This is a genomic window from Blattabacterium cuenoti, assembly GCF_014251595.1.
GTDB lineage: Bacteria > Bacteroidota > Bacteroidia > Flavobacteriales > Blattabacteriaceae > Blattabacterium > Blattabacterium cuenoti_Q.
Window position 1 is genome coordinate 152,966 of sequence record NZ_CP059192.1, and the last position, 57,671, is coordinate 210,636.

Sequence of the window (57,671 nt, forward strand, 5' to 3'; positions counted from 1 at the left end):
ATAAATCTAAAAAAATTATATAAATATTTTTATTTTTTTTTTATCATTTTAAAAAAAATAGGTAAAGTTGTGATTAATACAATTAATAGAATAATCCATTCAAGATGATTTTTTAATTTCGGAAAGCTTTTATCTAAATAATGTCCCGATAACATAATGGAATAAGTCCAAGCAAGCGCTCCAATGATATTATATATCATAAATTTTTTAAAGTCTATACGAATTGCTCCTGCTACAATAGGAGCAAAAGAGCGAAACATAGGAAGAAAACGACTTATAATAAGAGCTGTTGTTTTATATTTATTGTAAAACAATTTTGCTAAAATCAAATGTTTTTTCTTAAAAAAAAAGGAATCCTTTTTTTTGTATAATAATTTTCCAGATTTATATCCTAACCAGTATCCTTGCATATTTCCAAGAATAGCCACACCTGCTACAATTAAAATAATCACAAAAAAAGGGACATTATAAAAATTTTTGCATAAATCCTTTCCAAAAATTCCGGCAGTAAATAATAAAGAATCCCCAGGCAAGAAAAAACCGATAAAAAATCCTGTTTCTGCAAAAACAATAGCTAATAGAATAAATAAAGCTGTATTTCCAAAATATAAAAATATCCATCTAGGATTAAATAAATGCTGAAAAAAATCCCAAATATCTGACATTTTACAAATGTGATAATGAAAGTCAAAGTTAAATATTTCCATTTTTTATCTTACTAAAAAAATAAAAATATTTATTTTCATATTTTAATTAAAAAAACGAATATATGGAGTGTTTATTTAAATTTATTAATATTTTAGGATGGATTCCTAATATATTTTTCTTCATCATCGGTTTGATTTTTATCGTTTTTTGGTTACAAAAAATATTTTATTTCATTGATTAGTAAAAAATTGGTTAATTTTGTTAGATTTATACTGAGACGAAGATATATATACATGCGAATGAAAAAAATAGGAGAATTTTTCCACTTTAATGAAGAAGCTTATGATTTTCTGAAAGATTATTTATTTCATCAAGTAGACTCCATCAAGAATATATTTATTTTAGTTGATGACATAACTTATACACATTGTCTTCCTATTCTTTTTCATAACATCGATTTTTTAAAAAAATCTAATATTATTAAAATAAAATCAGGAGAAAAAGAAAAAAATATTTACACGTGTATTCAAATATGTAAAAATTTAGAAAAATTTAAAGCAACTAGAAAAAGTTTAATTATCAATTTAGGAGGAGGAGTAATTACAGATATTGGAGGATTTGTTGCATCTATATTCAAACGAGGTCTACGTTTTATTAATATTCCTACAACTTTATTAGGAATGGTTGATGCGGCTATAGGATATAAAACGGGTATTAATTTAGATTCTATAAAAAATGAAATAGGATCTTTTTATATTCCAGAATTTTTAATTATTGACACTCATTTTTTAAAAACACTTCCAGATTCAGAAATTTTTTCTGGAATGGCAGAAATGTTTAAACATGGATTAATATCCGATAAAAATTTTTGGAGACAAATGACTCAAATACAAATAAATAAAGAAAATTTCATTATAAATAAAAATGAATGGACTGATTTTATTCATCAATCTATATTAATTAAACAAAAAATAGTAGATCAAGATCCTAAAGAGAAAGGATTAAGAAAAATCCTTAATTTTGGACATACTATTGGACATGCTTTAGAAAGTTATTTTATGGACAAAAATAAAATAAAACATGGAATTGCTGTAATTATGGGAATCATTTATGAATCATGGATTTCATACAAAATTAATGGATTGTCTCTGTCTGATTATAAAGAAATCAAATCAACGCTTTATCCATTATGTCCAATCATAAAAAATAAAATATCCGATTTAATAATTAATCAATTATTATTGATTATGGAACATGATAAAAAAAATGAAAAAAACAAGATTCAATTTTCTTTGTTAAAAGAAATTGGAAAATGTTCATATAATTGTCAAATCCCCTATTCCTTGATTAAGGAAAGTTTTTTAATGTTTTAATTAAAATATTTATTCAAAAAAAAAAAAAAAAANAAAAAAAAAAAAAAAAAAAAAAATGAATGAAAGTGAAGGAGAAAAATTGATTTCTATTAATATTGAAGATGAGATGAAATCATCTTATATAGACTATTCTATGTCTGTTATTGTATCCAGAGCTCTTCCCGATGTTAGAGACGGATTGAAACCTGTACATAGAAGAGTCCTTTATGGAATGTATCAATTAGGAATTTTATATAATAGTTCTTACAAAAAATCTGCTCGTATTGTCGGAGAAGTATTAGGAAAATATCATCCACATGGAGATATTTCCGTTTATGATACAATGGTTCGTATGACTCAAAAATGGACATTACGTTATCCATTAATAGATGGACAAGGAAATTTTGGATCGTTGGATGCAGATCCACCAGCAGCAATGCGTTATACAGAAGTGAGAATGAAAAGAATATCTGAAGAAATGTTGTTGGATATCAAAAAAAAAACAGTCGATATGCAATTAAATTTTGATGATTCTTTGGAAGAACCAATCGTTCTTCCTACACGAATCCCCAATCTTTTAATTAATGGTTCTTCTGGTATTGCAGTTGGAATGGCTACTAACATCCCTCCTCATAATTTAAAAGAAACTATAAATGCTATTTGTGCTTATATAGATAACAATGACTTATCTATCGAAAAAATTATGAAGTATATAAAAGCCCCTGATTTTCCTACAGGTGGAATTATTTATGGATATGATGGAGTAAAAAACGCTTTTCATACCGGTAAAGGACGTATTATTTTACGTGCTAAAGTTCATTTAGAAGAAATTCATGGTAGACAATGTATTATTGTAGATGAAATTCCTTATCAGGTCAATAAAGCGGAAATGATTACGAGGACTATAGAATTAATGAAGGAAGGAAAAATGGAAGGTATTTATCAAATTCGTGACGAATCGGATAGAAATGGACTACGTATTGTTTACATTTTAAAACAAAATACAAACTCTAATATATTATTGAATAAATTGTTTCAGTACACTTCTTTACAAACTTATTTTAATGTCAATAATATAGCATTAGTTAACGGAAAACCAGTTCAATTAAATATAAAAAGTTTTATTCGATATTTTGTTGATCATAGACACGATGTTATTATTCGTCGTACTAAATATGAACTCAATAAGTGTCAAGATCGTGTTCATATTCTGTTGGGATTTTTGAAAATATTAGATCATTTAGATATTATGATTCAATTAATTCAAAAATCTCAAAATCATTTTGATGCTTGTGAAAAATTGATTCAAAAATTTCAAATATCGAAAAATCAATCTAAGTCCATATTAGATATGAAATTGCAAAGCCTTACTTCTTTAGAAATCAATAAAATTAAAAAAGAATATGATGAACTTGTTAAAAAAATAGATTTTTTAAAAAATGTTTTGGAAACACATTCAACAAGAACTCAAATTATTAAAGAAGAACTTTTAGATATCAAAAAAAAGTATCAAGATGAACGTCGTACACAAATTGATTATTCAGGAAATAAAGTCAACATAGAAGATCTTATTGAAAATGAGCAAGTCGTTCTTACAATTTCCCATGCTGGTTATATTAAAAGAACTTCTTTATCAGAATATAAACGTCAAGGAAGAGGAGGGGTAGGAAATCGAGGAGCAACTGCAAGAGAATCAGATTTTTTTAATCATTTACTTGTAGCAACAAATCATCAATATTTGCTTTTTTTTACAGAAAAAGGAAAATGTTTTTGGTTAAGAGTCTATGAAATACCAGAAGGATCTAAAATATCTAAAGGAAGAGCAATACAAAACATTATTCATCTTCAACAAGATGATAAAGTCAATGCTTATATATTAACAGGAGATCTAACTAATAAAAAATATGTAAAAGATTATTATGTGATGATGATTACGAAAAAAGGGATTATAAAAAAAACATCTTTAGAAAATTATTCTCGTCCTAGAAAATATGGGATCAATGCTATTGTTATTCGAAAAGGAGATTCTTTATTAGAAGCTATTTTAACTAAGGGAAATAGTCATGTTTTTATTGCTGTAAAAAGTGGTCGAATTATTCGATTTTCAGAAAATAAAATCCGTTCGACTGGAAGAACTTCTTCTGGGGTTATAGGTATTAATACAAATAATCATCAAGATATGGTTATTGGAATGATATGTGTAGATATAGAAGGAAAAGAAAAAGGATATTTATTAGTAGTTTCTGAAAAAGGATTTGGGAAAAGATCTCATATAAAAGATTATCGTATTACCAATCGTGGGGGGAAAGGAATTAAAACAATAAATATAACTCAAAAAACAGGTAGCTTAATTTCCATTAAATATGTAACAGATCAAGATGATTTGATGATTATTAAAAAATCAGGTATTATTATACGTATTTCCATATCGGATATAAGAGTTATGGGAAGAACGACTCAAGGAGTTAGATTAATCAATTTGAAAAAAAATGATGTTATAGCTGACGTCGCAAAGGTTTACAAACCTATTATGGATTTTCATTAAAATCTCGTAATATATTGATACATTCTGCTATATAAAAATCTTTATTCATATTCTTTTTCCATTCTTCTTGTTCCTCTAATTCTTTTGTATTAAAAATAATTTTGTAATGATTCGTGAAAACTTTTTTTCCACATATTTTCAATATATTTCTTAATTTTATAATATTTTGATTTATTCTTTTTGTTTTTAAATTTTCATAATAAAATTCTTCCCAATTTAAAGAAAATCGTTTTTCATTCGAAAATTTATTTTCTAATCTTTCTAATGATTGTATTATTTTATAAATGTTTATGAAATTTTTATTTTCTTTCAAACGTTTGATGCTCTTATGTTTAATATTTTCTAAATATAAATTTTTATAATAATCATAAATATCAGGAACAGGGGCCGTATAATCCCATTTCATAGGATAAATTTGATTTTTTTCCATATATTTTAAAAATATATTTTTCATATGACTCGGAATGACTATATCGGATTTTACTCCTTTTAATTGAGTGGAACTTCCATTTACACGATAAAATTTATTGATGGTAAATTTTAAAGCACCTAATTCTTCATTAGAAAATAAAAATCGGTTTAATGGATAAATGGTTTGTACAGTTCCTTTTCCATATGTTTGATGACTTCCAACTATAATTCCTCTTTTATAATCTGCTATAGAAGCCGCGAGAATTTCAGAAGCAGAAGCAGATAATTCGTTCACAAGAATGACAAGAGGACCTGTCCATAAAATTTTATTTTCATAACTTTTGAGTATCTTTTTTTTTTTGTTCGATTTACCTATTTGTACAATAGGAACTTTTCCTAAAAAAAAACCAGCTATTTCTATGACCGTATCTAAAGATCCTCCTCCATTATTTCTTATATCGATCAGAATTCCTTTCACATTTTCTTTTTTCAGTTCTTGAATAATTTTTTTTATATCTTTAGCTGCATTTTTACCATTTTTATTTTTAGGATTAAAATAAAATTCTGGTAAACATATATAACCATATTTATTTTTGTTTTCATCCAAAATTATGGCGCTTTTTGCAAAAATTTCTTTTTTTTCAATTATATCTCTAGTGAGAATTACTTCTTCTATCGATCCATTTTTCTTTTGAAGAGTTAGTCTAACTTGACTTCCTTTTTTTCCTCTTATTAAATGAATCGAATTTTCTAATAACATACCTACAACATTTTTAGATTCTGAGTTAGCATTTTTTGCTATTCGTATAATTTTATCTCCTATTTCTATTTTTTTGTTTTTCCATGCAGGACCGCCTACAATGAGTTTTACTACGGTAGGATATCCTTTATCATCTTGTAATTCAACACCAATTCCTTCTGTTTGTCCAGATATGTTTAAATCAAAAATTTCTTTTTCTTTAGGAGAAAAAAAATTAGTGTGAGGATCATATTGAGAAGTTATAGTATTGACATATATAGAAAACCAATCTTGTTCTTTTTTTATTTTTAATTTTCTAAAATATTCCTGAATATATTCTTTTACTTTTTCTCTGGATTTTTTTTCGTTGTTAATAAATATATTTTTCCAAATTTTTTTGGGGTTTTTGGAGGTTATTTTTTTGGGGTTTTTATAGGTTATTATTTCTATTAATGTTAAATATTTTAAGTATTTTCTCCATTTTTCAGTCCATTCTTTTTTATTTTTAGGATAAAAAGAATTCTTTTTTTCAATAAAAAATATTTCTTTTTTATTAAAATCAAAAGATTTTTTTAAGATATGGAAGCATATAGATTCTGCTTCTTCTATCCTTTGAAAAAAACGTTTTATAATAATATTAAAAAAAATAGGATTTCCATGAATCCAAAAATCGTCTATTTGTTCTTTATATAAAGAAAAATCTTCTACATCTTTTTGTAAAAAAAAGCGTTTTTGATTATCTAATTTTTCAAAATACTTGTTATATACTTTTTGTGAAAAATTATTATCTATAGAAATAGGATTTATGTGTAAAAAGTAAAGTGTTTTATATGTTGTTTTGAGTATTAAACGATGTTTTTCTTGTTCTCCTAATGGAGAACAAAAACTTAATGAAAAAATAAATAAGAAACCAATTATTATGGACTTAATATTATTCAATTTTTTTATTTTAAAATTCACTATTATGTTGATATTTAAAAAATATCAGTAAAATTATATAATATCTTTTTATATAAATATAATGAATCCAAAACCAATTATTTTAGTCACAAATGATGATGGAATCGTAGCTCCAGGTATTAGGGCTCTTATTCATTTTATGAATTTTTTAGGAGATGTATATGTAGTAGCTCCAGATAAACCTCAATCTGGAGTGGGACATGCAATCACAATGAATACGATATTGTATTGTGATTCGGTAAAAATAGATAATGGAAATCAAAAAGAATGGGAATGTTCTGGAACTCCGGTTGATTGTGTGAAACTAGCAATTAGTGACATTCTTCCAAGAAAACCTGACATTTGTGTATCAGGTATTAATCATGGGTCAAATTCTTCTGTAAATATAATGTATTCTGGGACTGTTTCCGCCGTTATTGAAGCAAGTATCGAGGGAATTCCATCTGTTGGTTTTTCTCTTTTAGATTTTGATTGGAATGCAGATTTTGAACCATCTCAAAAATATGTATGTCAAATTGTTAAAAAAATTCTTTATAACCCTATTCCGGAAAAAGTAATGACTTTGAATGTTAACATTCCTAAATTAAAAAAAGAAGAAATTAAAGGAATTAAAATATGTAGGCAAGCAGAATCGAAATGGAAAGAAAGTTTTGATAAACGTTATACACCTAAAGGTAGAACTTATTATTGGTTAGTAGGGGATTTCGTGAATATCAATGAAAAAATAGATACAGATGAATGGGCATTAAAAAATGGATATGTATCTATTGTTCCGATTCAATTGGATTTAACAAATTATACTATTTTAAATCTTTTAAAATCTTGGAATTTTATCGTGTTATTTATTTTTTTGATAGTATCATAGTTTTCATTATTATGAATTTGAATATTAAACTCTATATATAAGTGTCATCTTTTATAGAAAGATCTTTAAATCCAAAATCTATTCAAGATTTTATTGGACAACATGAAATCTTGGATAATCTAAAAGTTTTTATTCAGGCAGCTAAAAAAAGAAAAGAAGCCTTAGATCATATTTTATTTCATGGGCCTCCAGGATTAGGAAAAACAACCTTAGCTCATATTGTTGCAAATGAGTTATGTGTAAACATCACAGTTACTTCAGGTTCTGTTTTAGATAAACCAGGAGATTTAGCTGGTTTACTGATTCATTTAAAAATAAATGATGTGATTTTTATTGATGAAATTCATCGTCTTTCTCCAATTGTTGAGGAATACTTATATTCAGCTATGGAAAATTATAAAATAGATATTATTATAGATTCTGGATCTAATGCTAAATCAGTACAAATTGATTTATTTCCTTTTACTTTAATAGGAGCGACTACAAGATCAGGTTTATTAACAGCTCCTATGCGTTCTAGATTTGGTATTAACTTTCGTCTGAATTATTATGAAAAAGAATTATTAAACAATATTGTTAATCGTAGTGCAAAATTATTAAATATTCCAATTACAAAAGAAGCTTCAATTGAAATCGCGAACAGAAGTCGTGGAACTCCACGTGTAGCTAATTCTTTATTACGTAGAATACGTGATTTTGCACAAATTAAAGGAAATGGAACCATTGATATTAATATATGTAATTTAGGGTTAAAATCTCTTAATGTGGATAAACATGGATTAGATGAAATGGATAATAGAATTTTATCATGTATGATAGATCATTTTAAAGGAGGACCTGTTGGAATTCATACTATAGCAACAGCTGTTAGTGAAAATTCGGAAACCATAGAAGAAGTTTATGAACCTTTTCTTATTCAGGAAGGATATTTAATTAGAACACCCAGAGGAAGAAAAGTGACGAGATTAGCTTATAAACATATCAAAAAAAAATATAAACAAAAATAGACTAAAATATTTTTTCATAAGAATTAACTAACTTTATTAAAAGAATCAATATATAAACAATCATGCCTTCAAATGTTATTGTTGGTCTCCAATGGGGTGACGAGGGAAAAGGAAAAATTACAGATTTGCTTGCTAAAAATTCGGATTATGTAATCCGTTATCAAGGAGGAAATAATTCAGGTCATTCTATTCATACTAAAAATCGTCATTTTATTCTTCATTTAGTTCCTTCTGGAGTGATTTATTCTAGCGTAAAATGTATTGTGGGACCTGGAGTTGTAATTGACCCTAAATCTTTAATACAAGAAATACAAAATTTAGAATCAATAGGTATAGATACATCTAAAGTTTTTTTATCAAAAAGAGCACACATTACTATGCCTTACCATCGTTTTTTAGACCGGTATCAAGAGGAATTTTTAGGAGATAAATTAATCGGAACTACACATAAAGGAATTGGTCCTACTTATGAGGATAAGATATCTCGTATAGGAATTCGTGCTTTAGACTTATTGAATTTAGAAGTTTTTTATAAAAAATTAAAATATAATATTGATCTAAAAAATCAAATTTTTACAAAAATTTTTAAAAAAAAACCCCTTTTCGTTCAAGAAATTTATGAAGAATATATAGAATATGCAAAGATTCTTTCACATCGTATAATAGACGCTGTTTATGAAATTCATAATGCTTTTCACAATCAAAAAAAGATTTTATTTGAAGGAGCTCAAGCTTTATTATTAGATATAGACTATGGGACATATCCATATGTTACCACTTCTTCCACTTCTACAGGAGGTGTATGTATAGGGTGCGGAATTCCTCCTAATTTTTTAAAAAATTTTATAGGAATAACAAAAGCATATTGTACTCGTGTCGGATTTGGTCCGTTTCCGACTGAAATTGAAAATGAAATAGGTGATATGATACGTAAAAAAGGAAATGAATATGGAGCAACCACAAAACGTTCCAGACGATGTGGATGGTTGGATTTATTAGCTCTTAAATACTCTTGTATGATTAATGGAATTAATTATTTAATCATCACAAAATTAGATGTTTTAAATGAGTTGGAAACCATTAAAATGTGTATAAAATATAAATGTGATGATAAGATTATTCAATATTTTCCAGCAAATCTAAAAAAAAATACAAAAGGAATTTATATCGATTTTCCTGGATGGAAGGAAGATATTTCTCATATTCATGAATACGAAGATTTACCAAATAATTGCAAAAAATATATTAAATTTATTGAAAACTATTTAAATTTAGAAGTCTTATTGGTTTCTGTTGGTTCTGAAAGAAATCAAAACATCATTAAAAATAAATCTTTATTTTTTAAAATTTTTACTTAGAAAATATTTTTGTGTGGAAAAATATAAAAATCCTTTAGTAGAACGATATAGTAGCAAAGAAATGTTATATAATTTTTCTCCAAAAAAAAAGTTTATTACTTGGAGAAAATTATGGTTTTATTTGGCCAAAATTCAAAAAGAATTAGGATTAAATATCACTGAAGAACAAATATATGATCTAAAAAATCATTTATATGATATTGATTGGAACAGAGTTTCTTTTTATGAAAAAAAATTTCGACATGATGTCATGGCTCATTTATATGCTTTTGGGGATAAAGCAACTATAGCTAGACCTATTATTCATTTAGGAGCCACAAGTGCTTTTTTAGGAGATAATACAGATATCATTTTAATTCGTGATGGATTAGAGATTTTATTAAAAAAATTGGTTAACGTAATTTTTCGTCTTCGAAATTTTACTTTAGAATATCATAACATTCCTACTTTGGCTTTTACTCATTATCAACCGGCTCAATTAACTACTGTAGGAAAACGATCAGCTTTATGGTTACAAAGTGTAATTCTAGATTTAGAAGAATTAGAATTTAGGTTGAAAAATATTTCTTTTAGAGGGCTAAAAGGAACTGTAGGTTCAGCAGATAGCTTTAAAGAATTATTTGATGGAGATTTACAAAAAGTAAAAAATTTAGAAAAAAAATTATCCAATAAATTCAGATTTAAAAACATTTTTCCCATAACAGGACAAACTTACGATAGAAAAGTAGACGCTCAAATATTAAATTTATTATCCAATATTTCTCAATCTTCCCATAAATTTAGTAACGATTTACGTTTATTACAAAATTTAAAAGAAATGGAAGAGCCTTTTGAAAAAGAACAAATTGGATCTAGTGCTATGGCTTATAAACGAAATCCAATACGTAGTGAACGTATGGCTTCTTTAGCTAAATATGTTATTTCTTTATCTAATAGTTCCGCTCTAGTTGCAGCGACTCAATGGTTAGAACGGACCCTAGATGATTCAGCAAACAGAAGATTGGTTATAGGACAATCATTTTTAGCTGTAGATGCTATTTTGATCATTTGGAATAACATATTAGAAAATATCATTGTATATCCTAAAATAATTGATAAACACATCAAAGAAGAGCTTCCTTTTTTAATTACTGAACATATTATTATAGAATGTGTAAAAAAAGGATCAGATAGACAAGAGATTCATGAAAGAATACGAATTCATTCTATGGAAACCCATGATAAAATTAAATTAGAGGGAATGGAAAATGATTTTATTAAACGTATTTTACACGATAAAAAAATACCTATTCATGAAAAAGAAATGAATCAAATTTTGAATTCTAAAAATTTAACAGGATTTTCTTCAGATCAAACCTTAGAATTTATTGAAACCATAGTTAGTCCTATATTAAATCGTTTTCATCATTTCATTGATTCTGATATATCTAATATGGATATAAAAATTTAGTATAAATCATGAACTTCAGAATTTATATACAAAAAAAAAGTCCTTTTGATATTGATTCTAGAAAATTATACAATGATTTTAAAAATATGAATATTTCATTGTCTAATATAGTTATTTATAATATATATGATATATTTGATATCAATAAAAAACTTTTTTTAGAAAGTTTGTCAAAGGTTTTTGTAGATCCTGTTACAGATATTTTGCATCGAAAAATTAATTTGAATACTTCATGTATAGAATTTTTTTCAGAACAATATAATGGGAGATCGGATGCTGCTATGCAATGTATAAAAGTTATCGACCCTCAATCAACTACAGTTTCCGTAAAAACTGGACAATTAATTCAATTAATTGGTATGAAGAAAAAACAGGATTTTTATAAAATTAAAAAATATTATTCATGTTGGAATCCAATCAATAATGAAAATAAAAGAGAACCCGAAGTTATAGATAATTTTATTAAATTTTCTTTTTCAAAAATACAAAATATACATAGTAAATATAATTTATCTATGGACGTTAAAGATTTACTATTTATACAAAAATATTTTTATGAAGAAAATCGAAACCCGACTTTATCAGAATTACGTATATTTGATGTTTACTGGTCTGACCATTGTCGGCACTCTACATTTTTTACCACATTAATCAATATATCTTTTTATGGATCATTAAAAAAAACATATCAAAATATATTTAAAAAATATTTAAAGGATAGATCTTATATAGGAATATCAAAAAAACCTATAACTCTTATGGATTTATCTAGTATTCCTGCTAAAATTCTTTATAAAAAAGGAAAATTAAAAAATTATGTTCATTCTGATGAACATAATGCGTGTACCATAATCGTAAATGTAGATTTTTCATGCAAAAAAAAAGAAAAATGGTATTTGTTATTTAAAAATGAAACTCATAACCATCCTACTGAAATTGAACCTTTTGGAGGAGCTTCTACTTGTATAGGAGGAGCTATTCGTGATCCTTTATCGGGTAGAGCTTTTGTTTATCAAGGAATCAGATTGAGTGGAGCGGCTGATCCCACCAATTCAAAAACTATTGATGGAAAACTACCGCAACATCAAATTTGTTTTGAATCAGCTCGTGGTTATAGTTCTTATGGAAATCAAATAGGATTATCAACCAGTCATGTTCATGAAATTTATCATGAAGGATATAGAGCTAAAAGGATGGAGATCGGAATGGTTGTTGGTGGTGTTCCTGTTGATTATCTTAGACAAGATCAACCCAAAAAACCCAAAAAAGGAGATGTTATTTTGTTAATTGGAGGCTTAACGGGAAGAGAAGGAATTGGAGGAGCGACAGATTCTTCTAAAGAATATAAAGAAAAAGAATATGATTATAATTTAAAAAGAAATATACAACAAAAAGGAGATCCAATAATAGAAAGAAAAATTCAAAGATTTTTTAGAAATAAAAAAGTTATTTCTTTGATAAAAAAATGTAATGATTTTGGGGCAGGAGGAGCTTCTGTCGCTATAGGAGAATTGAGTGATAGTTTAGTGCTTTATTTAGATAAAATCCCAATCAAAAAAAATACAAAAAACATGAAAGCTATCGAAATTGCACTTTCAGAATCTCAAGAACGTATGGCTGTCATATTAGATCCAAAAGATGTCAAAAAATTTATACATTTATCTCATGAAGAGAATCTTATGTCTGTTCCTATTGGAACAATTACGGATAATAAACGTATTATTTTTTATTATAGAAAAAAAGAAATTTTTAATGTAGAAAGTTCTTTTTTGAATACAAAAGGATCTCATAAAGAAAAAACGGTCCATGTGAATTCTCCTGTTTCCATTTCTCCGTTTAATAAATCAAAAAAAATTGTTTTTAGCAAAAAAAAATTTTTAAAAACTCTTTCTGAATTAAATATAGCTTCTCAAAAAAGTTTAGTCGAGATGTTTGACAGTACTGTAGGTGCTACTACAGTTTTAATGCCTTTTGGTGGGAAATATCAAATGACTCCATCTGAAGGAAGTGTACAAAAAATTCCTGTTTTTAGAGGAGATACAAATACAGTTAGTATAGTCTCTTGGGGTTTTCATCCTGAAATTTCTGTTTGGAGTCCTTTTCATGGAGGAGCTTATGCTATTGTAGAATGTATTTCTAAAATTGTTTCTATGGGAGGGAATTATAGAAACACTTATTTTAGTTTTCAAGAATATTATCAAAAATTAGGAAATAATCCAGAAAATTGGGGAAAACCTTTTTCTTCTTTATTAGGAGCTTATCATGCCCAGATGTCCTTAGAATTAGCTTCTATAGGAGGAAAAGATTCTATGTCTGGAACATATAAAAATTTGCATGTTCCGCCAACATTTGTCGCTTTTGGGTTAACTACAGGTTTATGTTTTAATATTATCTCTTCTGAATTTAAAAAAGTAGGAAATAAAATTTATTTATATTATCACAATTCATTAGAAAATGAAATGCCAAATTTTGATTCTATAAAAAAAGCTTATGATCAAGTTTATAAGGGAATTTGTTCGGGAAAAATTGTTTCGGTTAAAACAATTAAAGATGGAGGTATTTCTATTGCCATTGCTAAAATGTCTTTTGGAAATTGTTTAGGTGCCGTTATAGATTGCAAAAATCATTTGCTTGAAACAAATATAGGTTCCTTAATTATAGAATCCTCATCTTCTATTTCAGATAATAATTTTATTCAAATAGGAGAAATTATATCTCATAAGTATTTAAATTTTAATGGAATATCCATTGGTATAGATGAGTCAATAAAAAATTGGTTAAAAACTTTATCTCCTATTTTTTCTTATAATGAAAAAAAAAATAATATAAAAAAAATAAGAAAAGAAAAAATTGAAAAAAAAGAAAAACGTAATTCTATTGTATGGAAATCTTACTTAAAAAATAAAGGAAAACCTCGTGTATTTATTCCTATATTCCCGGGAACAAATAGTGAATTCGAATCAATACGTGCATTTGAAAAAGAGAGATCTATAGTAAATACTTTCGTCTTCAAAAATATAAATAATAAAGATATTATAGAGTCTATCTTTCACTTAAAGAAACATATAGAATCTGTACAAATATTAATGTTATGTGGAGGATTTAGTGCTGGAGATGAACCAGATGGATCCGCTAAATTTATTGTATCTATATTACATAACCCGTATATTAAAGAGGCTATTAAATGTTTTCTTTATCAAGATGGGTTAATTTTAGGAATTTGTAATGGATTTCAGGGATTAATTAAATCCGGATTATTACCTTATGGAAAAATTTGTTTGAGAGATCATAATTCTCCAACATTGACTCATAATAAAATAGAAAAACATATATCACAATGTGTTCATATTAAAGTTATTTCTGATCATTCTCCATGGTTAAACGGTATGAAAAATAAAATTTATACTCTTCCTATATCTCATAGTGAAGGAAGATTTTATGCAAGTAAAAAAATTACAAAAATTTTATGGGATAAAAATCAAATTGCTGCGCAGTATGTAGACTTAGAAGGAAATCCTAGTTTAGATAGATTATATAACCCTAATGGATCTGTTGAATCCGTTGAGGGGTTATTAAGTGAAGATGGTAAAATTTATGGAAGAATGACTCATCCAGAACGTTATCATTATGGATTATTAAAAAATATTCCTAACATTCATGAGCATTCCATTTTTAAAAATGGAGTAGAATATTTCTTATGAATATTATGAAAATTAACTAACTTATGAAAGTGGCTATATTTTTTGGAAGTATTTCTGATAAATCAATTATGAAAATAACAGCGGAAGTACTCAAACAATTTAATATAAATTATAAATCATATGCGATTTCCGCACACCGATTACCAAATGTTTTATCGACGACTATCAAACAAATAGAATCTGAAGGTACAGATGTCATTATTGCAGGAGCTGGATTATCCGCACATTTACCTGGATTTATTTCTTCTCAAACAATCCTACCTGTTATCGGAGTTCCAATTCATGGACATAATTCATTGGGAGGAATGGATGCTCTTTTGTCTATAGTACAAATGCCAAAAGATGTTCCTGTTGCTACAGTAGGAATAAATAACTCCTATAATGCTGCTTTGTTAGCCATTCATATTTTAGCTATAAAATATCAAGATATAAGAAAATTATTGCTCAAATTCAGAATGAAAAAAAAAGAGAGATTAATAACTGAAATTAAGCAACATTTATTACCATGAGCTGCATAATTAAAAAAAATATTTTATCAGAAGGAAAAACAAAAAGAATATATACTACTCAAAATCCACTTGAGGTATTAATTCATTATAAAGATAATATAACAGCTTTAGATGGATTGAAAAAAAATTTTTTACAAGATAAAGGAGTTTTAAATAATGAAATAACTACATTAATATTTAAGTTTATAAATTCTTGTGGGATTAAGACTCATTTTATACGAAAAAAAAACAATAGAGAACAATTATGTCATAAAGTAGATATGATCCCTTTAGAATTTGTTGTGCGTAATATTGTTGCGGGAAGTATGTCTAAACGTTTAGGAGTGAAAGAAGGAATTCATCTATCCAATCCTATTTTTGAAATATTTTATAAAAATGATAAGTTAAAAGATCCATTAATTAATGATCATCATGCCGTTTTTTTAGAAATTATTTCTTATGAAGAATTAAATAGGATTTATAGCATAGCATCAGAAATCAACCATATTATCAAAAAATATTTTTTGGATAAAAATATTATATTGGTAGATTTTAAGATAGAATTTGGTAAAAATCATAAAAACGAGATTTTACTTTCTGACGAAATTAGTCCAGATACTTGTCGTTTTTGGGATAAAAAAACAATGAAAAAATTGGATAAAGATTTATTTAGAATGGGATTAAAAGAAAAAGAAGAAGTATTTGATATTTATATGGAAATATTAAAAAGGCTAAATGTAAGTTAGCCCATTAAAATAATGGAACAAAGATATTCTTCTTACAAAAAGATGATATCTCAATTATTCCCTTCTATTCTGAAAAATAATTATTGGGATAAGTTTCATGATGAATGTGGTATTTTTGGAGTTTATTCTCCTTATAAAATAGATACTTTATCTTTGATTCAATTTGGATTATTTGCATTGCAACATAGAGGACAAGAAGCTTGTGGTTTTTCTGTTTTACGAGATGGATTTATCATATCACATAAAAGTGAAGGACTTGTTTTAGATTTTTTTAGACAAATTTCTAATTCTGAATCTTATTATGGAAATGCTGTGATTGGACATACTCGTTATTCTACAGAAGGAGGACAAAGTAAAAAAAATATTCAACCTTTTTTTGGAAGAAATTCCTATGGAAAGAGTACTATATCTATAGTTCACAATGGAAATTTAGTCAATGCTCAAAATATTCGTCATAAATTAGAATCCCAAGGAATAAATTTTATATCCGAATATTCAGATTCCGAAGTAATTTTACGTTTGATACAAAAATATTTATCAGAATACGATAATAGTTTAGAAAAAGCAATACAAAAAACTACTATTGATATTCGGGGAGCTTATTCTGTAATTGTTCTTATGGATAATAAAATGGCTGCATTTAGAGATCCAAACGGTATACGTCCTTTATGTTATGGAATGTTGAATGAAAATACTTATATATTTAGTTCTGAAACTTGCGGAATTGATTCTGTTGGAGGATTTTACGTGAGAGATTTATTTCCAGGAGAAATTATAATTGTGGATAAAAAATCAATTCAATTTTCTCTACTTACAAAAAGAAAAAATACAAGAAAAAGAATATGTTCTTTTGAATATATTTATTTTTCTCGCCCTGATTCCTTAATTGAAAATATTAATGTTTATGACATTCGTGAAAAAAGTGGAGAAAAACTTTATGAACAACATCCAGTAAAAGCGGATGTTGTTATTGGAGTTCCAGATTCTGGAGTTCCAGCTTCTATTGGATATTCAAAAGCTTCTGGAATTCCTTTTAAACCAATTTTAGTAAAAAATAAATATATTGGAAGATCTTTCATTCTTCCACAACAAAAAATACGGGAGAAAATGGTTAACTTGAAATTAAATCCTATTTTAGATGAAATAAAAGGAAAACGGATCGTTATCATTGATGATTCCATAGTTCGTGGAACTACCAGTCGTAGATTAGTTTACATATTAAGAAAAGCAGGAGCTAAAGAAATTCATTTTCGAAGTGCTTCTCCTCCTATTATAGGTCCCTGTTATTTAGGAGTAGATACTCCAAGTAAAAAAGATCTTATATCATATAATCATATTGATAAAAAAAGTATAGCGAAAATTCTAAATGTGGATAGTTTAGAATTTTTAAGTATGGATAATTTGATAGATATACTTGGAAGTGTTCATTATTGTTTTGGTTGTTTTACCGGAAATTATCCAGTTCAAAAAAACTGATTAATATAATATATATATAATATGAAAGTGGAAAAAAAAAACATAACCATATGTAAAATTAGTAATATTTTAGAAAATACTTATAATAATAGGGTTATGAGTACGTTAGAGCATTTTTCTGGTTTTTATAAAATATATGAATATGGATATAAAGAACCAATTTTAGTATCTGGAGTTGATGGAGTAGGAACCAAATTACGTTTAGCTATAGACTGCAAAAAATACGGAGTAATTGGAGAAGATTGTTTTGCAATGTGTGTTAATGATGTTTTATGTCATGGAGCTATTCCTTTATTCTTTTTAGATTATTTAGCTTGCGGAAAACTAGATTCTACCATTGTAGAAAAAATTATACAAGGAATAGCTATCTCTTGCAAAAAAACGAATACTTGTCTAATTGGGGGAGAAACTGCAGAAATGCCAGGAATTTATAAGGAAAATGATTATGATATTGCTGGATTTTGTGTAGGTATTGTAGAAAAAAATCATCTTGTGGATGGGAAAAAATTAATTCAAGAAGGAGATATTTTGATAGGACTTCCTTCATCAGGGGTACATAGTAATGGTTTTTCTGTAATTAGAAATATTTTTTCTTCAGAAGACTTTATGAAATATTTTCAAGATAAACCATTTTATGAAACGCTTTTAATTCCAACTAAAATTTATCATTTTACGATTCATGCTTTATTAAAAGAATTTGTAATACATGGATTAGCTCATATCACTGGAGGTGGTATATCAGAGAATCTATATCGAATTCTTCCAGAAAATTTATCAGCTGTAGTTGAAAAAGAAAAAATTCCTGTTCAATCTGTTTTCAATTATATTAGAAAGAAAGGAAATTTATCAGATTACAAAATGTGGAACACTTTTAATATGGGAGTAGGAATGATTATAGTCGCATCTTTAAAAGAAAAATATTCTATTTTAAATAAACTTTTTCTTTTGGGAGAGAATCCTTTTCTTTTGGGAAAGATTGTGAAAGGAAATAAAAGAGTATTTTTGAAATAAAAATATTTCCGTGAAAAAAATAGCTATTTTAGTATCTGGAAAGGGAAGCAATATGCATCAAATTTTACAAGCAGTGAAAAGTGGCATGCTTTGTAATTCTATTGTAAGTTTAGTTATTTCTGATAGATGGTGTCAAGCAATTCAATACGCTTTGAAAGAAAATATTACAGTATTTTCTTTAATAAAAACTCATAAAAAATTTCTTTCGAAAGAAATAGATAATATACTTGTAAGATATATTCCAGACATTATAGTTCTTTCAGGATTTCTTTCTATACTTGATGCCGAATTTTGTGAGAAATGGTTTAATAAAGTTATAAATGTTCATCCATCTTTATTACCTAAGTATGGTGGAAAAGGAATGTATGGAATAAAAGTACATCAAAAAGTTATAAAAAATAAGGAAAAAATATCAGGAGCTACAGTTCATTATGTCACAAAAAACGTGGATTTAGGAGATATAATTTTAAAAAAAATATGTAAAATTGACCCAGAGGATACTCCAATATCTTTATCCCAAAAAGTTTCTATTATAGAAAAAGAAATATTAATTCAATCTATTAATAAACTCTTAACTATAAAATTATAAGAAAGGAATTAATAATCTTATCTAGATACTCAAAACAACAATTTAATTAGTAGTATGTATTATGAAAAGAGCTTTGATTAGTGTTTATGAAAAAAATGAAAAATTATTTAATTTTGTCAATTTTTTAGATCAAAAAGAATATCAAATAATTTCTACTGAAAAAACCTATCAATATTTAATTAAAAAAGGGATATCTAATATTATTGAAGTTTCGGGTTTTATCTCTTTTCCTGAAATTTTGGATGGAAGAGTTAAAACTATGCATCCTAATATATATGCAGGAATTTTAGCCGATCGTTCTGTCGATAAACATATGAAATCTGTTAATGATCATAATATTCTTCTTATAGATATTGTGTTGGTCAATTTTTATCCATTTTTTGAAAAAATGCATCAAAATAATAAGAATATAAATTCTTTAATAGAATTTGTTGATATAGGGGGTCCATCTATGCTTCGAGCTGCTGCTAAAAATTTTTCACATGTAACCGCTATCACAGATCATAATGATTATGAATTGGTTCAATATGAAATTGAACATTATGGATTTCCTTCATTAAAATTGAGAAAAAGATTAGCAGGTAAAGCATTTAATTTCACTGCAGCTTACGATTCTGCTATTTCTCAATTTCTTCTAGACGAAAAATTTCCTATGTATTTACACTCTTCTTATGAAAAAAAAATGAACCTACGTTATGGAGAAAACCCTCATCAAAAAGCCGCTTATTATGTGAATACAATTCAAAAAGGATCAATGCGAAATTTTCATCAATTACATGGAAAAAAACTATCATTTAATAATTTAAGAGACATGGATATTGCATGGAAGGTTGTTTCTCAGTTTTCTGAACCAACTTGTTGTACAGTGAAACACTCTACTCCTTGTGGAGTAGCATTAGGAAAAAATATTATTGAAGCATTTCAAAAAACTTATTATGCTGATACTATTTCCTCTTTTGGAGGAATAATGGCCATTAATGTTCCAATAACAAAAGAACTTGCAAAAGAAATTAATCACATTTTTTTAGAAGTTCTGATTTCTACGTGTTATGAAAGAGATGTTTTGAGTATTTTAAAAATCAAAAAAAATCTTAGAATTATTAGTATCAATGAACCTATTTCAGATAAACTAGAATCTATTCAAATAGATGGAGGTGTTTTGGTACAAGAATCAGATTATTTTTGTCCTTATGAAAAAAATTATAAAATAGTGACTAAAAAAGAATTTAGTGATCAAGAACTAAAATCTTTATTTTTTGCTCAAAAAGTCGTCAAGTATGTGAAATCTAATGCTATTGTTGTGGCTAAAGGGACACAAACTTTAGGGATTTCTGGAGGTCAGACTAACAGAATTTGGGCCGCTCGTCAAGCTATAGAAAGAGCTTTAGAAAAAAGTAAAAAAGGATTAGTTCTTGTTTCTGATGCTTTTTTTCCTTTTCGCGATGTTGTAGATGAAGCGGCTCGTTATGGTGGAATATGTGCGATTCTTCAACCAGGAGGATCTATACGTGATGAAGAATCTATTAAAGCTTGTAATGATCATGGAATTGCGATGGCTTTTACTGGAAAAAGATATTTCAAACATTGATAATAATGAAAATTTTAATTCTTGGAAGCGGGGGACGTGAACATGCTATAGGAAAAAAATTATTGGAAGATGATCATTCAATCCATCTTTATTTTTATCCCGGAAATGGAGGGACTAGTATCATAGGAAAAAATATTGAAAATCATCATACTGTATTAGATTTAGGTTTTTTTGCTAAAAAAAATGCAATAGATATAACTATTGTAGGGTCCGAAATTTTTTTATTAGAAGGGGTTGTCGATATTTTTCAAAATTTGGAACTTAAAATAGTTGGACCACATTATTTAGCTGCTAGACTTGAAGGAGATAGAATTTTTGCTAAATCTTTTATGAAAAAATACGGAATTCGTACTCCTAAATATAATATTTTTTATTGTTATGAAAAGGCTATGCATTTTTTGAAAAAAAATACGAATTCTGTCGCTATTAAAACTAATGGAATCGCTGCAGGAAAAGGAGTTATTTTAGCTCATAATTCATATGAATATGAAAAAGCTTTAAAAAATATGATGATAGAAAAAAAGTTTGGAAAATCTGGAGATCAGATTATTATAGAGAAATTTTTAAAAGGAAAAGAAGCGTCTATTATATCTTTTTTTAATGGAAAAAATATTATTCCTTTTTTATCGGCTAAAGATTATAAAAAAATTGGGGAAAACGAAAAAGGATTAAACACAGGAGGAATGGGATCGATTGTTCCCAATCCATATATGACAAATTCTATTTGGATAGATTTTAAAAAAAATATTTTAGAACCTACTTTAAAAGGTTTAATCATAGAAAAATTAACATTTTTTGGATTCCTTTATTTTGGATTAATGATAACGGAAGACAAAGTTTATTTATTAGAATACAACACTCGCATTGGAGATCCTGAAGCTCAGACTTTATTTCCATTAATGAAAAGCAATTTTTTGAAAATCATTCAATCTTCTTTTCAAGATAAAGAAATATATATTGATTGGAAAAAATTATGTTCTTGCTGTGTAGTTTTATCATCCAGAGGATATCCTGAAAAATATGAAAGCGGAAAAATTATATCAGGTTTAAATTCTTTAAAAGAACCTTTTTATGTTGCTGGAGCAAAAAAAAAACAAGAAAAATGGATTACATCAAGTGGACGAGTTCTTAATATAGTAGGAATAGGAAATACTCTTAAAGAAGCTAGAAAAAAAGCTTATGATCAGGTTAAAAAAATTAAATTTGAAAATTTGTATTTTAGAAAAGATATTGGTTTATAATTATATAATTAATTTTCATGGAAAAAGATTTTATACTCATATTAGATTTTGGGTCTCAATATAGTCATTTGATTGCTAGAAGAATTCGAGATTTAGGAGTATATACTTTATTATATCATTATAATGATATTTCCATATCTTATTTGATTTCAAAAAAACCTAAAGGAATAATTTTATCAGGAGGACCTTTTTCTGTTTATAAAAAGAATTCTCCATTAATATCCAAAGATATTTTTCATATAAATATTCCTATATTTGGAGTTTGTTATGGAATGCAACTTATTTCTTTTCTTTTCGGTGGAGAAATAAAAAAGTCCAAATATAAGGAATACGGAAAATCTTACTTAATTATAGATCATCCTAACAACAGTTTATTTAATGGAATTCCGAATAAATCTATTGTTTGGATGAGTCATTTTGATGAAGTCAAAAATGTTCCAAAAGAATTTGAAATCATTGGACATACATCATCTTGTCATATCGCGGCTTTTAGTCATACCAATAAAAATATTTATGCAGTTCAATTTCATCCAGAAGTTAAAAATACAGAATATGGAATCTCTATGTTAAAAAATTTTGTCTTTCACATTTGCAAATGCGATTCGAATTGGAAATTAAATAATTTTGTGCAAAAAAAGATAAATGATATTAAAAAACGTGTGAATAAAAAAAAAGTTGTATTAGGTTTTTCTGGAGGGGTAGATTCTTTTGTGACTGCTTATATTATTCATAAAGCTATTGGTGATTCTTTATATTGTATTTTTGTAGACACAGGATTATTACTAAAAAACGAAAAAGAGAAAGTCTCTTTTTTATGTAAAAAAATGCATTTCAACATAAAAATAATAGATGCTAAAAATCGTTTTTTGTCTAAACTTGTTGGGATTGTAGATCCTGAAATGAAAAGAAAAGTCATAGGGGAAGAATTTATATATGTATTTCAAGAAGAATCTAAAAAAATTAAAAATGTTGAATTCTTAGCACAAGGTACCATTTATTCAGATGTTATTGAGTCTTCTGTTTTTTCAAAAAATTTAATAAATAGTTCTATAAAATCTCATCATAATGTAGGAGGACTTCCGAAATCATTAATGAAATTAAAACTTATTGAACCATTAAAAGAATTATTTAAAGATGAAGTTAGAAAAATAGGAGAAAAATTAGGACTTCCAAAAGAAATTTTATATCGTCATCCATTTCCTGGACCTGGGTTAAGTATTCGTATAATTGGAGAAATTAATGAAAAAAAAATTTTCCTTTTGAAAGAAGCAGAAGACATTCTATTGCAAGAACTAAAAAAACACAATATTTATAAATGTGTCAATCAAGCTTTTATAATTTTGTTACCAGTAAGATCTGTGGGAATCAAAGGGGATAAACGAACATATGAGTATGCAGCCATATTACGTGTAATAAACACTGAAGATTTTATGACAGCAACCTTTTCACATTTATCTTACGATTTTTTAGAAAAAGTTTCAATCCGAATTACTAATGAAGTTGATGGAATTAATCGAATTGCATATGATATCACTTCTAAACCCCCATCTACTATTGAATGGGAATGATTTTTTTTATCATCAATGATTTTTTTCTATCATCATAGAAATTAAATTATATATATTATTTTTTAATTTTGTTCTAGGAGAAATTAGATCAATAAATCCATGGTCCATTAAAAATTCTGCAGTTTGAAATCCTTCTGGAAGATCTTTTCCTATTATTTCTTTAATAACTCTGGGTCCCGCAAACCCAATAAGAGCTCCTGGTTCAGCTATATTTACGTCTCCAAGTAAAGAATAAGAAGCCGTCACTCCTCCCGTAGTTGGATCAGTTAAAACAGATATATAAGGAACTTTAGCGTCACGTAATTGTGTTAGTCTAGCTATAGTTTTAGCCATTTGCATTAATGAAAAAGAGGATTCCATTATTCTCGCCCCTCCAGATTTAGAAATTAATATATATGGATATTTTTTATCAATACAATATTTGATGGCTCTAGATATTTTTTCTCCAACTACGGAACCCATAGATCCTCCTATAAATGAAAAATCCATACAAGATATTACAACATTTATAGTTTTTATTTTTCCCACTCCTGTTCTAATAGCATCATATAAATTTGTTTTTTTTCGTGCTTCTTGAATCCTATCTGTGTATTTTTTATAATCTTCCCATTTTATGGGATCTTTACTTTTCATTTTTACATTCATTTCCAAAAATTCACCATGATCAAAAAGAATTTCAAAATATTCTTTACTGTGAATTCTTACGTGATATCCATCTTCTGGACTAACATAAGCATTTTTTTTTAATTCTTCCGTATCTATAATTTTTCCGCTAGGTGTTCTGTACCAAATACCTTTTGGTAAATCTTTTCTTTCATCTATAGATGTTAATATGTTCTTTTTTTTTCTTAAAAACCAAGCCATGGTTGTTTTTATAAAGTATTAATATTATTCATGAATTCAAAATATTTTTTTAAAATAATTTTAAAAGATTTTTCTCCTTCTCTTAACCACACTCTAGGATCATAATATTTTTTATTAGGAATATATTTTCCTTTTGGATTTCCTATTTGTTTTTTTAAATATTCTTTATTTTCATTCATATAATTACGAACCCCACAAGTGAAAGCATATTGTAAATCAGTATCCACATTCATTTTCACAACTCCATAACTAATGGCTTTTTGTATTTCATTTTCAGTAGATCCGGATCCTCCATGAAATACTAAAGAAACTGGTTTAGGGTTATTGGTATGAAATTTATTTTGTATATATTCTTGTGTATTTTTTAAAATTTCAGGACGAAGCATTACATTTCCAGGTCTATAAACTCCATGCACGTTTCCAAAAGAAGCTGCTATGATAAAACGATCACTAATTTTTATTAATTTATCATATGCATAAGCTACTTCTTCTGGCTGAGTATAAAGTTTATTATTTTCGACGTTAGAATTGTCAATTCCATCCTCCTCTCCTCCTGTTACCCCAAGTTCAATTTCCAGAGTTATTTCGCTTTTACTCATTCTATCAAAATATTGTTCACAAATGTGAATATTTTCTTTTAAAGGTTCCTGAGAAAGATCTAACATATGTGAGCTAAATAGCGTTTTTCCAAAACGTTTATAATGCTTTTCATTAGCTTCTATCAATCCATCTATCCAAGGAAGATAGGGTTTAGAACAATGATCTGTATGAAGAATCACCGTTATTTGATAGTATGAAGCTAATTCATGAATATGCATAGCACAAGCTATAGAACCTTGAATGGCTGCTTTTTGTTTGTCATTCTTCATTCCTTTTCCTGCATTAAAAAGAGCCCCTCCATTAGATAATTGAATGATAACAGGAGAATTTACTTCTGCAGCGGTTTCCATAACTGCATTGATGGTATTAGATCCAATTACATTCACTGCAGGTATGGAAAATACATTTTCTTTAGCGTATTCGAATATTTCTTTCACAAGATTACCAGTAGCGACTCCAAAAGGAAATTTTTTAGACATGTGTTTAAAATTTGTTTAATTAAAAGATAAACAAATGTAAAAAAAAGTATTTTTTATCTTAGACTTAATTAAATTAAAAAAATTTAATACGTTATGTTAGTTGTTCCGTCTACATTAAAAATATATAATGCTTCAGCTGGTTCAGGAAAAACTACTTTTTTAGTCATCAATTATCTTTATGTTTTATTAAAAAGTCCTTATCCTGATGAATTTAGAAAAGTTTTAGCTTTAACTTTTACTAAAAAAGCTTCTGAGGAAATGAAAAACCGCATTTTACAATGCATCAAAGAATTTTCAAAAAAAAAAGTAAAAAAAGAATATCGTTTTTTATTTGATTATATCATAAAAAATTTCAATCTAACAAAAGATCAATTATATCAACGTTCTGAAAAAATATTATTTTTCATATTACACGATTTTTATTCTTTTTCTAGAAATATAAGTACAATAGATAAATTTACTTATAATGTTATAAAATCTTTTTTATCAGAAAAAAATATTCATTTAGAATTAGAAATGGATACAAACCAATTTTTATTACAAATTGTAGAAAATATATTATACAGATTAAATCGTTCTGAAAAGTGGTCAAATATTTTGATTCAATCTTCTTTAGAAAAACTTAGAGAAGGAAAAAATTGGGATTTAAAAAAAGAGTTATTGAAAATAGCTCATATCATGGTTGATGAAAATAATTTTTTTTCCATAAAAAAAATTAAAAATTATTCTTTGGAAGATTTCCTACAATTAAAAAATATTTTAATTCGAAGAACTAAAATATTTGAAAAAAAATGTAAAAAAAAAGGAGAAAATTTTTTTAAAATTCTAGAGAAAACTTCTATTCAAAAACATTCATTTATTCATTTAGATATACCCAGGTTTTTCAATAAGTTTAAAAATGGAAATATATTTTTTAATCCTTTTAATAAACGTCTTGAAAAATATCTTCAGAAAGGAACATTTTATTCTAAATTTTTATCTGATAAAAATCAAAAAATACTAATCGATAATAATCGAAATAAAATACTTTTTTTATATGAGAAAACAAAATTTTTATATAAAAAAAATATATCCAATTATATTTTGGATAAACTGATTTTAAAAAACATAAATATACTATCAATCATACATGAAATTGAAAAAGAGTTACATCATATAAAAAATGAAAAAAAAATTATTTTAAACGCAGAGCTAAATAAAATTCTTTATGAAAAAATTGTTCAAGGAATATTCCCAAAAATGTATGAAAAAATAGGAATGCAATATAAACATTATTTCATAGATGAATTTCAAGATATTTCATTTTTACAATGGAAAAATATTCAAATTTTGGTTGAAAACGCATTATCTGAAAACGGATCAGCTATGATAGTAGGAGATCCTAAACAATCTATATATAGATGGAGAGGGGGTGATGCAAAACAATTTATAAACTTAATTTATCTTAAATCAAACAATTATAAAAAAAAAGTAAAAACTATAGAAAAAAATTTTCGTAGTCATGAAGAAATTGTGAAATTCAATAATTTACTTTATCAATCTATATCTAAAATATTTCATGATACTATTTATCAAGATATATATAAAAATTACAAACAAAAAATATATAAAAAATATGGTGGATATGTAGAAATAAATTTTATTCATGACTCTAATAAAAATTACAAAGAACATATTTATTTAAAAATAAAAAAGAAAATAGAAAGATTATTAAAACAAAAATATACATTATCAGATATAGCTATTTTAGTCAGAAATAATGAAGAAGGTTATTTTTTATCTGAAAAATTAATGGAAGATGGGGTTCTTGTAAATACTTCTGCTTCTTTACTTATAAAAAATCATTTTGAAATACAAATCATCATAAATTTTTTTTACATTATTGCTTATCCTTATCGTTATCAAAAAAGAGTTATTTTAATTTTTTTATTATTAAAAAATAAATTTATTCGTATTAAAAAAAATCATCATGATTTCATTACAAAAACACTTTTTTTACCTTTCAATTTATTTTTAAAAAAAATTTTTTCTAAAAATTTATTAACATTAAATAAATTATATAATAAATCTATATATCAGATATCAGAAGACATCATTGAAGCTTTTGGATTATTCAATAGAAAAAACTCTACATATATTTATTCTTTTTTAGATTTTGTTTATAGATCTATGAAAAAAGTAGGAAATTCTATTATAAATTTTTTAGATTATTGGGAATTAAAAAAAGAAAAAGAAAGTATTGTCATTTCTGATCATATTAATGCTGTTCGTATTATGACTATTCATAAATCTAAAGGATTACAATTTCCTGTAGTACTCATTCCTTTCACAGATTGGAATATTTTTTCTAAAAATAAAGAAAAAGTGTGGATAAATGTAAATCCTAGTTTATATAATGGTTTGAATCCTATTTATTTAGAAATAGAACCTTATTTTAAACATATAAAACATGATAACGATATCCGTGATTTTTATGATTATTATCTATCAAATATTAAATTTGATAACATCAATTTGTTATATGTAGCCACTACCCGTTCTATTGAACAACTCATTTTATTTTCCAAACTTGGAAATGATAAATCTATATCATTTTACATTAAAAATTTTCTATGTGAAAAAAAAATGTGGAATGAAAATAAATGTAAGTATATCTTCGGAAAAGATAAAAAAGGTTATTAATTTATTTTACATGTTTTTCTGCATGATAAGAGGATCTAACCAATGGACCACTTTCTACATATTTAAATCCCATTTTTAATCCAATATTTTTCAATTCTTTAAATTGATCTGGAGAAACGAAAAAATAAACAGGATAATGTTTGATAGAAGGTTGCAAATATTGCCCCATGGTTAAAATATCTACTTTAGACTCTTTGATATCTTTCATTGTTTCTATTATTTCTTCTTTGGTTTCTCCTAATCCTAACATGATCCCTGTTTTTGTACGTATATTCTGATTTTTTTCTTTTATATATTTTAAAACTTCAAGACTACGATGATATTTAGCTTGAACACGAACTTTTTTTGTTAATCTAGCGACTGTTTCCACATTATGAGAAATCACTTCTGGTTTTATATCAATAATTTTATCTATTATTTTTTTTTCTCCTTTAAAATCAGGAATTAAAGTTTCTATTGTAATATTGGGATTCAAATATCGTATTTTTTGTATGGTTTGAATCCATATAGAAGAACCCATATCTTGTAAATCATCTCGATTGACAGAGGTTAATACAACATGTTTTATTTTTAATATTTTGATAGATTTTGCTACTTTATCCGGTTCTTTCCAATCTATTTGATCAGGTCGTCCAGTTTTCACTCCACAAAATCTACAAGATCTTGTACATATATTTCCTAATATCATAAAAGTAGCCACCCTTTTATCCCAGCATTCTCCTATATTGGGACAATTACCACTTTGACAAATTGTATTTAATTTATGCAAAGAAACTAATTTTTGTAGTTCATGATAATTTTTGCTCATTGGTAATTTAACTTTAATCCACTTTGGTTTTTTTTGAATGACATTCATATTTTTTAATTTTTATTATAGTATAATAATAGTATAAAAATATAAAATCAATTTTTTTTAATAACTTTGTCAAGTATTTTATTTATTATGGAAGTGTTTGTTAGAGACATAGCTGATATGTTAGAAAATCTAGCTCCCCTAGAATATGCCGATTATTATGATAACGTAGGATTAATAATTGGGTCATTTAAAAAAAAAGTAAAAAATATATTGATTACTTTGGATCTCACTGAAGATGTTTTTTATGAATCTATCAAAAAAAAATGCGATTTAATAATTTCTTTTCATCCTGTTATTTTTAAATCCATTAAAAATATTACTGGAAAAACATTTTCCGAAAGAGTCATAATTCATGCATTAAAAAATGACATATCTATTTATGTGATTCATACAAATTTAGATGTAATATGGGAAGGAACTTCTTCTTATGTATCAAAATTATTAAGAATCAATAGAGAAAAAGTTCTTTTTCCAAAAAAAGAAACTATAAAAAAATTAATTACTTATGTTCCAGTTGATTATGCAGAAAAAGTTAGAAACAGTTTATTTGAAGCAGGAGCTGGAAACATTTCTAATTATAGTCATTGTAGTTATAATTTTGATGGATTGGGAAGTTATATGGGAAATCAGAAAACTAAACCTTTTCTTGGGAAGAAAAAAATTTTTCATATAGAAAAAGAAACTTGTATTAGTGTTCTTTTTCCTGATTATAAATTAAATATAATCAAAAATGCATTATTCAAAAATCATCCTTATGAAGAAATTGCTTACGAAATTTATAATATAGAAAACGTAAATCCTTATGTAGGGATAGGTTTTATAGGAAGTATACCCGAAAAAATAAACGAATACGATTTTCTTCTTTTTATAAAAGAAAAAATGAATATTCCTTGTATTCGACATTCATATTTCATAGAAAAAAAAGTTCAGAAAGTAGCTATGATCACAGGATCAGGTCGTTTTGGTATTGAATCTGCTATAGAAGAAGGAGCTGATGTTTTTATATCTTCTGATTTAAAATATCATGATTTTTTTAAACATGAAAAAAAAATATTAATTGTGGATATAGGACATTACGAATCGGAAAAGTTTACTAAAAGTTTAGTAAAATCTTTTTTAGATAAAAATTTTACTTCAATTTCTGTTTTTGAATCAGAAGTTTATACCAATCCAGTTAAATATTTTTATTAATTATGGTCCATAAAATACAAGAAACAATCTCTGTAGTAGAAAAATTACGAATTTTATACAATCTTCAATTAATAGATTCTCGTGTAGATGAAATACGAAAATTTCGTAAAAATATTCCTACGGAAATCAAAAATCTAGAAGAAGAACTAGATCAAATGAAAAAAAAATTAGAAAACCTTCATGAAGATATTCTTTCTATAAAAGAAAGTATAAATAAACAAAATAAAGATATTAAATATTCAGATATTTTGATTCAAAAATATGAAAAACAAAAAAATCATATTAAAAATCATAAAGAATTATATTCTTTAGATAAAGAAATTGATTATCAAAAATTAGAAATACAATTAGCTAAAAAAAAAATTAAGGAATTAAATATTCAAATTAATAAGAAAGAAGAAATTCTAAAAAAAAAAGAAGATTTATTAAAAAATAAAGAAGAACACCTGTTTCATAAAAAAAAAGAATTGAATAATATTCTTTTAGAAAACGATAAAGAAGAAAAAATTTTACTGGAACAATCTTTATCTTTTTCTAAAAAAATAGATAATGGTTTATTAAAAACTTATCTAAGAATTAGAAATGGAGTTAAAAATGGAATAGCTGTTGCTCCAGTAGAAAGAGGAGCTCCATTGGGTTCTTATTTAGCCATTACTCCTCAAAAATATTCTGAACTGATACAACGTAATAAACTTTTAATAGATGAACATAGTGGAAGAATATTAATAGACGCAGAGTTAGCTGAGGAGGAAAAGAAAAAATTTTTCATTTTTTGTTCTAAAAAAAAATTGTAGATTATGGTACCAACTTATTCTTCTGATGAAAAGAAAATTAAAATTAAAGATTTTGAATTATTAGAAGTTTCTTCAGGAAAAAAGAAATTTTTAAGACATTATTTTTCAAATAAAGCAACTGTAATAATGTTTATTTGTAATCATTGTCCATATGTTAAACATATCAATACAGCATTGATTCGTTTAGTTAAAGATTTTTTACCCAAAAAGATTTCATTTTTAGCAATCAATTCTAATGATTCCGAAAAATATCCAGAGGATTCTCCAGAAAATATGAAAAAAGTATATCATCAATTAGGATATCCTTTCCCTTATTTTTTTGATGAAAATCAAGAAGTTGCTAAATATTATCGCGCAAAATGTACTCCTGAATTTTTTATTTTTTCAGGGAAGGGAAATTTATATTATCATGGTCAATTAGATGATTCTAGACCTAACAATGACATTCCTGTTACAGGTTATGATGTGAGAAATGTTTTACAAGATATTTTAAAAGGAAAAAAAATATACCCCACAGTAAAATTAAGTTACGGATGTAATATCAAATGGAAAACATAAGTTTTTATAATAATTAGGAATAATTCTCAAAAAATATTCTATAGATTCAGACAAACTTTTTTCGGACGTTCCTCCCGATGCATTTTTATGTCCTCCACCCCTAAAATGTTTTCTAGCAAAAATGTTTACATCAAAGTTACCTTTTGAACGAAAGGATATTTTAATAGGATTTTTTTCTTTTTCTTCAAAAAAGAAAACGGAAAAAACAATATTTTTAATACCTAATCCATAAGTAATAATACCTTCTGTATCTCCTTGTTTATATGAATAAAAACTAATATCCGAAGCTCGAATGCTCGTATAAGCTGTACGATATTTTTTAATTACTTTTAATTTTTTTAAGGCTTTAGATAATAATTTTAATCGATTTTCATTGTATTTATTTTGTAAATGATCATAAATATAATTTAAATCAATTCCTTTTTCTATTAATTTTCCGGCAATAAAATGAGTTTCTGAAGTCATAGAAGGAAAACGAAAAAAACCTGTATCTGTCATTAATCCTACATATAAACATGTAGCTATTTTTTTGTCTATTTTACTTAAGTTATTCATATCAGATATAAATCGAAAAACTAAAATACTAGTAGCTGATGCTGTAGGATCTGAAAACATAAAATCAAAACAAGATGGAAAAGGATGATGATCAATTAATATTTTTTTTGCTTTTGAATACAAAAATAAATCTCTTATATTATTGATTCTTGACAAATTATTAAAATCTATAAAAAAAATATAGTCAGAATTTATAATTTTTTTTTTTATTATAGATTGTGTGTATTTAGAAAATACAATAATATTATCGGTTCCAGGTAACCATCTAAAAAATTCTGAATATTCTGTCGGAGATATTAAATCTACATCATGTTTTAATTTTCTGAAATAAAATAAAAGAGCTAAAGAAGATCCTAATGCATCTCCATCTGGATTATTATGAGTGAATAATACAATTTTTTTCTTATGTATTCCATTTATGTTAGAAAACAACATATATTATATTTTACTTTTTACTTTTTTTTTAAATCCTAATTCTTCTCCTTTTTTTAACATAAGTAAATAAGCAGAATGAAAATCATTAGATATTTTTCCTTCCAAAATATAATCTTTAACAAAATTTTTTATGATTCCTATTTCCTTACATGGATTAATATGAAAGGCTTTCATTATATCATCTCCTGATATAGGCGATTTCCAATTTTGAATCCTATCTTTTTCTTCCAATTTTCTAATTCTTTCCATAAGAAGATAAATATTTTTTTTATACTGATTTTTTTTTTCTATATTGTTAGTAGTAATATCAGCTATACATAATTTGATTAAATCTTCCAAATCATTTCCTACATCAAATAATAATCTACGTATGGCAGAATCACTGGCATTATTTCCTATTAATGCAATAGGCCTGGAACTATGTTGAATCATTTTTTGAACATACTTCATAGAAGTACCTTTTGTAAGCTTTAACCGTTGAAATATACTTGTAACCATTTTAGATCCTACAAGTTCATGAGCATGAAAAGACCATCCTATTCTTGGTAAAAATTTTTTTGTACAAGTTTTTCCAATATCGTGGAGTAATGCAACCCATCTTAACCAAATAGAGCTATTTTTTTCCTGACTAATATTATCGACGACTTGCAAAGTATGATAAAAATTATCTTTGTGTTTATATCCGTTTTTTTCTTCTATTCCTTTTAAAGAAACTAATTCCGGTAATATAATTGATAACAATCCAGATTTGTATAATAAAAACAATCCTCTAGAAGGCTTGTTTGATAGCAAAATTTGGTTGAATTCCTCTACAATTCTTTCTGTAGAAACAATATTTATTCTATTTTTATTTTTTTGAATTGATTGAAATGAATATTTTTCAATATCAAACTGTAATTGAGTCGCAAATCGTATGGCTCGCATCATTCGTAATGGATCATCAGAATAAGTCTTATTTGCATCTAATGGAGTTTTTAATATTTTTTTTTTCAAATCCGATAAACCTCCAAATGGATCGATTAATTCTCCATAATCTTGATGGTTTAAACTAATAGCTAAAGTGTTAATTGTAAAATCTCTTCTGTTTTGATCATCTTGTAATGATCCTAATTCAATAATTGGTTTTCTACTAAAAAAATGATAAGATTCTTTTCTAGATCCCACAAATTCGATTTTTTGATTATCATATTCTAACATAGCTGTTCCAAAACGTTTAAATATTATTATTTTAGGATAGGGAATAAGATTTTTAGAAACCTCTTTAGCCAATATGATTCCTTCTCCTATAGTTAGGATATCTAAATCTTTTGATCTAGTTTTTCCTAGTAAAAAATCACGAACATAACCTCCTATAACATAACTATTTTGTTTTATTTTTTGAGCAGAAATACTTATAATGTGAAATATTTTTTTGTGAACAGCAGATGATAAATTCATGTCAGTCTACATACGTAATATTTTTACCTGATTATATTCTATTTTGATAATAGAAGAATTACTATATTTTGCTTTTTCTTCTCTACGAAAGTTTACAATATAATCTGTTTTTCTTAAAATACAAGGACTAATTTCTGAAAAAGATTTAGGAGTGATACATCCTGATAAATTAGCAGAAGTAGAAACAATAGGTCTATTTAAATTTCGTATTAAATAAACACAAAATGGATCATATGTTAAACGAACAGCTAAAGTATTATCTTTTCTGAAAAAATTAGATGCTATTTTTTTTGCATTTTCATATACGATAGTAATCGGTTTCTCTTCTTTGAGAAAATTATCAACAATTTTTTTTTTGGTAAAAGTAGAAATTTTTCCTACTAATTGATGTAAACGATCCATGTTTTCTACCAAAACAATCATAGATTGATGAATATTTCTGTTTTTAATTTCACATATCTTTTTTATAGCTTGCATATTATATGCATCACATCCTAATCCCCATACTGTATCTGTAGGATACAATAAACTCTTTCCTCTTTTTAATATGTTTACGCTTTTTTCTAATTCTATGTAAAAAGACATTTAAACTGACAAATTATGAGTTCTCAATGCATCATTTAAAGAAACTTTTTTATTTGTACTTTCTTTTCTTTTTCCTATAATCATAGCGCATGGAACATGATATATTCCTGAAGTAAATTTTTTGGGATAAGATCCAGGTATGACTACAGAATATTTTGGAATTACTTTTTTTGTTTCAATAGGTTTTTCATGAGTCACATCAAAAATCTTAGTTGAGGCAGTGATAACAACATTGGATCCTAAAACAGCTCCTTCTTTGATCAAAATCCCTTCCACTAAAATGCATCTAGATCCAATAAAAACATCATTTTCAACAATAACGGGAAAACCTTGTAAAGGTTCTAAAACTCCTCCTATGCCAACACCTCCACTTATATGGACACGACTACCAATTTGAGCACAACTCCCCACTGTAGCCCATGTATCGATCATGGTTTCTTTTCCTATATATGCCCCTATATTTACATAAGAAGGCATAAGAACAACTCCTGGTGATATATAGGATCCATAACGTGCTATAGCATGAGGAACAACGCGTATTCCTTTCTCTTTAAATTTATTCTTGATAGGAATTTTATCATAAAACTCTAATGGACCTAATTCTATCGTATTCATTTTTTGAATAGAAAAATACATTATAATGGCTTTTTTAATCCATTCGTTAACTACCCATCTTTTATTTAAATAATCCGATACTCTGATTGTCCCTATTTCTAGATAATCAATAACTTTAAGAACGACTTTTTTTATATTTTTATCAGTGACCCATACGTTTTTATTATTCCAAGCTTTTTCTATTTCTAATTTTAGTTGATTCACCTTTTATTTATATTGCTCATATGAATAAACAAAAGTAGAAAAAATAAAATAAGATAACAAGTGTATCATAAACAATGTCAAAAATATTAGGAATAGATTATGGCAAAACAATTACCGGATTATCTATATCAGATGAAAAAAAAATATTTGCTTTTGGACTAGGAGCTGTTCCAACTAAGAACTTAATGAAGTTTTTCAAAAATTTTTTTCTTCATGAAGAAATAGAAAAAATTGTTGTAGGATTACCAATTAAATTGAATAATCAAAAAGAGATTTTAATTGAAATAGAGATTCAAAAATTTATCAGAAAATTTCATATAAAATATCCTAAAATCATTGTAGAAAGATTAGATGAACGTTTTACATCTAAAATAGCCTTTGATACTATGATAAAATTAGGTTTAAAACAAAAAAAAAGAAGAAAAAAAGTAATTTTAAATCAAATTAGTGCTACTATAATCTTACAATCTTATATAACGAAAAAAGAAAAAAAAAATTAATTTATGGTATTACCTATAGTTTTTTATGGAAATCCTATTTTGAGAAAAAAATGTTTGAACATAGATTTTTCTTCTTTTGAAAATAGAAAAAAAATTAATCATTTGATTCAAAATATGTTTGAAACCATACACAAAGTAAAAGGAATCGGATTGGCTGCTCCCCAAATTGGACAAAATATTCGACTCTTTATAGTTGAGACTCCTTCTTTTTCTTTAAATGGAGAAAATATTACAAACTATAAAGAGGTTTTTATTAATGCTAAAATATTAAAAATTCATGGAAAAGAATGTGAATTTAATGAAGGATGTCTTAGTTTTCCTGGAATTATGGGGTATATTAAAAGAAAATCTAATGTTAAAATTGAATATTATGATCAAAATTGGAAAAAACAAAAAAAAACATTAACAGGGATATGTGCAAGAGTTATTTTACATGAATATGATCATATTGAAGGAAAACTTTTTATAGATTATTTTTCTTCCAAAAAAAAGGAAATAATAGAAAAAAAATTGATGAATTTATACCATAAAAAAATTCATATTTATTCGCAATAAATATCATCTACGATTTTTTTAAAAAGATGAGGATCATTCATGGATATATATGAAAGAATTTTTCTATTGATTTTAATTTTTTTTTCGTATAATTTGTTCATAAATTCAGAATAGGATTTTCCATACTGACGTACTCCTGCATTTATACGTTGAATCCAAAGAGATCTAAAGTTTCTTTTTTTTCTTTTTCTTCCTGAAAAAGCATAAACAAAAGATTTTTCCACAGCATTTTTAGCGACTGTATAAACTTTGCTCCTGGCACCATAAAATCCTTTCGCTAATTTCAATATTTTTTTACGTTTTCGTCTAGATAAAACTGCATTTGTGGATCTAGGCATAATTTTAAATTTGTATATTAATATTTTTTTGATCTGATTTTTTCAATAAAACGAACACAGAAAGGTTTCGCTTCCTTTTTTTAGATTTATTAGTTAATAAATGATTTTTAAATGCATGTTTTCTTTTGATATATCCATTAGCCGTTTTTTTAAATCTTTTTTTCGATCCTGATTTTGTTTTTAATTTAGGCATAACAAAACAATATAATGTTAAAATTTTTTTGGAGCTAATATCATATACATTCTTTTTCCTTCCATCACCGGCATTTGCTCTACTTTCCCATATTCCTCAATTTCTTCTGCAAATTTTAATAATTTTATTTTACCTTGATCTTTGTATACGATAGATCGTCCTTTAAAAAAAACAAATACTTTGACTTTATCTCCACGCATTAAAAATTTCTCTGCACTTTTAATCTTAACTTTTCCATCATGTTCACCAATTTGAGGACCAAATCTAATCTCTTTCGTATTGACTTTAATTTGTTTTGCTTTAAATTGTTTTTTTCTTTTTTTTTGTTCATAAAGAAATTTTTTATAATCTAATATTTTACATACTGGAGGATTTAATTTTGGATTGATTTCAACTAAATCTAATTCTTTTTCTCTAGAAAATTTAAGGGCTTCTTGTGTAGAGTAAATCCCATTTTCTATGGAATTATCCCCGACTAGACGAACTTTTGGAACATCAATACTTCCATTGATACGATGTTCTTCTTTTTTTTGTGGTAATGGTCGGTATATTCTATTTTTTTTATTACCTCTTGAAAACTTCTTTTTTATAATAATTTTATTGTTTTAATTTTTTAATTTTTAAATTGGTTTCATTTAAAATAGATTCGATGCCACTAGAAATAGAAAATACTCCTATATGTCCTATACCATGACGTCGTAATGATATCATTTCATTTTCTTCCTCTTTTTTTCCCAAAATAATCATATAAGGAATCTTATTTTCTTCAGAATCTCTAATTTTTTTATTGATTTTTTCGTTCCTGTTATCAATAAATACACGAATATTATATTTCAACATTAAATTTAAAATTTTTTTCGCATAAACTATATACTTTTCACTTATAGGAAGGATTACGGCTTGATTTGGAACCAACCACAATGGAAGATTTCCTCCTGTATGTTCTATCATAATAGCGATAATACGTTCTAATGAACCAAAAGGAGCTCTATGTATCATGACGGGACGACATTTTTCATTATTTTTTCCTTTATAATATAAGTCAAATCTTTCAGGCAAATTATAATCTATTTGAATTGTTCCAAGTTGCCAATTTCTTCCTAAAGAATCTTTAATGATAAAATCTAATTTGGGTCCATAAAAAGCCGCATCTCCATAATTAATAGATGCCTCTATATTCTCTTCTTTTACTACTTTTAAAATAACTTTTTCAGCTTTTTCCCAATTTTTATCCGATCCTATGTAATTATCCATTTTTTTAGGATTTCTAAGAGAAACACGAACTGTATATGTTAAAAAACCTAAAGAACGAAAAACATAAAAAACTAAATGAATTACTTTTTTAAATTCTTCCAACAATTGATCATGGGTACAAAAAATATGAGCATCATCTTGAGTAAAACATCTAGCTCTAGTTAAACCGTGAAGTTCTCCGCTTTGTTCATAACGATATACCGTTCCAAACTCAGAAAAACGTTTAGGAAGATCACGATATGACCATTCTTGAGAACGAAAAATTTCACAATGATGAGGACAATTCATAGGTTTTAAAAGAAAAACCTCTTTTTTTTCTTTATTAGGAGTTTGAATGGGGTTAAAATGATCTTTTCCATATTTACTCCAATGTCCACTTTTAACATATAATTTTTTATGACCAATATGCGGTGTTACAACCATTTCATATCCTGATTTTTTTTGAACGTCAGTTAAAAATTCTTCTAAATTTTTTCTAAAAACTGTTCCTCTAGGAAGCCATAAAGGCAATCCAGATCCCACTCGATCAGAAAAAACAAAAAACTTTAGTTTTCTTCCTATTTTTCTATGGTCTTTATTAGAATCTTCTTTTAAAAGAGGAACAAACTTATCTTTATTCATAAAAATAAGTTACAAGTTTTTTTATTTTATGATGATAAAAATAAATACAATGTAGAGGCCATAATACAACCTACTATAGGACCCAAGACAGGAATCAAAGCGTAATCCCAGTCACTTTTACCTTTTCCCGGAATAGGAATAATAGAATATATGATTCTGGGACCTAAGTCACGAGCAGGATTTAGAGCTGCTCCTGTAGACCCTCCTAAGGATAAAACAATTCCTAATACGACCAAAGCGGAAGGAAGTGCTCCCAGGGATCCTAACCCTACAGGATATTTTCCTTCTTTGAAAAAAAGTGTTCCTTCTGTAGATAGATATAAAGAAATAAATATAAAAATAAAAGTAGCTAACACTTCACTTAAAAAATTAGAAAATAAATTTTTTATAGAAGGAATAGTTACAAAAACAGATAATTTTTCTTTTTTATCTTGATTTTCAAAAAAATAATCTTTGTATAAAAACCAGACGAACAAAGATCCTAACATCGCTCCAATGAATTGAGAAAAAATATAAAAGGGGACTTGGTCCCAACTTAATTTTCCAATGATAGCAAAACTGATTGTTACACATGGATTTAAATGAGCTCCACTATAAGGAGCAGAAACGGCTATTCCCATAAAAACAGCTAATGCCCATCCTATGGTAATGGTTAACCATTCTACATTTTTACTATGTCCTTTAGTTTTGTCCAAGACAACATTTGCTACCACTCCATTTCCTAAAAATACTAGAATCATTGTTCCTATGATTTCTGCATATATTTTTGTCATTTTATTTTATTTTATTTGATCGGACCAAGAACGAGTTGTTTTGATTGCTCTTTTCCATCCTTGGATCCTTTCTAATCTATTAGACATTTTTTTTGGGTTAAAAACCTGTTCTAATTGCCATTTATCTTGAATTTCTTCAAGACTATCCCAATAATTTACAGCTAATCCCGCTAAATAAGCGGCCCCAGCTGCTGTAAGCTCAGATATTTTAGATTTAACAACTTTTACGTTTAAAATATCAGATTGAAATTGCATTAATAATTTATTAACTGTAGCCCCCCCATCCACACGAAGTTCTTTAATCAAAATTCCAGAATCTGCTTCCATAGCTTTTAATACATCCATATTTTGAAACGCAATGCTTTCTAATGCTGCTCGAACAAGATGAGCAGAAGAAGTTCCTCTTGTTATCCCTACGATAGTTCCTCTTGCTTTTTGATCCCAATAAGGAGCACCTAATCCGGAAAAAGCTGGAACCAAATATAAACCTTCTGTATTATCGACGGAAGTTGCTAATATTTCAGCTTCATTTGAAGATAAAAGGAGACCCAATCCATCTCTAAGCCATTGAACTACTGCTCCTGCAATAAAAACACTCCCTTCCAATGCATATTGAACTTTATTTTTTATTCTCCAAGCCACAGTCGTAATTAAATTATTTTGAGAAAAAACTGGTTTATCTCCTACATTCATTAACATAAAACAACCTGTTCCATAAGTATTTTTTACCATTCCGACTTTAGTACACATTTGACCAAAAAGAGCAGCTTGCTGATCTCCAGCAATACCAGATATTGGTATTTTATGTGATAAAATATGCCCTGTTGTATAACCAAAAATTTCACTAGATGATTTTACTTCTGGAAGCATACTAATTGGTATGTCAAATAAATCTATTAGTTCTTGATCCCAACTAAGTGTATGAATATTAAATAACATAGTACGAGAAGCATTAGTGACATCTGTGACATGAATTTCTTTACCGGTTAAATTCCATATTAACCATGAATCTATAGTTCCAAATGCCAAATATCCTAAATTTGCTTTTTTTTTAGCTCCAGGAATATTTTCTAATATCCATCTAATTTTCGTAGCAGAAAAATAAGGATCTATAATTAAACCTGTTTTTTTTCGAATCATTTCGGTTAACCCTTCTTTTTTAATTTGATCACAATATTTAAATGTACGCCTATCTTGCCATACTATTGCATTAAAAATAGGTTCTCCCGTTTTTTTATCCCATACAACAGTGGTTTCTCTTTGATTGGTGATTCCGATGGATACAATATTTTCTCCTTCTAAATTCGCTTTCAAAATAGCTTCTAAAGCAACTGAAGCCTGCGTTGACCATATTTCTTCTGCATTGTGTTCTACCCATCCAGGATGAGGATAAATTTGAGTAAATTCTCTTTGAGCTACAGAAATAATATTCCCAATTTTATCAAAAATAATAGCTCTAGAACTTGTAGTTCCCTGATCTAATGATAGCACATATTTTTTCATAAACATATAATAACTTTTACACTATCAGATTTCTGGATAATAGTATTGCATAGCTAGCTTTTTAAAAGCATCTATTTGTGATTTTTCCCATTTTTCATCTTTAGAAAGTTCTTTAGCCATTAATGCAGCTACTCTAGGTGCTATATCTATAGCTTTTTTGGCATTTAAAAATAATAAACGGAACCTTCTTGCCAAAACATCTTCAATTGTTCGAGCCATTTCATTACGAACCATCCAAACTACTTCTGCTTCGGTATAAGAAGAAGAATTTTTTGAAATTAAAGATCCCCCTAATAATGGATTTTCCTCAATCAATTTTTTAATATGAGATTCATCTTCTCCATATTTATTCCAGTAAAGATTCTGACTTTTATATGATAAATAAGATCCATAAATTTTAAGATTCTTTGTGATAGAAGGTTTTTTATTTAATTTTCCTATTTCAATTGCTTTATTTACAGTATCTTCTGCCATTTTTCTATATGTGGTCCATTTCCCCCCTATAATACTGATTAATCCAGAAGAACTAATCATAAGTTTATGAGATCTAGAAATATCTTTAGTTTTTGCAAAAGAAGAACAGGAATTGTTAGGAACAAAAAGAGGACGCAAACCAGAAAATGCACTTAATATATCACTTTTTTTTGTATGAATTATAAAATATTTATTAAAAGTTTGTAATATAAAATCGATTTCTTCTTCTAAAGGTTTTGGTTCAAGAACACTTTTTTCTAAAAAAGTATCAGTAGTTCCTACTAAAACATGATCATACCATGGAACACAAAACAAAACTCTTCCATCCGAAGTTTTTGGAATAACTATAGCATTTGAACTACTAAAAAAAGATTTATCTAACACAACATGTGTTCCTTGACTCGGTTTTATAAAAATCGGACAGGTAGATTCATCCATTCGTGAAATAGAATCCGAAAAAACTCCGGTTGCATTGATTACTATTTTTGAGTAAATGGAATATTTTTTTTGAGTTTCAAGATCGTAGGCGATAACTCCAGAAATTTTATTTCCAACTTTTTTGATCAAATTTTTAACTTGAAAATAATTCAATAATATTCCACCTTTTTGAACACAAGTTTGTGCTAAATTTATAGCTAAACGTGCATCATCAAATTGTCCATCATAATATAAAATCCCCCCTTTTAACTCTTGATTTTTTATTTCTGGAAAATCTTGGACTATTTCATATTTAGATAAAAATTGGGATTTTCCAAAACTTAACGATCCAGATAACCATTCGTATAATTTTAATCCCGTCCAGTACATGATTCCCATTTTCCAATCAAAAATGGGAATAATAAATTTTTTCTTTTTTACTAAATGAGGAGCGTTTTTAAATAAAAAGCCTCTTTCTTGTAATGCTTCATAAACTAATTTTATATTTCCTTGAGCTAAATATCGTATTCCTCCATGAACTAATTTTGTACTACGACTGGAAGTGGCTTTAGAAAAATCAGATTGCTCTAATAAAAGAGTTTTATATCCTCTAGAAGAAGAATCTAAAGCTATTCCTAGGCCAGTAGCTCCTCCTCCAATAATGATAATATCCCAAATATTTACATTTTCTAAAATCTTCACAAACCTATTTCTATTTAAAAAACCTTTCATCATTTTTCACTCATATCAAATTTAGAATGGAATATCCTAACTTTATTGGGATTTTTAAAGTATTAAATGAACAAAATTAAAAATATTTTCAATAAAAGAAAATTATAATTTATAATTATATATTATTTTCTTTTTTAATCATTTGATATATAAAATCTTTTATAATTTTTTTTCCTGAATAATCATGAATTTTTTTCATGATTTTATTCATATCATAAAATTGTTTCAAAAAAAGATCTATATGACTCAATATAACTCCAGACCCTTTAGAGATTCGTTTTTTTCTTTTGATATCAATTAAAATTTTAGGATGACTTCTTTCATAAGGAGTCATAGAATAAATAATCGATTCTATTTTTTTGATAGAATCTTTTTGATTTCCAGAAAAAGAAAAAAACTTATCAATACCAGGAATCATTGAAATGATATTTTTTATATTTCCTATTTTTTTGATTTGTTGAATTTGCTCTAATAAATCATTAAAATCAAAACGATTTTTTGAAATTTTTTGATAAATTTTTTTAGTTCTTTTTTCATCAAATTGTTCTTGTACTTTTTCAACTAAAGAAACAATATCTCCCATCCCCAATATTCTATTCGCTATCCTATCTGGATGAAAAATTTCTAAATCCTCTATTTTTTCTCCATTAGTAATAAATTTTATAGGTTTTTTCACGACACTAGACATTGTTATAGCAACCCCTCCTCTACTATCTCCATCTAATTTGGTTATTACAATTCCATTAAAATTCAACTCTTTTGAAAAATATTGAGCCGTATTTATAGCGTCTTGTCCTGTCATAGCATCAACAATAAATAAAACTTCATCTGGTTTAGAATATTCATTTATTTTTTTGATTTCTTCCATCATAATCTTATCTATTGATAATCTACCCGCTGTATCAATAATAATTACATTTTTCTTTTTTTTAGAAGCATAAAGAATAGATTGAGATACAATTTCTATAACATCTTTACTTTCTTTTAAAGAAAAAACAGGAATATTGACTTGATCCGAAATTAATTTCAATTGATCTATAGCTGCAGGACGATGAATATCGGCCGCAACTAACAAAGGATTTTGATTTTTTTTTCTTAAAAAAAAAGCAAGTTTAGAGGAAAAAGAAGTTTTTCCGCTTCCCTGTAATCCACAAATTAAAATAATACTCGGATTTTTAGAAATATTTATTTCTATATTTTTTCCTCCCATAAGACAAACTAATTCGTCATATACTATTTTTGTTATTAATTGTCTTGGATTTAATGAGGTTATAACTTTTTGTCCGATAGATTTTTTTTGAATTTTTTGAATAAAACTTCTAACTATTTTATAATTCACATCTGCGTCAATAAGTGCTCGTCCAATTTCTTTTAAAGAAGATGCTATATTAATTTCTGTAATTGCACTATTACCCTTTAAAATATGAAGAGCTTTAGATAATTTATTTTGTAAATGTTCAAACATAAGTATATATTTTTTTTACATACGATCAAGCATTTTTATGCCCAATAAATTCATACCAGATTTTATAACATTTCCTGTTATATGAACAATATTCATGCAAATATTACTATGAATTATATTTAAAGGATCTATTAATTTTTTATTTTGATAAAGATGATTAAAAGTTTTAGATACTTCATAAATATAATTAGCAATTAAAGAAGGATTTAAATAAATGACCGATTGTTTTAATATTAATGGATATTTTTGAAGAATTTTGATCATATTTTTTTCGTGTATATCAAATTTTATATTTGACCAAAAATAATTTAATAACGAACATAACTTGAAGAAATTTTGCTCCAAAGAACGAATTCTAGAATAAGTATATTGAATATATGTTCCTGTTTTTCCTTTAAAATCTATCGATTTTTCAGGATTAAAAATTATTTTCTTTTTTGGATCTATTTTAAGAAAATAATATTTTAAAGCTCCTAATCCTATAATTTCAGCAGACTGTTCTTGTTCTTCTTTAAATTTTCTAAAAAAATTCTTTTTTGCAATAGAATACATTTTTAAAATGAGACTATCTGCGTCAACAACATTTCCTTCTCTAGATTTCATCCTACCACTAGGTAAATATACCATTTCATAAGATAAATGAGATAATTTGTTGATCCATTCATACCCCAAACGTTTCAATATCTTAAAAAGAACTTGAAAATGATAATCTTGTTCTTTCCCTACTATATATATAATTTGATCAAGATTATATTTTTTAAAACGTTCTACTGCTGTTCCAATATCTTGAGTCATATATACGGAAGTTTGATCAGATCTTAACAAAAGTTTATGATCGAAACCTTCTTTTATTAAATCTATCCAAATAGATCCATCTTCTTTTTGAAAAAAAATTCCTTTTCTAAGACCTTTTTTTACTATTCTTTTTCCAATTTCATAAATATCGCTTTCATATTCTATTTTATCAAAAGTGATTCCCAACTTTTGATAAGTTTCTTCAAAGCCATTATAAACCCATTGATTCATTTTTTTCCAAATATTTCGAATTATAGGATCTCCTAATTCCCATTTTTTTAATAATTCTCTAGTTTGACTTATAATGGTTTGATTATCTATTTCCTTTTTTTTTTCAGATGATTCTTTAATTTCTTTACGATAAATTTTATCAAATAAACTATAATATTTTCCTACAAAATGATCTCCTTTAATTTTAACACTATCTGGAGTTTCTCCTTTTCCAAATTTTTTCCAAGCCATCATTGATTTACATATATGTATACCTCTATCATTAATAATTTGAATTCTTATTATTTCATGACCAACCATTTTTAATATTTCTGCTATAGATGCTCCAATTAGGCTATTTCTAACATGTCCTAAATGAAGAGGTTTATTTGTATTAGGAGAAGAATATTCTATCATGATTTTTTTAGAAGGATATTTTAAATCATAAAAATTCATATTTAACATTTTTTTCAGAAGATAAACATAATAATCATCCTTGAAAATAAAATTTAAAAAACCTTCAATAAGATCAAATCGAATTAGCCCTTTTAATTGATTTTGTACATAATTTCCAATGTCTTTTCCTATTTTTTCTATAGGCTTGTTTAACTTTTTGGATAAAGGAAACAAAATTAAAGTAATATCTCCTGAATATTCTTTCTTAGTATATTGAAAATTCAATTCAGGACAGTGTTCTATTTGATATAAAATAAATATAGATTTTTCGACTGTTTTTTCTATAGATAAAAAATTATCATTCATAGATAACATAAAATGATTATTTATAATGATATTTTTTTAATCGAATTCTCCATCCAAAAGGATCTTCTGATAGATTATGTTGTATATCCAACAACCTTTTTTTTAAATAAAGAGATATTCTTTTTTCTTCTGATAAATTTGGCAAATCATAATCATTTTCTTGAAAACTAATTGTTTCAAAATAATTTACAACAGCTGCTGTTCCACAGCCAAAAGCTTCTTTCAATTCTCCACTTTTCAATCCTTCTATAATTTCTGAAACACTTAAATTTCGTTCTTCTACAGGAAACCCTTCTTTCTCCGCCAAAGAGATAATACTTTTACAGGTAATTCCAGATAATATATTATCATTGGCTTTTGGAGTTACAAGTTTATTTTTTAAATAAAAAAAAACATTCATAGTTCCGGATTCTTCTATCATTGTATGAGTAGAAGAATCTGTCCACAATATTTGATCATATCCTTTTTCGTTAGCTAACCGAGTTGGATAAAAAGAAGAAGCATAATTACCAGCAGCTTTAGTAAAACCAACCCCTCCTGATGCAGAACGGCTATATTTTTCTTCTATTTTAATTTTCAAGGGATGTTTATAATAAGTATCTGCAGGAGTAGATATTATCATAAACATATAATCTTCAGAAGGTTTAGCGGATAAAACACCATTAGTTGCAATTAGAAAAGGACGAATATATAAAGATTGTCCATAATGTTTTGGAATCCAATTCCTATCTATATCTATTAATTTTTTTAATCCATTCATAAAAATATTTTCTGGTATAGCAGGCATCTCCAAACGAAAAGCGGATTTATTCATTCTTTTAAAATTTTCTTCTGGACGAAACAAAAAAACTTCTTCATTTCTATCCTTATAAGCTTTCATTCCTTCAAAAACAGCTTGTCCATAATGAAAAACAAGAGATATAGGAGAAAACATGATATTTCCAAAAGGCTTAATAATAGAATGAATCCATTTACCATTCTTAAATTCAGAACAAAACATATGATCTGAATATTGATTTCCAAAAATAATATTGTTAAAATCCATTTTTTGAATCCTAGAATGTAAGGTTTTTTCTATTTTCATAAAATTAAAAGATATTTGTAAAACAAAAATAATAAACAATTATTTATAAACTATCTATCATATATCATTTTCAATACTTTTTCTACAATGTTTTCAACAGAAGGTTTTGAAAAATAATCTCCATCGGATCCATAAGGAGGACGGTGTTCTTGAGCTGTAATCGTTACAGGTGGATTGTCTAAGTAATAATATCCATTTTGTTCTTCTAATATTTTTTGTAAAATATAAGCAGAAGCTCCTCCTGGAACGTCTTCATCTATAATTAATAATCTGTTGGTTTTTTGTAAACTCTTGACTATGTCTTTTTTTAAATCAAAGGGTAATAAAGATTGAATATCAATGATTTCAGAATCGATATTATTAATATTAGATAATTCTTTTGCTGCTTCATTCACAATTCTCCATGTGGAACCGTAAGTTACCATAGTAATGTCTTTTCCTTTTCTTGTTCTTTCAACTATTCCAATCGGAGTTCTGAATAAACCTAAATTTTTGGGTAATTTTTCTTTTATTCTGTATCCATTAAGACATTCAACAACTAATGCAGGATCATCTCCAGACAATAACGTGTTATAAAATCCAGCTGCTTTTACCATATTTCTTGGAACAAGGACTAATATTCCTCTTAAATAATTAATAATACCTCCCATTGGAGAACCAGAATGCCATATTCCTTCTAAACGATGACCTCTAGTTCTAATAATAACTGGAGCTTTTTGTCCTCCTTTTGTTCTATATTGTAGACATGCTAGATCATCACTCATAATTTGTAAAGCGTATAAAATATAGTCGATATATTGAATTTCAACTATAGGACGAAGACCTCGCATTGCCAGACCAATTCCCTGACCCAAAATCGTTGATTCACGTATACCTGTATCAAAAACACGAATTTTTCCATATTTTTTTTGCAATCCTTCCAATCCCTGATTTACATCTCCTATCTTTCCTACGTCTTCTCCAAAAATTAAAAGATCAGGATGTAATTCTAATAATTTATCAAAATTTTCTCTTAGTATAATTCTGCCATCTACTTCAGAGTTTTTTTCATTATGATACACGGGAAAAACTTCAGTTATTTTTACGGAAGCTTTTTCAGAAATACTATATAAATGTGAAGAATAATTTTTTTGTTCTTCATTATATTTTTTTTCAATCCATTTTATTAGATTTAATATACAATTTTTGGAATCATATTTAACTTCAGATAAAAGATATAATACTTTTCGAGCAATGCGAAATACTGATTTTTTTGTAGGATAATTTTTAGTTGTATTATGTAATTCTTGAATATATTTTTTAAGATATTTTTTAATCCATTTCTTTTCTATATAATTATCTTGTATTTGATATAAAATATTTACAACTTCATCCTTAATTATATGAATAGGTTCTTGAAATGCTTTCCAAGCTTTTTCTTTTTCATTTTTAACATATTCTTTGGCTTCTATATCTATTTTATCTAAATAACTAACATGAGTTAGTTGACGATAATTATTTTGATTAATTTCAAATCTAAAATTAAGAATCCAATCTTTAAATTTTTTAATTCCATCATTATTCTTTTCCCATTCTAAACGTTCTTTTGATTTATATCTTTCATGTGAAGAAGAAGTAGAATGTCCTTGAGGTTGAGTTAAATTCGTCACATGTATAATTACAGGAACATGTTCATAACGAGCTATTTTATTTGCTTTTATATATGTTTTTATAAGATCTATATAATTTGATCCATTGACACGAATAATTTCTATTCCTTTTTCCTTTTTATTTCTGTGAAAACCAGATAAAATATCACTAATGTTTTGTTTTGAAAATTGGTATTTATTGGGAACAGATATTCCATATTCATCATCCCAAATGGAAAGTATAATTGGAATCTGTAATATTGAAGCTGCATTTAATGTTTCCCAAAATAATCCTTCGGAAATACCAGCATTACCAATAGTTCCAAAAGCCACTTCGTTTCCATTATGAGAAAACATTTGATGTGTTTTTTTTAAATTTTTTAATTCTTTATAAATTTTAGAAGCTTGTGCCAATCCTAATAATCTAGGTATTTGAGCTGCAGTAGAAGAAATATCGGCGCTAGAATTTTTTTGTTGAGTAAGATTTTTCCAATTTCCATCTTCATTTAAAAAACGCGTTCCAAAATGAGCCGTCATCATTCTTCCAGACGAAACGGGTTCTGCCTCTAAATCTGAATGAGCATATAACTGCGAAAAAAAATTTTTAACAGTTAAAACTCCAATTGCCATCATAAACGTCTGATCTCGATAATATCCAGACCTATAATCTCCATTTTGAAAAACCTTTGCCATAGCTAACTGAGGTATTTCTTTTCCATCTCCAAATATTCCAAATTTAGCTCTTCCATTTAAAACTTCTTTACGCCCTAAAATGCTAGTTTCACGACTAATCCTTGCTAATTTGTAATCATTTAAAACCATTTTTTTAAATGAATTAAAATCAGTTTCCTCATCATCATATATTATATTTTCATAATTCATATAACCATCATTTTTTATTTTATACATTTTTATATGAAAATACAGTAATTTTCATTTATGAATTTCTTTATTTAATTTTAGAAAAATAAAAATAAAATTATGATTGATGATATGTTTGGAAATATCACTCTTTCTGTTATAAAACCGGATGCCGTAGAAAATGGATATGTTATCCCTATTTTATCTCATATTGTTAAGGCAAAATTTCATATTATAGCATTAAAAATGACAGAACTTTCCAAAAAATCAGCTAAAAAATTTTATGCAGAACATAAAAAAAAATTATTTTTTGAATCATTAGTAAAATTTATGTCTTCTGGACCAATTATATCTATCATACTAGAAAAAAAAAACGCAGTGGAAGATTTTAGAAATCTGATAGGTAATACAAATCCCGTATATGCAAAAAAGGGAACTATACGAAATTTATATGCTACCTCTTTAGAAAAAAATGCAATTCATGGATCGGATAACAATCAAAACGCTTTTAAAGAGTGTTTATTTTATTTTTCTAGTAGAGAAATTTTTTTGAAAGAAAATTTATAAAATTTTTCCTTATATGAAAAAAAATTTTCTAATAACTATTTATTCCATTATAATTTTTACATTTTTTATAATATTATGGATAACTAACATATATAATCAACTAGTCAAATTAAACGAAAGTATTAAAACACAATGGGGACAAATAGAAAACGTTTATCAACGTAGAGCAGATTTAATTCCAAATTTAGTTAATACGGTAAAAGGATCTGCTAATTTTGAAAAAAATACATTAAATCAAATAATAGAAGCAAGAGCAAAAGCCACTTCTATTTCTATAAATAAAAATGATTTAAATCAAAATCAAATAAATAAATTTCAACAAACGCAAGATCAATTAAATAATTCTGTTAGCAGACTGTTATTGATTGTAGAAAATTATCCTAACTTAAAGTCCACTCAAAATTTTTATGAACTGCAAAATCAATTAGAAGGAACAGAAAATCGTATAAATGTTGAAAGAAATCGTTTCAATGATAAAGTGAATAATTTTAATACTTATAGAAACCAATTTCCAAAAATTATAATTGCAAACTTTTTTTCACAATTTCAAGAAAAAGGATATTTTAAATCTCAAATTGGGGCCAAAAAATCTCCAATTATAGATTTTTCTAATTAAATTAATTAGATTATCATTTATTGCATTTATTGATTAAACCAAATATATGATAAGGAGCAATTCAAGAATCATGAAAAAAATTATTCAATCTATTTTAATTATTTTAATTTATTTTTGTTCAAACTTAGTACAAGGACAATTTAATATTCCTGAAGCTCCAAAAAAAATATATCCTATACAGGATTATGTAGGAGTTTTATCCCAAAAACAAATAGAAAAATTAAATCAAAAACTAATTTCATATTATAAAACTACATCAACAGAAATTTTAGTTTTTATTATTCAAGATCTTCATGGAGAAGACCCAAATTTATTAGCTTCTCAATGGGGAGAAAAATGGAAAATCGGGAAATTTTATAAAAATAACGGGATTATTATATTATTATCCATTCATGATAAAAAAATATCCATTCAAAATGGATATGGAATAGAACCTTATATAACTGATTTTTTAACTATAAAGATTATAAAAAAAGTAAAACCTATTTTGAAAAAAAATCTTTATTATCAAGCAATCGATTGTGGGACTCAAGAGATATTTAAAATTTTAAAAAACAAATATCACAATCAAAAAGAACAAAATAATAAAAATTTTTCCATATGGAATTTACTAACTTACGTGAGTATTTTTTTGATTATGTTTTATTTGTTTGGTATAAAAAAAACAAATGTTTCATTATTAAATACATTATTTATAACGAATTTTTTATTCAGGAATCAAAATTCTTATCATGATCGTGATGATAACTTTGATGGATTTGGAGGAGGAGGTAATTTTGGGGGAGGTGGTGGAAATAGCAATTGGTAATCGAATTATTTATTTGATTTTTTCAAATATTCTAAATATTCCTTTAATTTAGCAATTTTATTTAATGTATCATTCTCTTTTTTTCTTTCTTTCAAAAGCAAATTTTTTGGAACAGAAGTCAGATATTTATCGTTATATAAATTTTTTCTAATAATAGATAACAAATTATGAAAGTATTGAATTTGATTTTCAATATTATCAATATTTGTATGATTTGAATCATATTTATCTCGATCTAACAATAAAAAAAATTGATCTGTATCCAAAAAAAAAGAAAAAAACGGTATATTTTCTGGTTTTTTTGAAATAGGAATTATTTTATCCAAGTTAGCTAACTTTAGTATAATAGAATCATATTTTTTTTCTTCTTTTTCTTTTTTTCTTATAGAAAATAAAACAAGACTTTTTTTATGAGAAATACGATTTTGATTTCTAATATTACGGATATTAGATATGATTTCAATTACTTTTTCAAAAAGTACTAAAACATTATAATCATACAATTTTTTTTCAGGCCAAGAAGATATAATTAAAGCTTCCTGTGGTTTTCTTTTTTTAATAAGATTCCAAATTTCTTCTGAAATAAAAGGCATATATGGATGCAACAATTTCAATATTTTTTCAAAATACTTAATGGTATTTGAATATACCATTTCCGGTATATATTTTTTACCATAAATAGGTTTAATAATTTCTAAAAAAAAAGAACAAAAATCATACCAAAAAAATTTATATAAAATCATTAATGATTCATCCAATCTATATTCACGGAAATATTTTTCAAAAAGATCCAAAACATAATAAAAACGATGTTTTAAATATTTAATAGCAAGTAATGAATAATCAGGAACACATTTATTTTTTATTACTCGCCAACTTTGAATTAAACGAAAAGCGTTCCATATTTTATTGGCAAAATTTCTACCTTGTAAACATATTTTTTCTTCAAAATGAAAATCTTTCCCTACGCTATTTTTTAACATAAGAGCCATACGAACAGCATCTGCTCCGTATTTATTAATTAAATCAATAGGATTGGGAGAATTATTCAATGATTTGGATATTTTATGATTTTGATTATCTCTTATAATTCCAGTAAAATAAACCCTTTTAAAGGGTTTGTTCTTTTTTAATAAAAAACCAGACATTATCATGCGTGCAATCCAAAAAAATAATATATCTGAACCTGTTACAATTTCTTCAGTAGGATAATAATAATAAATTTCATGATTATCAGGATGATGAATTCCATCAAACACAGATAAAGGTAACAACCAAGAAGAAAACCAAGTATCTAAAACATCCGAATCCTGCCATATTTCATTATAATTTAAATATGGATTATGACTTTTACTTCTGGCTTTTTCTAATGCTATTTCTAAATTTTCTGCTACCACAAAATCATTATCTTTTTTACCATAATAATAAACTGGAATACGATGCCCCCACCATAATTGTCTAGATATATTCCAATCACGAATCTGAGTCATCCATTTAAAATAAATTTTATGAAATTTTTTAGGAAAAAATTGAATATCTCCATTTTTTACAGCTTCTATAGCAGGAATAGACATTTTTTTTATTCTTAAGAACCACTGAAGAGATAACCTTTGTTCTACCACTGATAAAGTTCTTTCCGAAATACCTATTTTTTGATTTAATTTTTCTATTTTTTCTAAAACTTTCAACTTATTAAGTTCTTCTATGATTTTTTTTCTGACTTGAAAACGGTCTATTCCTTGATAATGAAGTCCTCTTTCATTTAAAGTTCCATTTTTATTAAAAATGTTAATTATCATAAGTTTATGTTTATCTGCTATATTTTTATCATGTATATCATGAGCCGGAGTAATTTTTAAACACCCTGTCCCAAAATTAGGATCTACACATGTATCCCCTATAATTGGAATATATCTATTAATTATTGGAATTTTAGCATACTTTCCTTTCAAATGAAAATAACGGGAATCATTTGTATGAAAACAAAGAGCCGTATCTCCAAATATAGTTTCAGGACGAGTTGTCGCTACAGTTACATAATTTTCTTCTCCTTCTATTTTATATTTTAAATAATACAATTTCCCAACATGCTCCTTATAAATAACTTCTTCATCAGAAAGAGTAGTTTGAGCTTCTGGGTCCCAATTAACAACATGAGAAGCTCTATATATGTATCCTTTGTTATACAAATCAATAAAAACTTTTGTTACAGATTGAGATAATTTCGGATTCATTGTAAATTGAGTGCGATTCCAATCACATGAACATCCAAATTTTCTAAGTTGATCAAAAATAATATTTTTATGTTTTTTAGACCATTCCATAACATAATACAAAAATTTTTTTCTTCCTAAAAAAAATTTAGATAATCCTCTTTTTTTTAAAAAATGAACGACTTTAGCTTCCGTTGCAATTGATGCATGATCTGCTCCTGGAATCCAACATGCATTATATCCTTTCATTCTAGCATATCTAATCAAAACATCCTGTATCGTATTATTAAGCATATGTCCTATATGAAGAACTCCAGTTACATTTGGAGGAGGCATAATGATAGTATAAGGAATTCGATCATCTGGATAAGACGAAAAGTGGTTTTCTTTCATCCAATAATGATATCTTTTTTTCTCTACTAATTTAGGATCATATTTTATTGGAATATCCATAAATTTAAAAATATAAAAAAAATTGAAATAATGATAAAAATAATTTTAATCGCAGCTGTATCAAAAAATGGATTTATAGGAAAAAACAATCAATTAATGTGGCATTTACCTAATGATTTAAAACGTTTTAAATGTTTAACTATAGGGGAACCCATTTTAATGGGTAGAAAAACTTTTGAGTCGATTGGAAAAATACTTCCGTATAGAAAAAACATTATACTAACAAAAAACAATAAAAATTCTTTACATTTCAAGAATCAAAAGAATATTAGAATTATTTCTTCTGTCAAACAGATTAAAGATTTAACATACAAAAAAATATTCGTAATAGGAGGAGAAAAAACATATACCTCCACAATTGAAAAAGCACATATTATAGAATTAACATTAGTTCATCAAAAATTTGATGGAGACGCTAAATTTCCAAAAATAGATAAAAATAAATGGAACAAAACATATGAATTCATTTATGAAAAAGATAGAAATCATTTATTTAATTACAGTTTTATTAGATTCGAAAGAAAAAAATAAATTTATTCTCTTCTATCCAATTCTTTTTTTATTCGTGCGGCAAGTTCATAACATTCATTAACAACTGCATGATTTAATAAAGCATTTAAATCTTTTTCTGTCATTTTTTCTAAATCTTTCTGACTTTTTTCTTTAAAAAAAAGAATACTACTATTTTCCATTCTTGTTTCAGTTTCAGAATTATCATTTTCTTTTTCTTTATCAATAGGAAAACCATTCTCAAAATAAATACCAGCTTTATCAAAAATTTCTTTTGTTGTATAAATAGGAGCCTGGAATCGTACGGCTAAAGCCACTGCATCTGATGTTTTTGAATCAATTTTGTGTTCTTTTTTTTCTATTTTTTTTCCTTCTTCTTCTATGAAATCACCTTCCAATAGTATATAAGAAAAAAATATTCCATTTACTAGTTTGTATATAACCACGGCCTTTAATCTAATATGAAAGACTTTAGCAAAAGAAAGAAATAAATCATGAGTAAAAGATCTAGATGGATCTCTTTTTCCTAAAGCATAAGCAATAGATTGAGCTTGTAAACTTTCTATAATAATTGGAAGTTTAATTCTTCCAGATTCTTCTTCAAGTAACAATACATATATGCCAGATTGTATTTGACTTAAAGAAATTCCCCGTATAGATAATTTAATTAATTGATCCATAAGAACATATAAATATTATAATAAATCTAATTACTGTTTCCAAATATACTAAATTTAAGAGGAAGTCTTGATCATTAATTATCCTAATAATAATATAATAAAATTCTTAGTTATATGTAAAAAATTTTTTTATATATTTAATCATTTTAAATTATTTTATTATGAATAGTTCTTCTAAATTTTTGATTCTAACAACTTTCATAGTGTTAGGATTTATCATTTCTTGTAATGATGACATCACTTCTTCTTCTGTTTCTGACCCTCCTATAGCTTCATCACCTACTTCTTCTACAGATTCTACTACAGATACAGATTCTACTACAGATACAGATTCTACTACAGAAAACACTGATAACGATGACAATCCAGATAATATTAATCTAGATGGAATAGATCCAGAAGATTTATTTAAAAAAGTTAAAGAAATAAGAGAGAAAGTAGATCAATTAGAAAAAGAGACTGCAACTCATTATGAAATACATAATAAAATGGTAGAAAATCAAAAAAAGATTTTGAATGAAATTAAAGAAAAAAAAAGGATCATGAGATCTAAACCAGAAGGATCAAAAGAACAGGAAAAAGCTAAAAAAGATTTTGAAGATCATAAAAAATATGGAAAAGAAAGATTAAACATATTTAAAGTTCAAAGTAATTTTTTGCATAAATTGGTAGTATCTCTGGATCAAGCAAGAAATGACAAAATGGATTTAGAAAAAAAACAAGAATACTTTTTAAAAAAACAAAAACAAAAAGAACAAAAAGAACAAAAAGAGCAAAAAGAGCAAAAAGAAAATAAAAATTAACTGAATTAAAATATTAACGGAAAAGAAGGATATATCTTTCTTTTCCGTTCTTTTTTTAAGATATTTTATAAAAATTGATAACTACTATATTATGAAAAAAAAGAGTTTTCGTGAAGTTATAGCAGAAGCAATGAGTGAAGAAATGAGAAGAGATAATACTGTTTATCTCATGGGGGAAGAAGTAGCTCAATATAACGGAGCTTACAAAGCTTCAAAAGGGATGCTAGAAGAATTCGGTCCGAAAAGAGTTATTGATACTCCTATATCGGAATTAGGATTTTCTGGAATTGGAGTAGGCTCTGCTATGAATGGATGTAGACCTATTATTGAATTCATGACATTTAATTTTTCTTTAGTTGCAATGGATCAAATTATTAATAATGCAGCTAAAATACGTTATATGAGTGGAGGTCAATGGAATATTCCCATTGTTTTTAGAGGACCAACCGGTTATGCTGGACAATTAGGAGCTACTCATTCTCAATCTTTTGAAAGCTGGTATGCTAGTTGTCCTGGATTAAAAGTAATTATTCCATGTAATCCTTATGACGCAAAAGGTCTATTAAAATCTGCTATCAGAGATAATAATCCAGTAATTTTTATGGAATCTGAACAAATGTATGGAGATAAAATGATTATTCCAGATGAAGAATATGTGATTCCTATTGGAAAAGCTGATCTAAAAAAAGAAGGAACTGATATTAGTCTAGTTTCTTTTGGAAAAATCATGAAAATAGCTTTAAGTGCAGCACATAAATTAGATCAAGAAAATATAAGTGTAGAAGTTATAGATCTTCGGACTATACGTCCATTAGATTATGAATCCATACTTTTTTCTGTTAAAAAAACCAATCGTTTGGTGATTTTAGAAGAATCATGGCCTTTTTCATCTATTGCTTCTGAAATTTCATATTTTATACAAAAAAAAGCTTTTGATTATCTTGATGCTCCTATTAATAGAATCTCTTTATTAGATACACCTGCTCCTTACGCTTCCAATTTAATACAAAATTGGTTTCCCAATGAAAATAAAATTATTAATACTATAAAAAACACGCTTTATTTATAAATCATATCAATAAACAGCTTGAACTATTTTATAAATGTTTTCCGGTCTATCCATCGTATAATAATGAATAACTTCAACCCCAGAATTTTTTAATTCTTTAGATTGATGAATAGCCCATTCAATTCCAATATGGAATACATTTTTTTTATTTTTTGCTTTTTCTACTTCTTTGACCAATTCATTAGGAAT

The 57,671-nt window shown here is 26.3% G+C and carries 50 protein-coding genes (1 of these 50 cut by a window edge); 27 read left to right on the forward strand and 23 right to left on the reverse strand.

What is annotated here, in order from left to right:
- Positions 1–29: 29 nt before the first annotated feature.
- Complete coding sequence (locus tag H0H66_RS00725; protein WP_185858079.1) at positions 30–665, reverse strand: DedA family protein; 636 nt, start codon at positions 663–665, stop codon at positions 30–32.
- 276 nt (positions 666–941) lie between these two features.
- Here H0H66_RS00725 and aroB point away from each other — a divergent pair, with 276 nt between their 5' ends.
- A complete protein-coding gene (aroB, locus tag H0H66_RS00730) occupies positions 942–2,021 on the forward strand; it encodes a 3-dehydroquinate synthase (RefSeq protein ID WP_185858080.1) in 1,080 nt (359 codons plus the stop codon).
- A gap of 55 nt (positions 2,022–2,076) precedes the next feature.
- The gene (gene gyrA, locus H0H66_RS00735) at positions 2,077–4,545 is read left to right on the forward strand and encodes a DNA gyrase subunit A (RefSeq protein WP_185858081.1); all 2,469 of its coding nucleotides are present in this window, start codon (positions 2,077–2,079) and stop codon (positions 4,543–4,545) included.
- Here the strand turns inward: gyrA and H0H66_RS00740 are convergent.
- Positions 4,529–6,655 (reverse strand): carboxy terminal-processing peptidase, encoded by a 2,127-nt coding sequence (locus tag H0H66_RS00740; protein ID WP_185858082.1) that lies wholly within the window; start codon positions 6,653–6,655, stop codon positions 4,529–4,531. The two genes, gyrA and H0H66_RS00740, sit on opposite strands and share 17 nt — an antisense overlap.
- A gap of 61 nt (positions 6,656–6,716) precedes the next feature.
- Between H0H66_RS00740 and surE the strand changes: the two genes are divergently transcribed.
- From surE to guaA, 13 genes are all read left to right on the forward strand, one after another.
- The gene (gene surE / locus H0H66_RS00745) at positions 6,717–7,520 is read left to right on the forward strand and encodes a 5'/3'-nucleotidase SurE (protein ID WP_185858083.1); all 804 of its coding nucleotides are present in this window, start codon (positions 6,717–6,719) and stop codon (positions 7,518–7,520) included.
- A 41-nt stretch (positions 7,521–7,561) separates the two neighbouring features.
- Positions 7,562–8,527: a Holliday junction branch migration DNA helicase RuvB gene (gene ruvB / locus H0H66_RS00750; protein ID WP_185858084.1), complete on the forward strand. Its 966-nt coding sequence runs from the start codon at positions 7,562–7,564 to the stop codon at positions 8,525–8,527.
- 62 nt (positions 8,528–8,589) lie between these two features.
- Positions 8,590–9,885 carry an adenylosuccinate synthase gene (locus tag H0H66_RS00755; RefSeq protein WP_185858085.1) on the forward strand — a complete coding sequence of 432 codons (1,296 nt, stop codon included), beginning with the start codon at positions 8,590–8,592 and terminating at the stop codon, positions 9,883–9,885.
- A gap of 13 nt (positions 9,886–9,898) precedes the next feature.
- Positions 9,899–11,335: an adenylosuccinate lyase gene (purB, locus tag H0H66_RS00760; protein WP_185858086.1), complete on the forward strand. Its 1,437-nt coding sequence runs from the start codon at positions 9,899–9,901 to the stop codon at positions 11,333–11,335.
- 8 nt (positions 11,336–11,343) lie between these two features.
- Positions 11,344–15,036 carry a phosphoribosylformylglycinamidine synthase gene (locus H0H66_RS00765; RefSeq protein ID WP_185858087.1) on the forward strand — a complete coding sequence of 1,231 codons (3,693 nt, stop codon included), beginning with the start codon at positions 11,344–11,346 and terminating at the stop codon, positions 15,034–15,036.
- Between the two features lie 23 nt (positions 15,037–15,059).
- On the forward strand, positions 15,060–15,545 hold the full coding sequence (gene purE, locus H0H66_RS00770; protein ID WP_185858088.1) for a 5-(carboxyamino)imidazole ribonucleotide mutase: 486 nt from the start codon (positions 15,060–15,062) through the stop codon (positions 15,543–15,545).
- The gene (purC, locus tag H0H66_RS00775) at positions 15,542–16,270 is read left to right on the forward strand and encodes a phosphoribosylaminoimidazolesuccinocarboxamide synthase (RefSeq protein ID WP_185858089.1); all 729 of its coding nucleotides are present in this window, start codon (positions 15,542–15,544) and stop codon (positions 16,268–16,270) included. The genes purE and purC overlap by 4 nt, the downstream gene beginning before the upstream one ends.
- Before the next feature lie 42 nt (positions 16,271–16,312).
- Entirely contained in the window at positions 16,313–17,746 is a 1,434-nt protein-coding gene (gene purF, locus H0H66_RS00780) for an amidophosphoribosyltransferase (protein WP_185858230.1), read from the forward strand.
- A 21-nt stretch (positions 17,747–17,767) separates the two neighbouring features.
- On the forward strand, positions 17,768–18,757 hold the full coding sequence (purM, locus tag H0H66_RS00785; RefSeq protein WP_185858090.1) for a phosphoribosylformylglycinamidine cyclo-ligase: 990 nt from the start codon (positions 17,768–17,770) through the stop codon (positions 18,755–18,757).
- A 10-nt stretch (positions 18,758–18,767) separates the two neighbouring features.
- Positions 18,768–19,346, forward strand: a complete 579-nt coding sequence (locus H0H66_RS00790; RefSeq protein WP_185858091.1) for a formyltransferase family protein — start codon at positions 18,768–18,770, stop codon at positions 19,344–19,346.
- 61 nt (positions 19,347–19,407) lie between these two features.
- Complete coding sequence (gene purH, locus H0H66_RS00795; protein ID WP_185858092.1) at positions 19,408–20,934, forward strand: bifunctional phosphoribosylaminoimidazolecarboxamide formyltransferase/IMP cyclohydrolase; 1,527 nt, start codon at positions 19,408–19,410, stop codon at positions 20,932–20,934.
- Positions 20,935–20,939: 5 nt separating this feature from the next.
- Positions 20,940–22,175: a phosphoribosylamine--glycine ligase gene (purD, locus tag H0H66_RS00800; protein WP_185858093.1), complete on the forward strand. Its 1,236-nt coding sequence runs from the start codon at positions 20,940–20,942 to the stop codon at positions 22,173–22,175.
- A gap of 17 nt (positions 22,176–22,192) precedes the next feature.
- Positions 22,193–23,743 carry a glutamine-hydrolyzing GMP synthase gene (gene guaA, locus H0H66_RS00805; RefSeq protein ID WP_185858094.1) on the forward strand — a complete coding sequence of 517 codons (1,551 nt, stop codon included), beginning with the start codon at positions 22,193–22,195 and terminating at the stop codon, positions 23,741–23,743.
- A gap of 12 nt (positions 23,744–23,755) precedes the next feature.
- Here the strand turns inward: guaA and accD are convergent, their stop codons facing one another.
- Together accD and fbaA are read right to left on the reverse strand one after the other, a co-directional pair.
- The gene (accD, locus tag H0H66_RS00810) at positions 23,756–24,607 is read right to left on the reverse strand and encodes an acetyl-CoA carboxylase, carboxyltransferase subunit beta (RefSeq protein ID WP_185858095.1); all 852 of its coding nucleotides are present in this window, start codon (positions 24,605–24,607) and stop codon (positions 23,756–23,758) included.
- Positions 24,608–24,615: 8 nt separating this feature from the next.
- Entirely contained in the window at positions 24,616–25,686 is a 1,071-nt protein-coding gene (gene fbaA / locus H0H66_RS00815; RefSeq protein ID WP_185858096.1) for a class II fructose-bisphosphate aldolase, read from the reverse strand.
- Between the two features lie 93 nt (positions 25,687–25,779).
- Between fbaA and H0H66_RS00820 the strand changes: the two genes are divergently transcribed.
- Positions 25,780–28,368 carry a UvrD-helicase domain-containing protein gene (locus H0H66_RS00820; protein ID WP_185858097.1) on the forward strand — a complete coding sequence of 863 codons (2,589 nt, stop codon included), beginning with the start codon at positions 25,780–25,782 and terminating at the stop codon, positions 28,366–28,368.
- A 1-nt stretch (position 28,369) separates the two neighbouring features.
- On the opposite strand, the gene lipA is transcribed toward H0H66_RS00820, so the two are convergent.
- Positions 28,370–29,224 carry a lipoyl synthase gene (gene lipA, locus H0H66_RS00825; protein ID WP_185858098.1) on the reverse strand — a complete coding sequence of 285 codons (855 nt, stop codon included), beginning with the start codon at positions 29,222–29,224 and terminating at the stop codon, positions 28,370–28,372.
- Between the two features lie 87 nt (positions 29,225–29,311).
- On the opposite strand from lipA, the gene H0H66_RS00830 reads away from it, so the two are divergent.
- From H0H66_RS00830 to H0H66_RS00840, 3 genes are read left to right on the forward strand one after another with little or no spacing between them, the layout of a single operon-like run.
- On the forward strand, positions 29,312–30,415 hold the full coding sequence (locus tag H0H66_RS00830; RefSeq protein WP_185858099.1) for a Nif3-like dinuclear metal center hexameric protein: 1,104 nt from the start codon (positions 29,312–29,314) through the stop codon (positions 30,413–30,415).
- A 2-nt stretch (positions 30,416–30,417) separates the two neighbouring features.
- Positions 30,418–31,209 (forward strand): zinc ribbon domain-containing protein, encoded by a 792-nt coding sequence (locus H0H66_RS00835; protein WP_185858100.1) that lies wholly within the window; start codon positions 30,418–30,420, stop codon positions 31,207–31,209.
- A gap of 3 nt (positions 31,210–31,212) precedes the next feature.
- Positions 31,213–31,767 (forward strand): thioredoxin family protein, encoded by a 555-nt coding sequence (locus H0H66_RS00840; RefSeq protein WP_185858101.1) that lies wholly within the window; start codon positions 31,213–31,215, stop codon positions 31,765–31,767.
- Here H0H66_RS00840 and H0H66_RS00845 read toward each other — a convergent pair.
- The 4 genes from H0H66_RS00845 to H0H66_RS00860 are packed head-to-tail and all read right to left on the reverse strand — an operon-like array spanning position 31,732 to position 35,598.
- A complete protein-coding gene (locus tag H0H66_RS00845; RefSeq protein ID WP_185858102.1) occupies positions 31,732–32,757 on the reverse strand; it encodes a DHH family phosphoesterase in 1,026 nt (341 codons plus the stop codon). The two genes, H0H66_RS00840 and H0H66_RS00845, sit on opposite strands and share 36 nt — an antisense overlap.
- A 3-nt stretch (positions 32,758–32,760) precedes the next feature.
- Complete coding sequence (locus tag H0H66_RS00850; RefSeq protein WP_185858103.1) at positions 32,761–34,194, reverse strand: CCA tRNA nucleotidyltransferase; 1,434 nt, start codon at positions 34,192–34,194, stop codon at positions 32,761–32,763.
- 6 nt (positions 34,195–34,200) lie between these two features.
- On the reverse strand, positions 34,201–34,779 hold the full coding sequence (locus tag H0H66_RS00855) for an L-threonylcarbamoyladenylate synthase (RefSeq protein WP_185858104.1): 579 nt from the start codon (positions 34,777–34,779) through the stop codon (positions 34,201–34,203).
- Positions 34,780–35,598: a 2,3,4,5-tetrahydropyridine-2,6-dicarboxylate N-succinyltransferase gene (locus tag H0H66_RS00860; RefSeq protein WP_185858105.1), complete on the reverse strand. Its 819-nt coding sequence runs from the start codon at positions 35,596–35,598 to the stop codon at positions 34,780–34,782. It lies immediately after the preceding gene.
- A 74-nt stretch (positions 35,599–35,672) separates the two neighbouring features.
- On the opposite strand from H0H66_RS00860, the gene ruvX reads away from it, so the two are divergent.
- Both ruvX and def read left to right on the forward strand, forming a co-directional pair.
- Positions 35,673–36,098, forward strand: a complete 426-nt coding sequence (gene ruvX, locus H0H66_RS00865) for a Holliday junction resolvase RuvX (RefSeq protein WP_185858106.1) — start codon at positions 35,673–35,675, stop codon at positions 36,096–36,098.
- Positions 36,099–36,101: 3 nt separating this feature from the next.
- Positions 36,102–36,653, forward strand: coding sequence for a peptide deformylase (def, locus tag H0H66_RS00870; protein WP_185858107.1), 552 nt, complete (start codon positions 36,102–36,104; stop codon positions 36,651–36,653).
- Here the strand turns inward: def and rplT are convergent.
- From rplT to H0H66_RS00925, 11 genes are all read right to left on the reverse strand, one after another.
- Complete coding sequence (rplT, locus tag H0H66_RS00875; protein ID WP_185858108.1) at positions 36,641–36,991, reverse strand: 50S ribosomal protein L20; 351 nt, start codon at positions 36,989–36,991, stop codon at positions 36,641–36,643. The two genes, def and rplT, sit on opposite strands and share 13 nt — an antisense overlap.
- A gap of 4 nt (positions 36,992–36,995) precedes the next feature.
- Positions 36,996–37,184 carry a 50S ribosomal protein L35 gene (gene rpmI, locus H0H66_RS00880; protein WP_185858109.1) on the reverse strand — a complete coding sequence of 63 codons (189 nt, stop codon included), beginning with the start codon at positions 37,182–37,184 and terminating at the stop codon, positions 36,996–36,998.
- 17 nt (positions 37,185–37,201) lie between these two features.
- The gene (gene infC, locus H0H66_RS00885) at positions 37,202–37,735 is read right to left on the reverse strand and encodes a translation initiation factor IF-3 (RefSeq protein ID WP_238785067.1); all 534 of its coding nucleotides are present in this window, start codon (positions 37,733–37,735) and stop codon (positions 37,202–37,204) included.
- Positions 37,736–37,781: 46 nt separating this feature from the next.
- Positions 37,782–39,059: a threonine--tRNA ligase gene (gene thrS, locus H0H66_RS00890; protein ID WP_185858110.1), complete on the reverse strand. Its 1,278-nt coding sequence runs from the start codon at positions 39,057–39,059 to the stop codon at positions 37,782–37,784.
- A 26-nt stretch (positions 39,060–39,085) separates the two neighbouring features.
- The gene (locus tag H0H66_RS00895) at positions 39,086–39,832 is read right to left on the reverse strand and encodes an MIP/aquaporin family protein (RefSeq protein ID WP_185858111.1); all 747 of its coding nucleotides are present in this window, start codon (positions 39,830–39,832) and stop codon (positions 39,086–39,088) included.
- Between the two features lie 6 nt (positions 39,833–39,838).
- Entirely contained in the window at positions 39,839–41,341 is a 1,503-nt protein-coding gene (gene glpK / locus H0H66_RS00900; RefSeq protein WP_185858112.1) for a glycerol kinase GlpK, read from the reverse strand.
- Positions 41,342–41,359: 18 nt separating this feature from the next.
- Entirely contained in the window at positions 41,360–42,961 is a 1,602-nt protein-coding gene (locus tag H0H66_RS00905; RefSeq protein ID WP_185858113.1) for a glycerol-3-phosphate dehydrogenase/oxidase, read from the reverse strand.
- 112 nt (positions 42,962–43,073) lie between these two features.
- A complete protein-coding gene (gene ffh / locus H0H66_RS00910) occupies positions 43,074–44,423 on the reverse strand; it encodes a signal recognition particle protein (RefSeq protein ID WP_185858114.1) in 1,350 nt (449 codons plus the stop codon).
- Between the two features lie 15 nt (positions 44,424–44,438).
- On the reverse strand, positions 44,439–46,190 hold the full coding sequence (gene argS, locus H0H66_RS00915; protein WP_185858232.1) for an arginine--tRNA ligase: 1,752 nt from the start codon (positions 46,188–46,190) through the stop codon (positions 44,439–44,441).
- Between the two features lie 16 nt (positions 46,191–46,206).
- Positions 46,207–47,274 (reverse strand): branched-chain amino acid aminotransferase, encoded by a 1,068-nt coding sequence (locus tag H0H66_RS00920; RefSeq protein WP_185858115.1) that lies wholly within the window; start codon positions 47,272–47,274, stop codon positions 46,207–46,209.
- A gap of 50 nt (positions 47,275–47,324) precedes the next feature.
- On the reverse strand, positions 47,325–49,784 hold the full coding sequence (locus H0H66_RS00925; RefSeq protein ID WP_185858116.1) for an alpha-ketoacid dehydrogenase subunit alpha/beta: 2,460 nt from the start codon (positions 49,782–49,784) through the stop codon (positions 47,325–47,327).
- A 99-nt stretch (positions 49,785–49,883) separates the two neighbouring features.
- On the opposite strand from H0H66_RS00925, the gene ndk reads away from it, so the two are divergent.
- The 3 genes from ndk (at position 49,884) to H0H66_RS00940 (ending at position 51,754) form a co-directional block, all read left to right on the forward strand.
- Entirely contained in the window at positions 49,884–50,330 is a 447-nt protein-coding gene (gene ndk / locus H0H66_RS00930; protein WP_238785061.1) for a nucleoside-diphosphate kinase, read from the forward strand.
- Positions 50,331–50,343: 13 nt separating this feature from the next.
- Positions 50,344–50,946 (forward strand): LemA family protein, encoded by a 603-nt coding sequence (locus tag H0H66_RS00935; protein ID WP_185858117.1) that lies wholly within the window; start codon positions 50,344–50,346, stop codon positions 50,944–50,946.
- A gap of 70 nt (positions 50,947–51,016) precedes the next feature.
- The gene (locus H0H66_RS00940; protein WP_185858118.1) at positions 51,017–51,754 is read left to right on the forward strand and encodes a TPM domain-containing protein; all 738 of its coding nucleotides are present in this window, start codon (positions 51,017–51,019) and stop codon (positions 51,752–51,754) included.
- 5 nt (positions 51,755–51,759) lie between these two features.
- Here H0H66_RS00940 and H0H66_RS00945 read toward each other — a convergent pair whose 3' ends face one another.
- Positions 51,760–54,420, reverse strand: coding sequence for a valine--tRNA ligase (locus H0H66_RS00945; protein ID WP_185858119.1), 2,661 nt, complete (start codon positions 54,418–54,420; stop codon positions 51,760–51,762).
- Positions 54,421–54,453: 33 nt separating this feature from the next.
- Between H0H66_RS00945 and H0H66_RS00950 the strand changes: the two genes are divergently transcribed.
- On the forward strand, positions 54,454–54,951 hold the full coding sequence (locus H0H66_RS00950) for a dihydrofolate reductase (RefSeq protein ID WP_185858234.1): 498 nt from the start codon (positions 54,454–54,456) through the stop codon (positions 54,949–54,951).
- 2 nt (positions 54,952–54,953) lie between these two features.
- Here the strand turns inward: H0H66_RS00950 and H0H66_RS00955 are convergent, their stop codons facing one another.
- Positions 54,954–55,610, reverse strand: coding sequence for a bifunctional nuclease family protein (locus H0H66_RS00955; RefSeq protein WP_185858120.1), 657 nt, complete (start codon positions 55,608–55,610; stop codon positions 54,954–54,956).
- A gap of 161 nt (positions 55,611–55,771) precedes the next feature.
- Between H0H66_RS00955 and H0H66_RS00960 the strand changes: the two genes are divergently transcribed.
- Both H0H66_RS00960 and H0H66_RS00965 read left to right on the forward strand, forming a co-directional pair.
- On the forward strand, positions 55,772–56,413 hold the full coding sequence (locus H0H66_RS00960) for a hypothetical protein (RefSeq protein ID WP_185858121.1): 642 nt from the start codon (positions 55,772–55,774) through the stop codon (positions 56,411–56,413).
- A gap of 91 nt (positions 56,414–56,504) precedes the next feature.
- On the forward strand, positions 56,505–57,482 hold the full coding sequence (locus H0H66_RS00965) for a pyruvate dehydrogenase complex E1 component subunit beta (protein WP_185858122.1): 978 nt from the start codon (positions 56,505–56,507) through the stop codon (positions 57,480–57,482).
- Between the two features lie 6 nt (positions 57,483–57,488).
- Here the strand turns inward: H0H66_RS00965 and metF are convergent, their stop codons facing one another.
- On the reverse strand, positions 57,489–57,671 hold the end of the coding sequence (gene metF / locus H0H66_RS00970; RefSeq protein WP_185858123.1) for a methylenetetrahydrofolate reductase [NAD(P)H]. 780 nt of this gene lie beyond the right edge of the window; 183 of the gene's 963 nt are visible here — the last part of the coding sequence; the start codon falls outside the window, past its right edge; it ends in the stop codon at positions 57,489–57,491.

Coding starts and splice junctions, on each gene's coding strand:
- H0H66_RS00725 (WP_185858079.1), bottom strand. CDS start 665: ATGTCAGATATTTGGGATTTTTTTCAGCATTTATTTAATCCTAGATGG.
- aroB (WP_185858080.1), top strand. CDS start 942: ATGCGAATGAAAAAAATAGGAGAATTTTTCCACTTTAATGAAGAAGCT.
- gyrA (WP_185858081.1), top strand. CDS start 2,077: ATGAATGAAAGTGAAGGAGAAAAATTGATTTCTATTAATATTGAAGAT.
- surE (WP_185858083.1), top strand. CDS start 6,717: ATGAATCCAAAACCAATTATTTTAGTCACAAATGATGATGGAATCGTA.
- H0H66_RS00755 (WP_185858085.1), top strand. CDS start 8,590: ATGCCTTCAAATGTTATTGTTGGTCTCCAATGGGGTGACGAGGGAAAA.
- H0H66_RS00765 (WP_185858087.1), top strand. CDS start 11,344: ATGAACTTCAGAATTTATATACAAAAAAAAAGTCCTTTTGATATTGAT.
- purE (WP_185858088.1), top strand. CDS start 15,060: ATGAAAGTGGCTATATTTTTTGGAAGTATTTCTGATAAATCAATTATG.
- purC (WP_185858089.1), top strand. CDS start 15,542: ATGAGCTGCATAATTAAAAAAAATATTTTATCAGAAGGAAAAACAAAA.
- purF (WP_185858230.1), top strand. CDS start 16,313: ATGATATCTCAATTATTCCCTTCTATTCTGAAAAATAATTATTGGGAT.
- purM (WP_185858090.1), top strand. CDS start 17,768: ATGAAAGTGGAAAAAAAAAACATAACCATATGTAAAATTAGTAATATT.
- purH (WP_185858092.1), top strand. CDS start 19,408: ATGAAAAGAGCTTTGATTAGTGTTTATGAAAAAAATGAAAAATTATTT.
- purD (WP_185858093.1), top strand. CDS start 20,940: ATGAAAATTTTAATTCTTGGAAGCGGGGGACGTGAACATGCTATAGGA.
- guaA (WP_185858094.1), top strand. CDS start 22,193: ATGGAAAAAGATTTTATACTCATATTAGATTTTGGGTCTCAATATAGT.
- accD (WP_185858095.1), bottom strand. CDS start 24,607: ATGGCTTGGTTTTTAAGAAAAAAAAAGAACATATTAACATCTATAGAT.
- fbaA (WP_185858096.1), bottom strand. CDS start 25,686: ATGTCTAAAAAATTTCCTTTTGGAGTCGCTACTGGTAATCTTGTGAAA.
- H0H66_RS00820 (WP_185858097.1), top strand. CDS start 25,780: ATGTTAGTTGTTCCGTCTACATTAAAAATATATAATGCTTCAGCTGGT.
- lipA (WP_185858098.1), bottom strand. CDS start 29,224: ATGAATGTCATTCAAAAAAAACCAAAGTGGATTAAAGTTAAATTACCA.
- H0H66_RS00830 (WP_185858099.1), top strand. CDS start 29,312: ATGGAAGTGTTTGTTAGAGACATAGCTGATATGTTAGAAAATCTAGCT.
- H0H66_RS00835 (WP_185858100.1), top strand. CDS start 30,418: ATGGTCCATAAAATACAAGAAACAATCTCTGTAGTAGAAAAATTACGA.
- H0H66_RS00840 (WP_185858101.1), top strand. CDS start 31,213: ATGGTACCAACTTATTCTTCTGATGAAAAGAAAATTAAAATTAAAGAT.
- H0H66_RS00845 (WP_185858102.1), bottom strand. CDS start 32,757: ATGTTGTTTTCTAACATAAATGGAATACATAAGAAAAAAATTGTATTA.
- H0H66_RS00850 (WP_185858103.1), bottom strand. CDS start 34,194: ATGAATTTATCATCTGCTGTTCACAAAAAAATATTTCACATTATAAGT.
- H0H66_RS00855 (WP_185858104.1), bottom strand. CDS start 34,779: ATGTCTTTTTACATAGAATTAGAAAAAAGCGTAAACATATTAAAAAGA.
- ruvX (WP_185858106.1), top strand. CDS start 35,673: ATGTCAAAAATATTAGGAATAGATTATGGCAAAACAATTACCGGATTA.
- def (WP_185858107.1), top strand. CDS start 36,102: ATGGTATTACCTATAGTTTTTTATGGAAATCCTATTTTGAGAAAAAAA.
- rplT (WP_185858108.1), bottom strand. CDS start 36,991: ATGCCTAGATCCACAAATGCAGTTTTATCTAGACGAAAACGTAAAAAA.
- rpmI (WP_185858109.1), bottom strand. CDS start 37,184: ATGCCTAAATTAAAAACAAAATCAGGATCGAAAAAAAGATTTAAAAAA.
- thrS (WP_185858110.1), bottom strand. CDS start 39,059: ATGAATAAAGATAAGTTTGTTCCTCTTTTAAAAGAAGATTCTAATAAA.
- H0H66_RS00895 (WP_185858111.1), bottom strand. CDS start 39,832: ATGACAAAAATATATGCAGAAATCATAGGAACAATGATTCTAGTATTT.
- glpK (WP_185858112.1), bottom strand. CDS start 41,341: ATGTTTATGAAAAAATATGTGCTATCATTAGATCAGGGAACTACAAGT.
- H0H66_RS00905 (WP_185858113.1), bottom strand. CDS start 42,961: ATGATGAAAGGTTTTTTAAATAGAAATAGGTTTGTGAAGATTTTAGAA.
- ffh (WP_185858114.1), bottom strand. CDS start 44,423: ATGTTTGAACATTTACAAAATAAATTATCTAAAGCTCTTCATATTTTA.
- argS (WP_185858232.1), bottom strand. CDS start 46,190: ATGAATGATAATTTTTTATCTATAGAAAAAACAGTCGAAAAATCTATA.
- H0H66_RS00920 (WP_185858115.1), bottom strand. CDS start 47,274: ATGAAAATAGAAAAAACCTTACATTCTAGGATTCAAAAAATGGATTTT.
- H0H66_RS00925 (WP_185858116.1), bottom strand. CDS start 49,784: ATGAATTATGAAAATATAATATATGATGATGAGGAAACTGATTTTAAT.
- ndk (WP_238785061.1), top strand. CDS start 49,884: ATGATTGATGATATGTTTGGAAATATCACTCTTTCTGTTATAAAACCG.
- H0H66_RS00935 (WP_185858117.1), top strand. CDS start 50,344: ATGAAAAAAAATTTTCTAATAACTATTTATTCCATTATAATTTTTACA.
- H0H66_RS00940 (WP_185858118.1), top strand. CDS start 51,017: ATGAAAAAAATTATTCAATCTATTTTAATTATTTTAATTTATTTTTGT.
- H0H66_RS00945 (WP_185858119.1), bottom strand. CDS start 54,420: ATGGATATTCCAATAAAATATGATCCTAAATTAGTAGAGAAAAAAAGA.
- H0H66_RS00955 (WP_185858120.1), bottom strand. CDS start 55,610: ATGGATCAATTAATTAAATTATCTATACGGGGAATTTCTTTAAGTCAA.
- H0H66_RS00960 (WP_185858121.1), top strand. CDS start 55,772: ATGAATAGTTCTTCTAAATTTTTGATTCTAACAACTTTCATAGTGTTA.
- H0H66_RS00965 (WP_185858122.1), top strand. CDS start 56,505: ATGAAAAAAAAGAGTTTTCGTGAAGTTATAGCAGAAGCAATGAGTGAA.